Annotated in this window: 50 protein-coding genes (2 of these 50 running past the window's edge); 23 read left to right on the forward strand and 27 right to left on the reverse strand. The window is 66.4% G+C overall.

All coding sequences use genetic code 11. From position 1 onward, the window contains the following. From ACLBWL_RS02000 to ACLBWL_RS02010, 3 genes are all read right to left on the reverse strand, one after another. Positions 1 to 135 carry the beginning of a hypothetical protein gene (locus tag ACLBWL_RS02000; RefSeq protein WP_447789771.1) on the reverse strand. It extends 204 nt beyond the left edge of the window, so the window shows 135 of its 339 coding nt (coding positions 1-135); the start codon lies at positions 133 to 135; the stop codon falls past the left edge of the window. A 70-nt stretch (positions 136 to 205) separates the two neighbouring features. Continuing rightward, the gene (locus ACLBWL_RS02005) at positions 206 to 373 is read right to left on the reverse strand and encodes a hypothetical protein (RefSeq protein WP_447789773.1); all 168 of its coding nucleotides are present in this window, start codon (positions 371 to 373) and stop codon (positions 206 to 208) included. Positions 374 to 1981: 1608 nt separating this feature from the next. After that, positions 1982 to 3283 carry a UDP-glucose dehydrogenase family protein gene (locus tag ACLBWL_RS02010; protein ID WP_447789775.1) on the reverse strand — a complete coding sequence of 434 codons (1302 nt, stop codon included), beginning with the start codon at positions 3281 to 3283 and terminating at the stop codon, positions 1982 to 1984. A gap of 302 nt (positions 3284 to 3585) precedes the next feature. On the opposite strand from ACLBWL_RS02010, the gene ACLBWL_RS02015 reads away from it, so the two are divergent. The 4 genes from ACLBWL_RS02015 (at position 3586) to ACLBWL_RS02030 (ending at position 13539) form a co-directional block, all read left to right on the forward strand. After that, positions 3586 to 8694 carry a beta strand repeat-containing protein gene (locus ACLBWL_RS02015; RefSeq protein WP_447789777.1) on the forward strand — a complete coding sequence of 1703 codons (5109 nt, stop codon included), beginning with the start codon at positions 3586 to 3588 and terminating at the stop codon, positions 8692 to 8694. Positions 8695 to 8863: 169 nt separating this feature from the next. Next, positions 8864 to 10999, forward strand: coding sequence for a type I secretion system permease/ATPase (locus tag ACLBWL_RS02020; protein WP_447789779.1), 2136 nt, complete (start codon positions 8864 to 8866; stop codon positions 10997 to 10999). Next, positions 10996 to 12387 (forward strand): HlyD family type I secretion periplasmic adaptor subunit, encoded by a 1392-nt coding sequence (locus tag ACLBWL_RS02025; protein ID WP_447789781.1) that lies wholly within the window; start codon positions 10996 to 10998, stop codon positions 12385 to 12387. Before ACLBWL_RS02020 ends, ACLBWL_RS02025 begins: the two co-directional genes overlap by 4 nt. A gap of 63 nt (positions 12388 to 12450) precedes the next feature. After that, positions 12451 to 13539: an acyltransferase family protein gene (locus tag ACLBWL_RS02030; protein ID WP_447789783.1), complete on the forward strand. Its 1089-nt coding sequence runs from the start codon at positions 12451 to 12453 to the stop codon at positions 13537 to 13539. A 9-nt stretch (positions 13540 to 13548) separates the two neighbouring features. On the opposite strand, the gene ACLBWL_RS02035 is transcribed toward ACLBWL_RS02030, so the two are convergent. Continuing rightward, positions 13549 to 14874: a hypothetical protein gene (locus ACLBWL_RS02035; protein ID WP_447789785.1), complete on the reverse strand. Its 1326-nt coding sequence runs from the start codon at positions 14872 to 14874 to the stop codon at positions 13549 to 13551. Continuing rightward, entirely contained in the window at positions 14874 to 16010 is a 1137-nt protein-coding gene (locus tag ACLBWL_RS02040) for an acyltransferase family protein (RefSeq protein WP_447789787.1), read from the reverse strand. The genes ACLBWL_RS02035 and ACLBWL_RS02040 overlap by 1 nt, the downstream gene beginning before the upstream one ends. Positions 16011 to 16296: 286 nt before the next feature. On the opposite strand from ACLBWL_RS02040, the gene ACLBWL_RS02045 reads away from it, so the two are divergent. The 5 genes from ACLBWL_RS02045 to ACLBWL_RS02065 all read left to right on the forward strand — a co-directional run bounded on the left by ACLBWL_RS02045 (position 16297) and on the right by ACLBWL_RS02065 (position 21203). Continuing rightward, positions 16297 to 17613 (forward strand): lipopolysaccharide biosynthesis protein, encoded by a 1317-nt coding sequence (locus ACLBWL_RS02045; RefSeq protein ID WP_447789789.1) that lies wholly within the window; start codon positions 16297 to 16299, stop codon positions 17611 to 17613. Beyond that, entirely contained in the window at positions 17610 to 18203 is a 594-nt protein-coding gene (locus ACLBWL_RS02050; RefSeq protein WP_447789791.1) for a serine O-acetyltransferase, read from the forward strand. The genes ACLBWL_RS02045 and ACLBWL_RS02050 overlap by 4 nt, the downstream gene beginning before the upstream one ends. Beyond that, the gene (locus ACLBWL_RS02055; RefSeq protein ID WP_447789793.1) at positions 18200 to 19453 is read left to right on the forward strand and encodes a glycosyltransferase; all 1254 of its coding nucleotides are present in this window, start codon (positions 18200 to 18202) and stop codon (positions 19451 to 19453) included. The genes ACLBWL_RS02050 and ACLBWL_RS02055 overlap by 4 nt, the downstream gene beginning before the upstream one ends. 20 nt (positions 19454 to 19473) lie before the next feature. Next, positions 19474 to 20622 carry an acyltransferase family protein gene (locus ACLBWL_RS02060; protein ID WP_447789795.1) on the forward strand — a complete coding sequence of 383 codons (1149 nt, stop codon included), beginning with the start codon at positions 19474 to 19476 and terminating at the stop codon, positions 20620 to 20622. Between the two features lie 113 nt (positions 20623 to 20735). Further along, on the forward strand, positions 20736 to 21203 hold the full coding sequence (locus ACLBWL_RS02065) for a PilZ domain-containing protein (RefSeq protein WP_447789797.1): 468 nt from the start codon (positions 20736 to 20738) through the stop codon (positions 21201 to 21203). Positions 21204 to 21282: 79 nt separating this feature from the next. Here the strand turns inward: ACLBWL_RS02065 and ACLBWL_RS02070 are convergent, their stop codons facing one another. Together ACLBWL_RS02070 and ACLBWL_RS02075 are read right to left on the reverse strand one after the other, a co-directional pair. After that, the gene (locus tag ACLBWL_RS02070; protein ID WP_447789799.1) at positions 21283 to 22713 is read right to left on the reverse strand and encodes a glycosyl hydrolase family 17 protein; all 1431 of its coding nucleotides are present in this window, start codon (positions 22711 to 22713) and stop codon (positions 21283 to 21285) included. A gap of 52 nt (positions 22714 to 22765) precedes the next feature. Beyond that, on the reverse strand, positions 22766 to 24154 hold the full coding sequence (locus ACLBWL_RS02075) for an exopolysaccharide biosynthesis polyprenyl glycosylphosphotransferase (RefSeq protein ID WP_447789801.1): 1389 nt from the start codon (positions 24152 to 24154) through the stop codon (positions 22766 to 22768). A 243-nt stretch (positions 24155 to 24397) separates the two neighbouring features. Here ACLBWL_RS02075 and ACLBWL_RS02080 point away from each other — a divergent pair, with 243 nt between their 5' ends. Further along, the gene (locus ACLBWL_RS02080; protein ID WP_447789803.1) at positions 24398 to 25462 is read left to right on the forward strand and encodes a glycosyltransferase family 4 protein; all 1065 of its coding nucleotides are present in this window, start codon (positions 24398 to 24400) and stop codon (positions 25460 to 25462) included. A gap of 20 nt (positions 25463 to 25482) precedes the next feature. On the opposite strand, the gene ACLBWL_RS02085 is transcribed toward ACLBWL_RS02080, so the two are convergent. Beyond that, complete coding sequence (locus tag ACLBWL_RS02085) at positions 25483 to 26688, reverse strand: glycosyltransferase family 4 protein (RefSeq protein ID WP_447789805.1); 1206 nt, start codon at positions 26686 to 26688, stop codon at positions 25483 to 25485. Between the two features lie 377 nt (positions 26689 to 27065). Between ACLBWL_RS02085 and ACLBWL_RS02090 the strand changes: the two genes are divergently transcribed. After that, entirely contained in the window at positions 27066 to 27635 is a 570-nt protein-coding gene (locus ACLBWL_RS02090; RefSeq protein WP_447789807.1) for a serine O-acetyltransferase, read from the forward strand. 52 nt (positions 27636 to 27687) lie between these two features. Continuing rightward, the gene (locus ACLBWL_RS02095; protein ID WP_447789809.1) at positions 27688 to 28902 is read left to right on the forward strand and encodes a glycosyltransferase family 4 protein; all 1215 of its coding nucleotides are present in this window, start codon (positions 27688 to 27690) and stop codon (positions 28900 to 28902) included. A 4-nt stretch (positions 28903 to 28906) separates the two neighbouring features. Here ACLBWL_RS02095 and ACLBWL_RS02100 read toward each other — a convergent pair whose 3' ends face one another. Beyond that, positions 28907 to 30382 carry a hypothetical protein gene (locus ACLBWL_RS02100; protein ID WP_447789811.1) on the reverse strand — a complete coding sequence of 492 codons (1476 nt, stop codon included), beginning with the start codon at positions 30380 to 30382 and terminating at the stop codon, positions 28907 to 28909. A gap of 273 nt (positions 30383 to 30655) precedes the next feature. On the opposite strand from ACLBWL_RS02100, the gene ACLBWL_RS02105 reads away from it, so the two are divergent. From ACLBWL_RS02105 to ACLBWL_RS02130, 6 genes are read left to right on the forward strand one after another with little or no spacing between them, the layout of a single operon-like run. Further along, the gene (locus ACLBWL_RS02105; RefSeq protein WP_447789813.1) at positions 30656 to 31840 is read left to right on the forward strand and encodes a hypothetical protein; all 1185 of its coding nucleotides are present in this window, start codon (positions 30656 to 30658) and stop codon (positions 31838 to 31840) included. Positions 31841 to 31859: 19 nt separating this feature from the next. Then, positions 31860 to 32675 (forward strand): polysaccharide biosynthesis/export family protein, encoded by an 816-nt coding sequence (locus ACLBWL_RS02110; protein WP_447789814.1) that lies wholly within the window; start codon positions 31860 to 31862, stop codon positions 32673 to 32675. Positions 32676 to 32703: 28 nt separating this feature from the next. Further along, positions 32704 to 34095, forward strand: a complete 1392-nt coding sequence (locus ACLBWL_RS02115) for an ATP-binding protein (protein ID WP_447789816.1) — start codon at positions 32704 to 32706, stop codon at positions 34093 to 34095. Next, a complete protein-coding gene (locus tag ACLBWL_RS02120; protein WP_447789818.1) occupies positions 34092 to 35459 on the forward strand; it encodes a GNVR domain-containing protein in 1368 nt (455 codons plus the stop codon). The genes ACLBWL_RS02115 and ACLBWL_RS02120 overlap by 4 nt, the downstream gene beginning before the upstream one ends. After that, complete coding sequence (locus ACLBWL_RS02125) at positions 35456 to 36133, forward strand: hypothetical protein (RefSeq protein WP_447789820.1); 678 nt, start codon at positions 35456 to 35458, stop codon at positions 36131 to 36133. Before ACLBWL_RS02120 ends, ACLBWL_RS02125 begins: the two co-directional genes overlap by 4 nt. A 10-nt stretch (positions 36134 to 36143) precedes the next feature. Beyond that, positions 36144 to 37256: a glycosyltransferase gene (locus ACLBWL_RS02130; protein WP_447789822.1), complete on the forward strand. Its 1113-nt coding sequence runs from the start codon at positions 36144 to 36146 to the stop codon at positions 37254 to 37256. 146 nt (positions 37257 to 37402) lie between these two features. Here ACLBWL_RS02130 and ACLBWL_RS02135 read toward each other — a convergent pair whose 3' ends face one another. After that, on the reverse strand, positions 37403 to 37981 hold the full coding sequence (locus ACLBWL_RS02135; protein WP_447789824.1) for a TlpA family protein disulfide reductase: 579 nt from the start codon (positions 37979 to 37981) through the stop codon (positions 37403 to 37405). 67 nt (positions 37982 to 38048) lie between these two features. On the opposite strand from ACLBWL_RS02135, the gene argH reads away from it, so the two are divergent. Genes argH through ACLBWL_RS02160 form a run of 5 tightly spaced genes read left to right on the forward strand, consistent with a single transcriptional unit; the run spans position 38049 to position 42661 of the window. Then, positions 38049 to 39416, forward strand: a complete 1368-nt coding sequence (gene argH, locus ACLBWL_RS02140; RefSeq protein ID WP_447791947.1) for an argininosuccinate lyase — start codon at positions 38049 to 38051, stop codon at positions 39414 to 39416. Then, positions 39413 to 39655 (forward strand): hypothetical protein, encoded by a 243-nt coding sequence (locus ACLBWL_RS02145; RefSeq protein ID WP_447789826.1) that lies wholly within the window; start codon positions 39413 to 39415, stop codon positions 39653 to 39655. Before argH ends, ACLBWL_RS02145 begins: the two co-directional genes overlap by 4 nt. Before the next feature lie 11 nt (positions 39656 to 39666). Next, on the forward strand, positions 39667 to 40929 hold the full coding sequence (gene lysA, locus ACLBWL_RS02150) for a diaminopimelate decarboxylase (RefSeq protein ID WP_447789828.1): 1263 nt from the start codon (positions 39667 to 39669) through the stop codon (positions 40927 to 40929). Continuing rightward, positions 40926 to 41711 carry an NAD(P)-dependent oxidoreductase gene (locus ACLBWL_RS02155; RefSeq protein ID WP_447789830.1) on the forward strand — a complete coding sequence of 262 codons (786 nt, stop codon included), beginning with the start codon at positions 40926 to 40928 and terminating at the stop codon, positions 41709 to 41711. The genes lysA and ACLBWL_RS02155 overlap by 4 nt, the downstream gene beginning before the upstream one ends. Continuing rightward, the gene (locus ACLBWL_RS02160; RefSeq protein WP_447789832.1) at positions 41708 to 42661 is read left to right on the forward strand and encodes a zinc transporter ZntB; all 954 of its coding nucleotides are present in this window, start codon (positions 41708 to 41710) and stop codon (positions 42659 to 42661) included. The genes ACLBWL_RS02155 and ACLBWL_RS02160 overlap by 4 nt, the downstream gene beginning before the upstream one ends. 152 nt (positions 42662 to 42813) lie before the next feature. Here the strand turns inward: ACLBWL_RS02160 and ACLBWL_RS02165 are convergent, their stop codons facing one another. The 17 genes from ACLBWL_RS02165 to fliE all read right to left on the reverse strand — a co-directional run. Continuing rightward, a complete protein-coding gene (locus ACLBWL_RS02165) occupies positions 42814 to 43212 on the reverse strand; it encodes a flagellar export chaperone FliS (RefSeq protein WP_131587215.1) in 399 nt (132 codons plus the stop codon). After that, positions 43209 to 44663 (reverse strand): flagellar filament capping protein FliD, encoded by a 1455-nt coding sequence (fliD, locus tag ACLBWL_RS02170; protein ID WP_447789834.1) that lies wholly within the window; start codon positions 44661 to 44663, stop codon positions 43209 to 43211. Before fliD ends, ACLBWL_RS02165 begins: the two co-directional genes overlap by 4 nt. Before the next feature lie 58 nt (positions 44664 to 44721). Further along, entirely contained in the window at positions 44722 to 45864 is a 1143-nt protein-coding gene (gene flhB, locus ACLBWL_RS02175) for a flagellar type III secretion system protein FlhB (RefSeq protein WP_447789836.1), read from the reverse strand. Positions 45865 to 45879: 15 nt separating this feature from the next. Further along, positions 45880 to 46653 (reverse strand): flagellar biosynthetic protein FliR, encoded by a 774-nt coding sequence (gene fliR / locus ACLBWL_RS02180; RefSeq protein ID WP_447789838.1) that lies wholly within the window; start codon positions 46651 to 46653, stop codon positions 45880 to 45882. 232 nt (positions 46654 to 46885) lie between these two features. Further along, the gene (gene fliQ / locus ACLBWL_RS02185) at positions 46886 to 47155 is read right to left on the reverse strand and encodes a flagellar biosynthesis protein FliQ (RefSeq protein WP_055874447.1); all 270 of its coding nucleotides are present in this window, start codon (positions 47153 to 47155) and stop codon (positions 46886 to 46888) included. Between the two features lie 3 nt (positions 47156 to 47158). After that, on the reverse strand, positions 47159 to 47905 hold the full coding sequence (gene fliP / locus ACLBWL_RS02190; RefSeq protein WP_183128832.1) for a flagellar type III secretion system pore protein FliP: 747 nt from the start codon (positions 47903 to 47905) through the stop codon (positions 47159 to 47161). A 200-nt stretch (positions 47906 to 48105) separates the two neighbouring features. Beyond that, positions 48106 to 48360 carry a flagellar biosynthetic protein FliO gene (locus ACLBWL_RS02195; protein WP_056054129.1) on the reverse strand — a complete coding sequence of 85 codons (255 nt, stop codon included), beginning with the start codon at positions 48358 to 48360 and terminating at the stop codon, positions 48106 to 48108. Positions 48361 to 48365: 5 nt separating this feature from the next. Then, a complete protein-coding gene (gene fliN / locus ACLBWL_RS02200; RefSeq protein WP_447789841.1) occupies positions 48366 to 48656 on the reverse strand; it encodes a flagellar motor switch protein FliN in 291 nt (96 codons plus the stop codon). Next, positions 48653 to 49615, reverse strand: a complete 963-nt coding sequence (locus ACLBWL_RS02205) for a flagellar motor switch protein FliM (protein WP_447789843.1) — start codon at positions 49613 to 49615, stop codon at positions 48653 to 48655. The genes fliN and ACLBWL_RS02205 overlap by 4 nt, the downstream gene beginning before the upstream one ends. A gap of 3 nt (positions 49616 to 49618) precedes the next feature. Further along, positions 49619 to 50239: a flagellar basal body-associated FliL family protein gene (locus ACLBWL_RS02210; protein ID WP_447789845.1), complete on the reverse strand. Its 621-nt coding sequence runs from the start codon at positions 50237 to 50239 to the stop codon at positions 49619 to 49621. 16 nt (positions 50240 to 50255) lie between these two features. Next, positions 50256 to 52172 carry a flagellar hook-length control protein FliK gene (locus ACLBWL_RS02215; protein ID WP_447789847.1) on the reverse strand — a complete coding sequence of 639 codons (1917 nt, stop codon included), beginning with the start codon at positions 52170 to 52172 and terminating at the stop codon, positions 50256 to 50258. A 73-nt stretch (positions 52173 to 52245) separates the two neighbouring features. Further along, positions 52246 to 52668: a hypothetical protein gene (locus ACLBWL_RS02220; RefSeq protein WP_447789849.1), complete on the reverse strand. Its 423-nt coding sequence runs from the start codon at positions 52666 to 52668 to the stop codon at positions 52246 to 52248. A 1-nt stretch (position 52669) separates the two neighbouring features. Continuing rightward, complete coding sequence (locus ACLBWL_RS02225) at positions 52670 to 53995, reverse strand: FliI/YscN family ATPase (protein ID WP_447789850.1); 1326 nt, start codon at positions 53993 to 53995, stop codon at positions 52670 to 52672. Continuing rightward, positions 53989 to 54738: a FliH/SctL family protein gene (locus ACLBWL_RS02230; protein ID WP_447789852.1), complete on the reverse strand. Its 750-nt coding sequence runs from the start codon at positions 54736 to 54738 to the stop codon at positions 53989 to 53991. Before ACLBWL_RS02230 ends, ACLBWL_RS02225 begins: the two co-directional genes overlap by 7 nt. Continuing rightward, positions 54731 to 55741: a flagellar motor switch protein FliG gene (gene fliG / locus ACLBWL_RS02235; protein ID WP_447789854.1), complete on the reverse strand. Its 1011-nt coding sequence runs from the start codon at positions 55739 to 55741 to the stop codon at positions 54731 to 54733. The genes ACLBWL_RS02230 and fliG overlap by 8 nt, the downstream gene beginning before the upstream one ends. Next, a complete protein-coding gene (gene fliF, locus ACLBWL_RS02240; protein WP_447789856.1) occupies positions 55738 to 57414 on the reverse strand; it encodes a flagellar basal-body MS-ring/collar protein FliF in 1677 nt (558 codons plus the stop codon). The genes fliG and fliF overlap by 4 nt, the downstream gene beginning before the upstream one ends. 1 nt (position 57415) lies before the next feature. Further along, on the reverse strand, positions 57416 to 57671 hold the 3' portion of the coding sequence (gene fliE, locus ACLBWL_RS02245; protein ID WP_447791950.1) for a flagellar hook-basal body complex protein FliE. It continues 74 nt past the right edge of the window; 256 of the gene's 330 nt are visible here — the last part of the coding sequence; the start codon falls outside the window, past its right edge — the gene reads right to left on this strand; the stop codon is at positions 57416 to 57418.

The following is a 57671-nucleotide window of genomic DNA, read 5'->3' on the forward strand; positions in this document are numbered from 1 at the left end:
CTCGTCGTCGATCTCAAGGCCTGCACTACGTTGTGATACCTCGAACGACATTTCTAGAAAATCGAATTGCCGGGCGCGGTTTCGGGTCGAGATAAAGTTGAAAAGGTCGTGCGTTTCATCGACAAAAAATGACATTCAACGCTCCACAAACAAAAAGCCCGGCGAAAACGCCGGGCTTCCCGTAGTTTCGCGAAGGCGAATAGGATCAGGCCACTTCCGCCAGGTCAAGGGCGCGAATGACCGCTTCCTTGGTTCCATTATCCTTCGACGATGCGTTGCCATATACGAAGCTGACGCGTTGAGCGTCGCGCTCCGTGGCGTTCATGCGATGGCCCTTGATTGAATTCAGGGCCTTCTGCAGTTCTTCGGACATAAGCAGCTCCTATCTGGCTGTGGTGCACCAACGATCGGCGATGATGCGTCGTTCCCCTTGACAAACAGTGAATGCCAGTGGGTGCGCGATTCTTTCGCCGTTCGCGGTGGTAGTAAGCGTGTACATTTACTCACTCCCAATCTGCAACAGCGCGGCGCGGCAAGAATGAAAAAATATTTTGTCAAGGCTTGACATTGATGTTTCGCGCTGCCCCCTTCCAATGCTCCTACCGACATAAGAACGCACTAGAAGTTGTCGTTCCGGGAGCATCAGAACACCACAGGTTGGATTTTGCCATCAGCCAGTTATGAGACGAACATTGCCTCAACGATCGCCTGCATCAGCACCCCGCGCGGTACAGGAACGCTGACGGACGTGTAGCCTTGGTTCGCTGCCCGCCTCGTCCCGTACAGTCCGATCCATTGCCGTCCGTGCTGGCGCCAAGCGCGTTGCAACGCAGGCACCGGTAGCAGCACGCAGGTTGCCGCCGGCGCGTAGGCATAAGCGACGAAGTCGAAGCTAACGATGGGTCGGCATCCCCCTGAAAACGCTGCATCGGGCAGTCTCAGCGTCACTGAAGCGCTTTCTGAGGCCGATCATATGTCACCGAAAACAGGGCGAATTTTGCGCCCCTTAGGGGTTGCGGACAGCGTCTTTTGTCAAGCCGCACGATTCTTCCAAAATCGTCATGTGCTACCGGTCGGGAACGATCGATCGCTGCCTGCTGCGCACGGTATGACGACTGACACCGGTGTTCGCCTGGGCGACCGGAGATCGCGCCTAGCTGTTGACCGCGCTGGTTCTTCCAGGTCGGTGTAGCGTCGCTTGGTGTGGGGCGGGGGCCGGGCGGTCGATTATTTTGAACATGGGACGCCAATCACCGACGCAGATCTGAAGCGCCGACTGTCTGGATCTTCAGTTCCGGGCGGAGGAGTCTGTCGCGGTGACCAATCGCGGCAGGGCGCGAGTTTGTCGAACGCGCTCCGGCGCTGCATGCGGTGGGCTGGCACATGAGAGGCGCCGCGGCTGCTATGCGTTCACGCGTATCATAAGCAGAGTGCGCAACGCTCAGATCAGGCGACCACAAAAATACGGCCAGCGGAAATCAAATCCCGCGGCCGCACATACGAATTCAACTTGTCACGACGCCGAAACGACTCGGCGTGGATCCGTGGGTCGATCAGTGGAGGACGACGAAGCCGATCGCAGCCGCCCAACAGATGGACGACATCGACAACAGAACCAAAGCGCCTTTTGCCTTGCGCGCATCCCAGGTCGAGCTCAAATGCATCATCTCTCTCCAGCGGCGATTAGCGCCGTCTTGGTCAAAATGTTCTATTGTGAGATAAACATCAAGATATTTTTGGTCATAAAACCGTAACGGCGCACGATTCCTGTCGCCCTTACGCGCTTCCCATGTCGGTACTATTGTGGATGCGGGGTACCGTAAGGCTTCCCCGGAATGCTGGAGACGAGATGCGATCGGCCCCGCGACCGGCTCTTCTGCGCAGCATAATGCAGGATTTTTTGGTCCGTGTTGGACGGGCGTCACCAGCCCTCGTGCGGTAGAACGGCCCGGTCACGATCGTGGCCGGGCCGCCGCGCCGGTCAGCGACCGACCGCGATATATTTGAAGCCAGCATTCTCGACGACGTCGCGCGGATAGATGTTGCGCAGATCGATCAGGATCGGCTCCGACAGCAACGCCTTGACGCGCTTGAGATCGAGCGCGCGGAACGCGTCCCACTCGGTCACGATCACCAGCGCATCGGCGCCCTCGATCGTCGCATAGGTGTCGGTCTTGAAATCGACGTTCTGGAGCAACTTGGCGGCCTGTTCCATGCCCTCGGGATCGAACGCCTGGACGCGCGCGCCGGCATCCTGGAGCAACTGGATTACCGCGATCGCGGGGCTGTCGCGCATGTCGTCGGTGTTGGGCTTGAAGGTCAGGCCGAGCACCGCGACGGTCTTGCCGCGGACTTCGTCGCCCATCGCCGCGATGACCTTGCGGCCCATCGCGCGCTTGCGGTTCTCGTTGACCGCGACGACCGCCTCGACGATCCGCTGCGGCGCTTCGTAATCCTGGCTGGTCTTGAGCAGCGCCAGCGTGTCCTTGGGGAAGCACGAACCGCCATAGCCCGGGCCCGCATTTAGGAACTTCGACCCGATCCGCTTGTCCAGACCGATGCCGCGCGCGACCTCCTGGACGTCGGCGCCGACCTTTTCGCAGAGATCGGCGATCTCGTTGATGAAGGTGATCTTGGTCGCGAGGAACGCGTTGCCGGCATATTTGGTCAGCTCGGCGCCGCGCCGCGACATCTCGATCACCGGCGAGCTGTTGAGGCTCAACGGGCGATAGATTTCGCGCATCACGGACATCGCACGCTCGTCATGGCCGCCGATAACGACGCGGTCGGGGCGTTTGAAGTCGTCGATAGCGGCGCCCTCGCGGAGGAATTCGGGGTTCGAGACGACCGCGAATTCTGCCGCCGGATTGTTCTCGCGCAGGATCCGCTCGACCTCGTCGCCGGTGCCGACCGGGACGGTCGACTTGGTGATGACCACCGTGAAGCCGCTGACCGCCTTTGCGACTTCGGCTGCGGCGGCAAACACATAGCCGAGATCGGCATGGCCATCGCCGCGACGCGACGGGGTGCCGACCGCGATGAAGACCGCTTCGGCGTCCTTGACGCCCTCGGTCAGGTCGGTGGTGAAACCGAGGCGCCCCGCCTTGACGTTGGTCTCGACGAGCGCCTGAAGGCCGGGCTCGAAGATCGGGATGCGACCGTCGTGCAGCGCGTCGATCTTGCTGGCGTCCTTGTCGACGCAAATGACGTCATGACCGAAGTCGGCGAAGCATGCCCCCGACACGAGTCCGACATACCCAGTTCCAATTACCGCGATCCGCATGGTCGTTTTCTCACATCTTGCGAAGCCTGCACACGCGCAGGCCGTCTATGCTGCACGGCAGCGTGTGGGCGGGTCTGGTGCCCCGTTTCGGCCATTATGGCAAGGCCTGCGCCGGGGCCCGGTCGTCCCAATAGCGCCGTTCGACGCGTCGAAGCGTGCCATTCGACCCCGTCGCACGAGCTTGCTGCACTGCGAAATAAATTGTAAAAATATTACGCTTAACGGGATTTTAACGGCTTTGCTTAGGGTTCGGGGCAGGACTCTCGGTGCATTGCGTAAGTGACGTCATGGAGATGCCCACCGTGCCCAACACAACCGCTTCCGCTACATCGTTCCTGTCGACGCTTGGCGTCAACGGCCATTCCGGCAACGCCAACGGCGCCTATGCGAACGCCAGTCTGGTGATCGCCAGCCTCGACTATCTCGGCATCAACACGGTGCGGGATTCGTTAAAGACGATCGGCACCGGCGGCGCCGTGGTCAATGCGATGGCGGCGTCGGGGATCAAGTTCGACTTCGTGACGTCGTCGGGGTTGCCGGCAACCGGGGCATCCGGACTGGCCGGCTATGTCGCCGCGCTCGACGACTTCCAGGCGCGCCATCCGGGCAGCATCGTCGCGGTCGAGGGCCTCAACGAGATTAACACCCAGCCCTTCAGCTATAACGGCGACGGTTCGCTGACCGCGGCGGTGGCGTACCAGAAGGCACTGTATACCGCGGTGAAGGCCAATGCGGGCCTGGCCGGCGTGTCGGTCATCAACCTGTCGGTCGCGCTCGAAAGCCCATCGGCCTATGCGGCGATCGGCGATCTCGGCGCCTATTCCGATTATGCCAACGCGCATGCCTACACCGCGTCGGGCGGCACCGCCGACAAGGTGATGGAAGACTCGATGGCGCGCGCCGCTGCCGCGGCCAAGGGCGACAAGGTCATCATCACCGAAACCGGCTACACGACGCTGGCGACGGATGCCGGACTTGGCGTCAACCAGAGCGCGCAGGCCAAGCTGACGGTCAATTCGCTGCTCAACGCGTTCGAGAACGGGTCGAGCCAGACGTTCCTGTACGAACTCTTCGACAGCAATCTCAATCCCGACGGCTCCGAGAAGGAGTTCCACTTCGGTCTGTTCAACGTCGACGGCTCGCCCAAGCTGGCGGCGACGGCGGTCCACAACCTGACCAGCCTGCTGTCCTATGTCGATGCCGGCACCGGCACGTCGGCATCGGCGGCGGGCGCGTATTCGCTGAGCGGCCTGCCGGCGGACGGCCATTCGATGGCGTTGACCAAGGCCAATGGTGCGTATGACATCATGGTGTGGCGCGACACCAATCTGTGGAACACCGCCACCCAGACCGAGACGGCAGTCGCGGCGCAGACCGTCACCGTCGATCTCGGCGGCGTCCAGAAGACGGTCTACGTCTACGACCCGCTGAAGGGCACGACGCCGATCGCGACCTATACCAATGTCAGCAAGATCACGCTCGCGGTCGGCGATCATGCGCTGGTGGTCGAGGTCGGGTCGAAGTCGGCGTACAGCGATCCCGTCACCGTCGTTCCCGCCTCGCTGTCCACGACCGCCGACGGCCTCGTCGCGCAGATCGACAAGCTGGCGGGCTCGACCGGGTTGCAGAGCGTGACGCTGACCGGTGGCTCGGTGCTGAGCGTCGCGTCGGTCGCGACGATGCGCTACATGATCGCGAACTACGGCGACGTGCTCGCGAAGGTCTCGGGCGGCTATTCGTTCATGGTCACCGAAACCGGCGACGGCTGGAAGGAAGACCAGTCGTTCGACTCCAAGGGCGTGCTCGTCTCGACCGCCGACTATGGCTATGTCGGCGGTGTCATCTCGAACATCCACACCGAATTCGCGGGCGGCGTGGTTAGCGATCAGAGCTTCACCACCGGCAAGCTGTCGGCGACGATCGTCAACGATCCCAAGGTCGGCCGCACCGTCACCAGCTACGACATCACGACCGGCAAGCCGACCGTGATGGCCGTCACCAACGCCGACGGCAGCAGCGCGGCGACGGTGTACAAGAACGGCATCGTCTCGACCTACACGGCGATCGCGGCGAACGGCTCCAGGATCACCGACACCTTCGATACGGCGGGCAAGCGGGTCAGCGAAGTGACGGTCGACACCGCCAACGTGTGGACGACGTCGCAATTCGACGCGAACGGCGCGGTGACGCGCAAGTTCATCCAGCGCCCCGATGGCAGCAGCGAGGGCTTTTCGTACAACCTGACCGGTCTCGCCTATGCGACCGAGCATCAGGTGGTGAACGCCAAGGGCGTGGTGACGCTGGTCGAGCGATCGCGCGCCGACGGCACGCTGGTGACGACCGCGCAGATTCTGGCCGATGGCGGCAAGGTGTCGAGCACCTACGGGACCAAGGGTCAGGTGCTGACCAGGGTCACCAACGCGGCCGACGGCTCCGTCACGTCGCTGACCTATGATGCCACCACCGCCAAGCTGTCGGCGAGCGTCGTCCAGACCACGGCGGCGACGACGACTATCAGCTACACGGCGGGCGTGATGACCGATCGCACGGTCGTCCGCGCCGATGGCAGCCGGGTGTCCGAAACCTTCGATATGTCGGGCATGAAGACGCGCGAAGTCGACGTCGATACCGCCAAGACCTACACCACGCAGGTCTTCGACGCGACCACCGGCAAGCCGCAGCGCACCTATGTCCAATATGCCGACGGGCGCAGCATCGTCACCAGCTACAACGTCACCGGCAAATCCTACGTCACCGAGACGCAGACCACCGACAAGGCGGGCAAGGTCGTATCGGTCGTGCGCAGCCATGCCGACGGCACGCCCGATTATACCGACTCCTACGCCTCCGACGGCGTCCGCACGACGACGGCCTATGACGCGACCGGGCACAAGCTCAACCAGACGATCACCGCAGTCAGCGGCGCGCGGGTCGTCTCGACCTATGATGCGACGACCGGCAATCTGAAGACCCGGATCGCACAGGCGGCCGACGGCACGATCACCAGCAACCAGACCTATGCCGATGGCGGTCTGGCGAACTCGGAAACCAACGACGGTCAGGGCAAGGTCAGCTATACCTACAACAGTGCGGGCGCGAAGACGTCGCAGCTGCAGACCGATCCCGACGGCACCAAGACCACGACGCTGTACGATGCGACGACCGGTGCGGTCACCAAGGTCTATGTGGCCAATCCCGATGGCAGCAGCGAAACCCGCGCCTACGGCCTGACCGGGCTCGCCTGGACGACCGAGGTCCAGGTCACCGATGCGGCCGGCAAGCAGGTATCGCTGACCCGCAGCGCGGCCGGTGGCCGACTGGTCTCGACCGACGTCGTGCAGGGCTCTTCGAAGGTGTCGACCGCCTATGATTCGCAAGGCCGCCGCCAGACCGAGACCACGGTGACGGGCGACGTTACCAAGGACGGCACGCGCACCGTGCTGACCTACGATCCCGCCACCGCGACGTTGGTGACGCGCGTCGTCCAGTCGGCGGTCGGCGGCACCGTCACCACCAGCTTCAAGGCCGGGGTCGTGGCGCAGATCGTCTCGGTCCTGCCCGACGGCAGTCGCTCGACCGTGACGTATGACGCCGCGGGCAAGAAGATCAACGAGGTGACGGTGGATACCGCCGGCACCTGGACCACGACCGTCCTCGACGGCACGGGCGCGGTATCGAAGCGCTATATCAAGAATGCCGACGGCAGCGGCGAGACCCAGTCGTTCGGCATCACCGGTCAGGCCTGGACCACCGAGCGCAGCGTGTTCGACGCGAAGGGCAAGGTCACCGCGCTGATCCGCAGCCACGCCGATGGCAGCCTGGCCTATCAGGAAGCCAACGCCGCCGACGGGTCGCGCCTGATCCAGACCTATGATGCGACCGGGAAGATCGTCCAGTCGGTGACGATCGCGGTGGGCGGCGAACGCCACACCACCAGCATCGACGCCGCGACCGGTTTCACCACGCGCGACATCGGCCAGCTCGTCAACGGCGACGTCGCGACCTCGCTCTACGAGAATGGTCGTCTGGCGAGCCGCCGCACGCAGCTCGCGGCGGGCGGCAAGATCGTCGAGGCTTATAACGCCGACGGATCGCGCACCGCCGATACCTATACCGCGGCCGGGATCCGCACGACCGGGGTGGTCGTCGATACGGCCGGCACCTGGACCACGTCGCAGTACGACGCGACGACCGGCAAGCAGACCTTCAAATTCGTCGAACGCACCGACGGCACTGCCGAGAACACCATCTACAACGTGACCGGCCATTCCTACGTCACGCAAACCCAGCTGGTGGACGCGAAGGGTGCGGTCGTCTCGGTGTCGCGACGCCATGCCGACGGCACGCTCGATTACACCGAAACGCGCGATCCAGACGGCACGCGCACGCTGACCTATTACGATGCCAAGGGGCGGATGACGAAGGCCGCGACGTTCGGCGCGAGCAATACCGAGACTATCGAATACGACGCGGCGACGGGGACGCTGCTCAGCCGCACCGACGAAAGCGGCGGGATCACGCACAGCCGCGCGTTCGACTCCGCCGGACGGCTCACCAAGGACGTTACCGTCAACGCGATGGGGCAGTGGACGACGCTGCTGTACGATCAGGCCGGCACGGTCACGCGCAAATACGTCACCGCGCCGGACGGTTCGGCGGTCAACACGGTCTACATGCCGGCCGGCTCCGACTATGCGGTCGGCGTGGTGAAGACCGACACGACCGGCAAGACGATCTCGGTCGATCGCACCCGCGCCGACGGCAGCCGCGTCTATGCCGAGGTGAATGATGCGACCGGGCGGACGCAGCAATATTTCGACGTCGCCGGCCGCGAGCAGAGCAAGGTCGTGACCGACGCCGCCGGGCGCACCACGATGAACTTCGATACCGCGAAGGATCAGCTCTATTCGAGCAAGACCGAACTGACTGGCGGCGGCAGCATCGTCCGCAGCTACACCGCGGGCGTGATGACCGGACGGACGACGACGACCGCCGCGGGCGTGGCGACGACCGAAAGCTTTGCCACCGCGGGGCATGCGATCGCCGACGCCCGCAGCGCGGCGACCGGCTACGATGCGATCCTGGTGGGCGGCGTCGGCGGCGTAACCGGTTCGGTGGCGGACGAACTGCTGCTGGTCGATCGCACCGGCGCGACCGTCGCGGGCGGTGGTGGCGACGATCGCTTCCTCGTCACGCTGGGGACGTCGGCGACGATCGCGGACTTCGGTGCCGGTCACGACCTGCTCGATCTCTCGGCGTTCGCCAAGTCGGGGTATCAGCCGATGATGGAAATCTCCGGCAACGACCTGACGGTGAAATACGATCAGGGCGCGACGATCACGCTGACCGGGGCGGCCGCGCACCGACTGGTGCAGACTTCGGCGAGCAGCGGCGTTTACGCCTTCGGCTGACGCTTTGCGGCGCGCCTACCGGTTTAAGCGGTGAAGCGCGCCGCACCGCAACATCCGATTAGGATTTAGGGCTTAACCATAAACAACACCGAATCGGTTTTGTGGAAGATGTTATGACCCCAGTCCGTGTTCCCGCCGTCCGTTTGTTGGTCACCGATCGGGCTGGCGCATGAAGTATCAGGCGATCCAGGACGATAGCGGGCTGGTCGCGCTGACCGCGCTGTTGGCGATCCACCGCATTGCGGTAGATTCCGATCAGTTGCGGCACGGTCTGGGCCATTTCCATTCGCTCGACGCCGATGCACTCGTCCGGCTGGCGGGCGGCATCGACGGTGTCCGTGCCAAGACGCGAACCGCCAAGCCCGAGGATCTCGCCCGCCTGCCGCTGCCGGCGCTGGCGGACGGGCCCGAGGGCTGGTTCCTGATCGGCCGGATGCAGGGCGACGAGGTGCTGATCCAGCGCGCGCACCAGCCGGTCGAAAAGATCGACCTCGCGACGCTCGCGACCCTGTGGTCGGGGACGCTCGTGCTGGTCACCACGCGCGAGAGTGCGGCGCTGGCGAGCAAGGGGTTCGACTTCTCGTGGTTCATCCCGCAGATCGTCCGCTATCGCCGCCTGATCGGCGAGGTGCTGCTGATCACGCTGGCGCTCAACCTGCTCGGGCTCGCCGCGCCTTTGTTCTTCCAGAGCGTGGTCGACAAGGTGCTGGTCCACGGCACGCTGTCGACGCTGTCGGTGCTGACGATCGGCTTCGTCGCGGTGTCGTTCTGGGAGACCGCGTTCGGCTGGCTGCGCACGCGGCTCTATTCGGAAACGAGCCAGAAGATCGACGTCGAGCTTGGCGCGCGGCTGTTCCGCCATCTGCTGCGACTGCCGCTGAGCTATTTCGAATCGCGCCGCGTCGGCGATACCGCGATGCGCGTCCGCCAGCTCGAGACGATCCGCGAATTCCTCACCAACGCCTCGCTGACGGTGCTGATCGACCCGGTGTTCGCGGTCGTCTTCCTCGCGGTGATGGCGCTGTATTCGGTCAAGCTGTTCTTCGTCGCGGTGCTCGCGATCCCCGCCTATCTCGCGGTCGCGCTGCTCGTGACGGGGCCGCTGCGCAGCCGCCTCGACGAGAAGTTCGAGCGCGGTGCGGCCAACAACGCATTGCTGGTCGAGAGCATCGCCGGGATCCAGACGGTCAAGGCTGCCGCGGTCGAGCCGCAGTGGCAGGACGCGTGGGAGCGCCGGCTCGCGGGCTATTCCGCCGCCAACCAGCGCGTCATCGACCTTGGCAACACCGGCAACAACGCGATCCAGCTGATCTCCAAGCTCAACATGGCGGCGATCCTGTATTTCGGCGCGCAGGCGGTGATCGCGCACGACCTGACCGTCGGCGGGCTGGTCGCGTTCAACATGTTCGCGCAGCGCGTCTCGGGGCCTGTGATCCGCATGGCGCAGCTCTGGCAGGAGTTCCAGCAGGTCCGGATCGCGGTCGAGCGGCTCGGCGACGTGCTCAACCACCGCGTCGAGCCGGGCGCCGGCAGCCAGACCGCGCTGCCCGCGATCCGCGGCAGCGTGACGTTCGAGAATGTCCGCTTCCGCTATGCCGACGACGGCCCGTGGACGCTCGACGATATCGACCTGGTTGTCCCCGCCGGCTCGACGCTCGGCATCGTCGGCTCGTCGGGTTCGGGCAAGTCGACGCTGACCAAGCTGCTTCAGCGGCTCTACGTCCCCGCCAACGGCCGTGTGCTGGTCGACGGCGTCGACGTCGCGCAGATCGATCCGGCATGGCTGCGCCGCCAGATCGGCGTGGTGCTGCAGGAGAACGTGCTGTTCAACCGCACGGTGCGCGAGAACATCGCGCTCGCCAACCCCGCGCTGCCGATCGACAAGGTCGTGGCCGCCGCCGAGATGGCGGGCGCGCACGAGTTCATCAGTCGGATGCCGCAAGGCTATGACACGATGATCGAGGAGCGCGGCGCCAATCTGTCGGGCGGCCAGCGTCAGCGGCTCGCGATCGCCCGTGCGCTCGTCACCCAGCCGCGCATCCTGATCTTCGACGAGGCGACTTCCGCGCTCGACGCCGAGAGCGAGGAGATCATCCAGACCAACCTCAAGCAGATGGCGGTCGGCCGCACCGTCATCATCATCGCCCACCGCCTGTCCGCGATCCGCCAGTGCGACCGCATCGTCGCGCTCGAAAAGGGTCGTCTGGTCGAACAGGGATCGCACGACGAATTGCTCAGCCACGGTGGCCGCTACGCCGACCTCTACCGACGCCAGATGGGCGTCCTGTACGGAATCGCCTCATGACCGCGCTCACCCATCATCTGTCGCTCGTCCGTCGCGCCTGGATCGAGGATCGCGCGACCCGCCGCGACCGCCGCATCCCGCTGGAGACCGCGTTCCTGCCCGCCGCGCTCGAAGTGATCGAGCGCCCGGTGTCGCCGACCGCGCGCATCACCACCTGGCTGCTGCTCGGCGGGATGGCGGCGAGCGCGCTGTGGCTGACGCTCGGCCATGTCGATATCGTCGCGACCGCCGAGGGGCGGACGATTCCCGCCGACAGCGTCAAGCTGGTCCAGTCGGTGAGCGGCGGTCTGGTCCGCCGGATCTGGGTGCATGACGGCGACGTCGTCAAGCGCGGCCAGCCACTGGTCGATCTCGATCCGACGCTGTCCTCCGCCGACGAAGCGCAGGCGCGCCAGGCGCTGCTCACCGCCGAGATCGACGTGGCGCGCAACGCCGCGATCGTCGACGGGCTGAGCGGCGGGCGCGGCATCTTCAGCGCACCGCCCGGCACGCCCGCCGACGTGCTCGACACGCAGCGCCGGCTGGTCGCGGCGCAACTCGGCAGCGCGCGCGCCGCCGATGCCGGGCTCGCCGCCGCGCGACGCTCCGCGCTCGCCGATGCGGCGGGTGCGGCGGATCAGATGCGCGCGCTCGACGCCAACCGGCCGCTGATGGAGCGCCAGGTCCAGGCGGTCGAGACGCTGGGAGCGAGGGGCTATGCGAGCGGACTGCGCGTGCTCGACATGCAGCGCCAGCAACGCAGCGAACTCGGCAGCCGCGATGTCGCCGCGCAACAGCGCATGCGCGGGCTGTCGGAGGCGCAGCGGTTCGGCGAGGAACTGAACCATTCGCGCGAACAGGCACGCCAGACCGCGCTCGGCGATCTCGCCAAGGCACAGTCGGATGCGATGCAGCGTCGCCAGGATCTCGCCAAGGCGCGTCAGCAGAGCCGGATGCAGCGGCTAGCCGCCCCGGTCGACGGCACCGTCCAGCAGCTTGCGATCCACACCGTCGGCGGCGTGGTCGAACCGGCCCGCACGTTGATGGTGGTGGTCCCCGACGGCAAGCTGACCGTCGAGGCCAAGCTGCTCAATCGCGATGCGGGCTTCGTTCACGCCGGCCAGCCGGTCGCGCTCAAGCTCGAGGCGTATCCGTTCACGCGGTTCGGCACCGTGCCCGGCCGGATCGTCTCGGTCAGCCGCGACGCGGTGCAGGACGAGAAGGGGCCGTCCTATTACATGGCGCGGATCGCGATGGACCGGCGGACTGTGAAGGCGGACGGACGTCAGATGACCCTGACGCCGGGTCTCGCCGTAACCGCGGATATCCGCACGGGCCGCCGGCGCCTGCTCGACTATATGCTCGATCCGGTGTCGCGCGATGTTTCCGAAGCCGCGCGCGAGCGGTAGGGGGCTGCCAACCGCCGATTGGACTGTGATGGCGCGGCGGATGGCGGGGCGGATCGGAAAAGAATGCAGATGACGGATGTACCCGGAACGATAGCGCGGCGAGAGCGGGACGTTGCCGCCGACATCCTGCGTGGGCTGGCGATCGTGCTGGTCGTCTACGGGCATCATGCCCGGGGCGTGATGAAGACGCTGGATGATCACTCCCGCTGGATGACGGTGCTGAAGGCGATCGATTTCACGCTCTACACGACGCACATGCCGGTCTTTTTCCTGGTCGCCGGCTACAACGCGTTCTTCTCGATCCGCAAGGTCGAGCCCGGCCGCTATATCCGCTCGCGCGGGTGGGCGATCGTCTATCCCTATGTGCTGTGGTCGGTGCTGTTCTGGGCGAGCATGGCGGCGGCGCGGCTGCTGGTCCACGTCAATGGCGACCTGCCGTTCGATGCGCTGCTGCATATCGCGATTCGCCCGATCAGCATCTTCTGGTTCCTGTATGCGCTGTTGCTGATGCAATTGGCCGCGCTGCTCTTCGCCGGCCGCGCCACGGTCGCCGCCGGTGTGACGGCGCTGGCGTTGCTGGCCTTCACCTTCCTGTCCAACGCGCCGCCGACCGACGTCGTCCCGCAGACGATCGTCCACGCACCCTATTTCGTGGCCGGACTATGGTTGGCGCAGCACGGTCGCAAGCTGATGCATGCGATCCGGTCGCCGCTCGGTATCGCTGCGGCGGCCGTTCTGTTCGTTGGCGGCGCGCTGGCGCTGTGGCGGCTGGGCGACATCGTGCCGGTTAGCCTATGGACGATTCCGGTGTCGGTGCTGGGTCTGGCGCTGATGATGACACTGGCCGTCGCACTCGCACGGACCCGACGCGCCGGCCGTCATCTGGCGTGGCTAGGGATGGTGTCGCTACCGATCTACCTGATGCACATCATTGTCCTGCCGATCGCACCGCGCCTGCTGTCGGCGTTGCACCTTCGCAGCGTTCCGCTCGATCTGGCGTTCGGCACGGCGTTCGGGCTTTACGTACCGGTCGTCGCGTTCGTGCTGGCCGAGCGGCTCGGCGTGGCGGACTGGCTCGCCCTGACCGGCAAGTCGCCGTTCAAGCGGCACAGACCCGCCCCATCACCTATCAACCCGTCACCTATCAAATAGCGTCACCAATCAGGTGACGGGCGCGGCGTCGTCCTGGATGCCGCGGCGAAGGCGTCGCTGCCAGGGTTTGCCGCGCAGGAACATGTCCGAAAACGCATAGCCGATCGAGATCGTCGCGAACGACGGACCGTAGCACTGCACCGTGATCGTATAGACGTTGAGGATGAAGATCATCACCAGCTTCGACCGGATCTTGGTGCGGAACGGTGCCATCGCCATGCCGACCATGAACACCAGCCACGGCACCCCCATCATCAGATACGTGCTGAGATAGAAGTTATCGACCGGGACGCCGTATCCCGACATGTCGGTGTACGACATCGGATAGGAAAAGCAGCCAAGCCCGCAGCCGAGGAACAGCCCCGCGGGAAAGAGATCCGACAGATAGGTGAACGGCAGCTGCCAGCTGTTGTTGATCCGGTCCTGCAGGCTGAACAGCCCCGAGTATATCTCGGTCAGGTCGACGCCGCCGAGAACCGCGATCAGCAAGAAGGGAATCGGCACGCACAGGAACGACCATTTGGCGAGATTGCGCTCGATGTCGTATTTCTTGAGCGACGGCATCAGGATCTCGGTGACGAGATAATAGGCGGCGAAGCAGATCGCGACCAGCAGGGCGGACCGGCTGGTGCTGATATGGATCGCCCAGAAGATGACCGGCCACAGCGCCAGGTTGAGCCACTTGGGGATCCGGTGGAACAGCATCAGATACGGAAAGACCACCATGTACGCGGCCATCGTGCTGTCGCCGGCGAGTCCGCCGTATCGCACGACCCCGTCGATCCACCAGACGCGGCCGACTTCCTTGCTGTTGCCGAAGTTCTCGAACTCCGCGCCCGTCCAGGGATAGTCGAAATGGGGCGCGGCGATCAGGCCGGCGATCGAGGCGATCATCAGCGCGATCATCGTGTAACGCACGAACTTGTACTGGGTGATATCGCTGCCGCACAGCGCCAGGCCGACGTAGAACGGAAAGAACAGCTTGAGCGACGAGATCAGCGCGAACGGCGATTCCGACATGAAGATATAGCCGACCATCGCCGCGGTGATCGTGTTCAGGACCAGCAGAATCCCGAACGGCGACCGGTTGCGAAACGCGATGTTCCAAGTGAAATACGCGAACGCCCCGATCGAGAGCAGGTCGGGGACGAACCACAGCGGCGACAGATGAGTCAGCGCGAGCGACCAGCGCAGCACCGCAGTCAACGTATCGCGAAACGCGAACATCAGGAACAGACCGGCTAGCAGCTTGCTCGCCAGCTCTTCGTTTATGCTGGTCGACCAGTTCCGCTGGATCGTCGTCCGCGCGGGGAGCGCCTCGATCAATGTAGCCATCAGCGAATTTCCGCTTCTTCAGTGACGATGACGCCGGCCCGGCCTGGCGCAGGTTGGCCGTCTCCCATACCGGTACTGCCGAAGCGACTCCAGCGTCGGTTGAGAAAGGCGAGCATCGGCTTTTCGATCACGTGGTGGACGATCACCGCCCCGATCAGCGCGCCGACGATCGCGATCGGCAGCAGCAGTTCCGGCGCGCGCGCGAACAGCCCGAGCTTCTGCGCGATCGCCTCGGCGACCTTGATCGCGATCGGATGCGACAGATAGAGCGCGTACGAGGCATCGCCGCCCGCGACCAGCAGCCGGGTCAGGCCGATGGGTGCGGCATGGCGGCCGCCGACCGGCTCGAGTCCCAGCACGGCGGCCGTCATGATCAGCGTCGCCGGGACGCCGCCGGTGACGATCCGCCCGATCGTGTCGTACGCGTCGGTCTGATAGCCGATCACCGCCAGCACCAGGGCGAGCGGGATCATCGCGAGCGCGATCGGGCGGGGGATGCGGACGCCCTTCAGGAACAGGTGCGCAAGGCCGATCCCGGCCAGGAACTCGCCGGTCAGCGGATAGCCCCAGAAACGCAGCATCCGCCAGTCGGCCGGCGTGAGTTGCGCAGCCGCCATCAGGCCGAGGATCGCGGCGACGATGATCGCGATTCCCGCGGTGCGGCGAAACGGCAGCGCGATCGCGAACACCACGTAGAACATCATCTCGTAATTCAGCGTCCAACCCAGCGTGAACACCGGGAAGCAATAGTCGCCGCATACCGGTCCCGGCAGGAACAGGTACGAGAAAAGGATATTCGTCGCGCCCGGACGGGGTGCGCCGGTCGCGATCAGCACGACGAGCGCGAGCGTGGTGAACAACCAATAGAGCGGGGCGACGCGAATCAGTCGGCGGCGCAGGAAGTCGGCGGCCGCACCGGCTTTCCCGAACCGGTCGTGCATCATGTAGTACATGACGAAGCCCGAGATCACGAAGAAGACGTCGACGCCCAGCCCCCAGTCGAACGGCACGAAGCCCCAATTTCCCGCGCGTGCGCCGAGATGCTCGACCAGCGCATGCTGGCTGTGCCCGCAGAGTACGAGGAAGGCTGCCAGGAAGCGCAGGATCTGAAGGCTGTCTATCCGGCCGAGACGCATCGGGAAAACCTTGGTTAGGAATAGCCTCACTGCGGAATGCACCCTGCAACGTCAATTGCGTAAAATTGCGTTGCGGTGCAGCACGACCCGAAACGAGGCAGGTCGTGCGCGGCGGACCGAGCGATTTTCGCCGTATGACGGTAGGGAAGCGGGCAAAGGCGACGTCGCCGTGGGTGGACGTGCGGGACCGAAATCGCCTAGTGGCATGCTGTAGTGCAGTATGACCCGGCAGTCGGCCGGCGATCGGGTTCTGTGCCGATGTCCTAGCGGAGATACCGCCCCCGTCATGTCTGTCTTACTGACACGATTGATCCGCGGTGGCGCGCCGAACATGGTTCTGCGCGGCTCGACGCTGTTTCTTCGATTCGCGCTGTCCTTCTACATCGTCAGCCAGCTCGGGCTGGCGGCGGCGGGCGTCTATGGTCTCGCCATCGGTGCGATCGGCATCGTCCCTGCGACGGTCGGCTGGGGCCTCAACTATTTCGTCTCGCGCGAAGTGGTGGGGCACACCCCCGCGACTGCCGCGCCGCTGATTCGCGATCGCCTGATCATCACCTTCATGTCGTTGCTGGCGGGGACGCTGATCGCGGTGCCGGTGCTGATCTGGCAGACCGGCCAGATTACCGAAACGCAGATCCTGATTCTGATCCTGCTCTGGCTGGAGACGGTCGCGCTCGACATCTACATGCCGATGATCGGGCTCGAGCTTGCGCTGTTCGCGAACGTGCTGGTGTTTGTCCGTTCGGCGCTGTGGATCCCGATCGTCGTGGCGATCGGGTTCGTGCTGCCTGCGCTGAAAACGCTCGACATGATCTTCATCGGCTGGATTCTCAGCCACCTGCTCGCGATCGGCATGCTGTTCGTCTATCTCCGGCGCTGGCCGATGAAGGCGGGCTTGCGCGAAGAGAAGAAGCTAAGCGTTCTCGTCAATCGGGCGCGTCGTGCGTGGTATATCTATTTCAGCGATCTCGGCATCGTCGGGCTTGGCTATGCCGACCGGTTCATCCTGAACGCGCTGCTCGGGCTGGTCGCGACGGGTATCTACAGCTTTTATTTCTCGATCACCAACGCGCTCCAGACATTGATCTCGACTGCGGTTGTCCAGCTTGCGCTGCCGCGGATGGTACGCGCGTTCCGCGGCGGCGATCCGGCCGAGTGGCAGGCCGAGCTGCGTCGTCAGATGATCAAGACGATGACCTTCGCCGCGGTGTTCAGCGTCGGCATCTTCCTGGCGACGGAGATGATCTTCTACGTCGCGCCGGCGGGGCGTTTCCCGGTGTACCGCGTGCTGCTGGCGATCATGTTGCTGGCGGCGACGATCCGGTCCGGCTCCGACCTGCTCAACGTGTCGATTACCAGCATGGGCCGCGACCGGATGTACGCGGTCAACAACGTCGCCGGCGTGATCGTGGCGATCGCGTTCGGCACGGGGTTCATGTATTTCTTCGGGCTGATCGGGGCGGGGGTGTCGGCCGCGGCCACCGCCAGCACGCTGTTCATCGTCCGTTTGCTTTATCTGCGCCATGTGCTCGCCAAGATGAAGCAGCCCGACCCCGCCGCCGCACTCGGCGTGGGATCGGCAACGGAGATGCCAAAGCCATGACCGAGACGCACAAGACAGCGGGCGGGGCGACATCGGGCGGGGCGACATCCGCCTGGGCGACATTCTCCGAGCATCTCCGCGGCGATCTGGTGCGTGTCGCCAAGGTCGGCGGCCAGCGGCCGGGCGGCGCGTTCTTCGTGTATGCGTGGCTGTTCCTGCCGGGCTTCCGCTTTATTTTGCAGCACCGTATCCAGCGCTTGCTCGCCTCGATCCCGGTGGTCGGCCGGATCGTCGCGCGGGCGTATTGGGCGCGGACCTGTCGGCGATCGGGATCGGAGATCGCGGCGATCGCGACCGTCGGTCCCGGCTGCTACATGCCGCATCCCTATGCGATCGTGCTGGGCGACTGCACGCTCGGCCGCAACGTCGCGGTCCTGCAATGCGTGACGATCGGCAAGCGCGGCGACGATGCGCCACGCGGCCCGATCATCGGTGACGATGTCGAAATCGGTGCGGGGGCGACCATCCTCGGACCGATCACGATCGGCCACGGCGCCAAGATCGGCGCCAATTCGGTGGTGCTGAAGGACGTGCCGGCGGGTGCGATCGCCGCCGGATCGCCCGCGCGCATCCTCGGCGGCCCGAAATGATCGCCGACACGACCGAAGCCGCCGCGACCGTCGGCCGTGGTCTTCGCGTCTTCTATGTCGGCGCCGGCGATCCGGTCGATCCGCGATCGGGCATGGACGTCGTCCTGCGCGCGCACATCGCCGAACTCGCCGCCTCGCCGGCGATCGACCTGTCGGGTGTCTTCGTCACGCTGCCCGCCGATACGCCTGCCACCGCGTTCGGCGGCGTCACGGGCTACCGCGCGGACACCAAGTCGCCGCCGAAGGGTCGCAAGCTCGCGCATCTGCTGTCGGGCAAGCTGCTGATGAGCATCGGCTTCGTCTCGACGCCCGCCCGGCGCGCGATCCGCGCCGGGCTTGCCGCGAAGCCCGATCTGGTGGTCGTCGATCATATCCAGGCGCTCGCCAACGTCTCGATGTGGCGGCTCGTGCTCGGGCGCATCCCGTTCGTCTTCATCGCGCACAACGTCACGCCCGCCACGCTGGTCGACGGCGCGCGACTCCGCCGCTCGCGGTTGTCGGCGGCATTCCTCCGCGTCGAGGCGGTGCAGGCGTGGCTGATCGAGGCGCTGCTGCTGAAGCGCGCGCGGCGAACCGTGTTCATTTCCGACAGCGATGCCCGCCATTACCGGGGGCTGACCGGCGAACGGGGTGTGGCGCTATGCCCGGTGATCGATCGTCCGGTGCCTGCCCCGGCCGTACTTCCCGATGCGTCGTCCGCCGACAGCATCGATCGCCGGCGAGTCCTGTTCATCGGCAGTCCCGGCTTTCCGCCCAATCGCGCCGCGATCGACTGGATCACGCGCGAGCTTGCGCCACGACTGCTCGCCCTCGGCGCGCCCGCCACGATCACCTTCATCGGCAAGGGCACGCGCGATCACATCGGTCCGCCGGCCGCCAATGTCGAAACGCTCGGCTTCGTCGCCGACGAGGAGATGGAGCGGCTCCTCGGCGCCTGTCTGTGCATGCTGAGCCCGGTTGTCCACGGCAGTGGCCTGAAGATCAAGATGCTCGAGGCGTTTGCGGCGGGTGCGCCGGTGGTGGCGACGCCGCTGTCGTTGCAGGGCTTCGAATTCATGGGCGTCGCGGCGACCCTCGATCCCGATCGTCCCGATGAGGTCGCGCGGCACATCCTGACGCTGGCGCGGAACCCGGCGGCGGTCGATGCGGCGCGGACCCAGATGCGCGCGCGCTGGGCCGCGCATACCACACGCCGCGGTGGCGCGCTGGTCGAGACGCTGGTCGCGGCACGAGCGGGGCAGCATCGATGACGGAAAGAGGGGCGAGCATCGTGAACCAGCCGCGCGATCGCGACGAAACCGCCGGTTCGACCCCGGTGAAGACGCGGGTGCTCGATCCGAACCTGTCGATCTATCTCGACCTGCTGCGCCTCGTTGCCGCGTTCGAGGTGGTGCTGGGCCACGCCCGGCATTTCGTCATGCCGCGTCTGCCCGGCTTCATTTCGGGGCATACCGGCGAAGCGGTCGCGGTGTTCTTCGTGCTGTCGGGGTTCGTGATCGCGTTCGTCGCCGAGGAGAAGGAGCACAGCCTCCGCGCCTATGCGACCGCGCGCCTGTCGAGGCTCTATTCGGTGTGCCTGATCGCGCTGCTGTCGGGGTTCGTCTGCGACATGATCACGCGGCGATACGGCATCGTGCCGTTGACCGATCACAGCTTCTACGACCCCGCCTATCTGACCAACCTGCCGTTCTCGCTGACCTTCACCAACGAACTCTGGTTCAGCCACCGCGTGTTCGGCAGCAACGAGCCCTATTGGTCGCTCGGCTTCGAGGCTGCGTATTACGTCATTTTCGCCGCGTTCTTCTATCTCGGCCGCGTTCGTGGTGCGGTGATCGGCGTCCTGCTGATGCTCGCATTCGGGCCGAAAATCGTCGCCTATATGCCGATCTGGGTGTTTGGCCTGCTCGCCTACCGGTACATCCGCGCCGGCCGCGTGACGATGCCGAAGCGGCTGGCGCTCGCCGCGTTCGTCGCGACGATCCTCGTCTATTTCGTCGTCAAGCGGACGATGGAGCATTGGGCGTGGCCGATGTACGAGGAAGCCGATCTGGCGCAGCTCGCCAAGAGCTTCGTGTATTTCGCGCTGGTCGGCGGACTGGTCACTGTCAACATCGTCGCGTTCCGCCGCGCGAGCGAGGGGCGGACGATCTTCCCCGCCGGGCTGGCCCGCGCGATCCGCTGGTTGGCCGGAGCGAGCTTCACGCTCTACCTCGTCCACCAGCCGTTCTTCATCATGATCGCCTCGGTGTTTCCCAAGCTCGGCGCGAGCCGCCTGGGCGGACCGGCGGTCATCGCCGCGGCGGTCGTCCTCGCGTTGCTGATCGCCGAAGTGTCGGAGCGTCGCAAACGCGTGTTCCAGCGCGCGTTCGGCACGCTGCTCGGCGTCCGATCGGCGCGCGACACCAAGCTCGTACTGTAACAAAACAAATATTAGTTAAGACGCAAGCAACTATAGAATAACAGCAATTTTTCAATGCATGCCACCTAGATCGGGCCAGGGTTTAGGGTTTCGCCCGCACTAGGGAACAGATGGTGGCAACGGCACATAACGCAGCATTTTTCGCCGATCCGGCCGAGCGTCGCTCCGACGCGCGTGTGTCGTTGGCCCGCACCGGTACGCTGCGCCTGAGTGGCGACACGACGTCGCGCGAGATCCGCATCGCCGACCTCAACCGTGACGGCTGCCGGATCGTGTCCGCACTGCCGTTGCTGCTCGACCAGCGCATCGCGGTCGGTATTCCCGGCGTCGGCCTGCGCGACGCGCGGATCACCTGGGCCGGCGAGCGCGACTATGGGTGCCACTTCGATCGCGCCTTGCCACCCGGCAGCGTCACCGCGGCGATGACCGACAACGTCTATGATCTGACCACCGTCGCTGGCGTCATCCATCCGCCAGGCGCCTTCAAATGGCAGTTTCGCGGGCGGCTCATGCTGCTCGGCGTGCTCAGCCTGGCAGGATGGACCGTGATCACGTTGGCGATCGAGCGCCTGCTGGCCTGACCGCTCGGGCTTAAGCTTCGGCATTTTACACCGTCGGCGGAACCACTGACCGACCGGGTCGGCCAGTGGTTCCCGCACCCTACAGCATGCGGTAGCGGATGCCGGCACCGTTGCCCGTCAGCGACACAACGACCGGGCGCGAGCCGACCGGGATCGTCGTGTCGCGCGGGCCGTCCGGCGAACAGATCTGCCGATAGGGCATTGGCGCCCCGCCCAGCTGGAGCTCGGCCTTCTGGACACCACGATCGGTCCACGCGATCAGCTTGCGCGATTGGCCGTCGTCCATCCTGACCACGGTCAGACCCGGCTGCGGACGATCGATCCGCCAGCTTTTAGCACGCCCGATCAGGCGGCTGACGTCGCGCATCATGCAGGCGGCGGGTTTGGGCTTGTAGTCGTAGGTGAACAGCCCGAAATTCTCCTCGTTGTCGCTCGGGTTCTGACCCTGGTCCTTCAACTGGTAGATCCACACGCCGCGCATCCACGGCGTCGCCGCGGACCACAGCAGGAACTGGGCGATGTTGTTGCCCGAATCGTTGCGCGCGATGTCGCACGGTCCGCCCTGCGTGGTCGGCCAGCCGATCTCGGTGACGTAGATCGGCATCGCCCGCCCGCCGCGCATCCGCATCTTCGCGTTCAGCGCCTGCATCCGTGCGATCGCTTCGGCGGCGGTGCGGTTTTCGGGGCGTTCGCAGTGGTTGTAATAATGCACCGACAGGCCGTCGGCACCCTTCAAGCCACCGCCGCCGGCGACCGAGTGAACCCATTGCCAGTCCGCATCGGTGCCCGCGGCGCCGGACAGGACGGTGGCGTTCGGCTGGCTCGAGCGGATCGCCGCGGTGGCCTGCGCAGCAAGCCGGGCATAGGAGGGGCCGCCGCGTGGATCGCCGGGCGCGGCGGGACCGATCAACTTGCCCATCGCCGGCGCGGCATTGAGGTTCCACTCGTTCCAGATCTCGTAGATCGGCCGCCGCCCCGCCGTCTGGCGCGCCGCATCGCCGGCAAAGTTCGCAAACGCCGCGCGGCCTGCGTCGGTGACCGGCACGCCGTCGCCGCCGATCGCCGGATTGGGATGATCGAGGATGAACAGCGGCCGCGCCTTGGTTACCGCGAGGAAAGCGGCGAGGCGGGGACGCATGCTGCCCGGCGCGTTCATGCCCGCGTTCTTGAAGCCCGCCCAGGTCAGGTCGTCGCGGAACGACGAGGCGCCGACCGTCTGGATCGCCTGCGCGCTGCGGACCGGATCATAGCCATATTCGCCGCCGATCCCGAAATGCACGCCGACGCCGAGTATCAGCGGGACCGATCGCGGGGTCAGCGGCCCATCGGGCAGCGGTCGCAACGGGCTGGACGAAGACGCCATCGGCGCCATCGAGGCCAGCGCCACCGCACCGCCGACCAGACCGCTTACGGCAAGCCCGGCGCGCGCCAGCAGAGTCCAGGAGGACCGCGCCGGCCTCGATGTTGGAGACTTCCAGTACCGTGACTTCGGGGATCGGATAGATGGCATATGCTTCTCCTCAGCCCCCGGAATCGCGCCTTACCGTCCTAGCGGAGCCGGCTCAATAGGCGTTGCTATGAACCAGCACGCTCATCGTCCGGAACAGGATCGTTATGTCGCGCATCAGGCTCCAGTCGTGGAGATATTCGAGATCGGCCTGGAGACGGTTCTTCAGATCGACGTCGCGATGGGTCGCGCCGCGGAACCCGCGAACCTGTGCGAGGCCGGTGATTCCCGGCTTCAGCGCGTGACGATGCCAGTATTCGCGGTCGACTTCCCAGAACAGCTGGTTGCCGGCGAGCGACCCCAGCGCGTGCGGACGCGGACCGACCAGGCTCATGTCTCCCAACAGGACGTTGAAGAACTGCGGGATCTCGTCGAGGCTGGTCTTGCGGATAAATGCGCCGACGCGGGTGATCCGCTTGTCGTCGCGCTGCGTCGACGTCGCACCCTGCGCATCGAGGCTTTCGACGCGCATCGAGCGGAACTTCAGGATGTTGAAGATACGGTTGCCGCGCCCGATGCGCTCCTGTCGGAACAGCACGGGACCCGGCGAATCGAGCTTCACCGCGATCGCGATCAGCACGAGCGCCGGCGAGATCGCGATCAGCACGATCAGCGTCACGATGATGTCGAGCGCGCGCTTCTTGGCCATGTCGGTGTAGCTTAGCGGCCCGCGCGCCACGAGCAGGGTCTGGCGGCCCTTGAACTTCTGCAGGCCCAGCACGCCGAGCGATCCGAAGCCGGCCGACAGGATCTCGCCGTCGACATTGGCGCCGCGCAACAGCAGCGACCAGTCGAGCTGGCGGTCGACCGGACAATGCACGACGACGCGCTCGTACTTGCTGACCATCTGGCCGAACCGGTTGAGCATATGCGGGTTACCCATGTCCGGCTCAATTCCCGCTTCTGCGGCGAAGATCGTGTCGCAGACCTGGGGCTCGTTCCACTGCGTCCGCGGCACGTCGTCGACGATCAGCAACTCGGCGACCAGCTTCGGCGCGACCGTGCGCCGAACGATCATGACGACGATCATCCGGAACGTCGCCATCAGCACCATCGTGCCGCCGAAGCCGATCGCGAAGGCGATGCGGGATATCTCGTTGCCGGCCTGGACGAAGAAGATCAGCGTCAGCAACGCGAACCCGGTGATCGCCAATGGGACGATCGCGCGCAGGATCGATTCACTACCGCTGGTGATCGCCGGTCGCGAATACGCCTTGTTGTTGAAAGCGATCAGCAGATAGATCGGCAGCACCGGATAGGCGAGGTCGATCCCGCTGAGCGACAGCCAATTGTCACCGCGCACCAGGCTGCCGATCGCAAATCCGATCGAAATCGCCAGCAGATCGGTCGCGATCAACAGGCAATACAACCGCAAGCGCAGGTTCCGTCGGTGGAGGGCGCCGGCCAACGAAACTTCGCCGAAATGCTCCATGGCTACTTCCATCGCGTGACTAAATCCCTAGAAAATCGGCCTCAGGTCAACCGACCGGTTTTCGTTGCGGTGCAACAATGATAGCGGTCGGACCGTTGAGGAGCAATCACGTCATTATAGCCAGCAAAGCATGATCTAGGATGAACGGAGCGTCCGTCGCAGCCTAGATCGCTACCCATGACGCCGCTTAACAGCGCTGCAACATTATGGCGTCGCACCGTGCCTATCGACGGATAGAATTGGAAAATAGAGATAATGATCGCAGTTAATGGTCGGTTTCTGGGCCGCACGGTCACCGGTGTGGAGCGGTTCGCGCGGATGCTGCTGGGCGAGGTCCATGCGCGAATCGTGGCGGGTGAGGAGCCCCCCCGTTGGACGCTGTTGCTGCCTCCTGGTGTTGCTGCACCACCAGAATGGCCGCGGTTTTCGGCACGGACCGTCGGTCGCGGCGGCGGTCACGCCTGGGAGCAGTTCCACCTGCCCCGAGCCGCGCACGGCTCGACCCTGCTCAACCTGTGCAACTCCGGGCCGATCGCGCCGCGACGATCGCTAACCGTGATCCATGACGCGCTGGTCTACGACCTGCCGGAGAATTTCTCGCGGCCGTACCGGACGATGCATCGGACGCTCGGTCATCTCATCGCGCGGCGGTCGCACATCGCGACCGTCTCCGGCTTTTCGCGCGATCGGCTCGCCGAGGTGCTGCGGCTCGACCCAGCCAACATCCCGGTGATTCCGAACGCCGCGGATCATGTCGAGGCGATCGTTCCCGATACCGATATCGTCGACCGGCTGGACCTGACGCCGGGGCGCTTCCTGCTGTTCGTCGGATCGTTCGCGCCGAACAAGAACCTGCCGCGCGCGCTCGAGGCGTTCGCGCGGATCGCGCGGCCGGACGATCGGCTGGTGCTGGTCGGGGCGGCGGTCAAATCCTTCGCCCAGAACGGCATGGACCAGGTGCCGCCGGGGGTTATCCTGCCGGGCCGGATCAGCGACGAAGCGCTGATCGGCCTGTACCGCACCGCCCGCGGGCTCGTGTTCCCGAGCCTGTACGAAGGGTTCGGCATCCCGCCGCTGGAGATGATGCAGTTCGGCCGGCCGGTTTTGGCGGGCGACATTCCGCCGGTGCGTGAGGTCTGCGGCGACGCGGCGCTGTACGTCGATCCCAAATCGGTCGAGGCGATCGCCGCGGGGATGGAGCGGATGCTGCGCGACGACGCGCTGGTCGATACGCTGGCGGCGCGCACGGCAGCGCGCGCCAAAGCCTATACCTGGGCCGCGAGCGCCGACGATCTGCTGGCCGCGCTCGCGACGATCTGAAGGCTTAGCTGGCTGACGGCTCAGCTGGCCCGGTCGGGTTCGCCTGCATAGAGCGCGATATAGCGGCCTGCGACCGCGGCTTCGGAGAATTGCTCGAGCAAAGCCGGATCGGCGGTGCGGCGCGCGCGCCATGTCGCCGGGTCGGCAAGCGCCCGACGCACCTGCGACGCAAGCGCGTCGGGATCGTCCTTGGCGTACATTGCCGACAGCGGTGCCATATGGCCGATCTCGGGCGTGCCGCCAGCGTCCGAATACAGCGTCGGCGTGCCGCGTGCGAGGCTCTCGATCATCGTCCGCGGCAACGGTTCGGGCCAGGTCGAGCCGATGATGAGGACGTCGATACTGTCATAGAACGCATCGGCCTTCACGAAGCCCATCCAGTCGATCCGCGGGTCGGGATAACGGGCCTTCAGTCCCTCGATATAGTCGGTCTGGCCGCCACCGGCGATGCGCAGCCGCCAGTCGCCTTCGACGCTGGTGATCGCCGAGAGCACCACTTCGATGCCCTTTTCGGGTTCGACCCGGCCGATCACGCCGAACACCAGACCAGGCGCATTCTCGCGGCCAGGCCGTTCGGCGCTGGACACGACCGAGGTCACGTCGGCGATGTTGAAGATCACCCGGCTCGGCGTGTCGCGGAAGAAACCGTGGCGTTCGTGCGTGTCGATCACGTAGCGGCTATTCGACGCGACCGCATCGACGAGCGGCGTGTTGCGCTTCTTGCGATCGGTCAGCAGGCGGCAATCGGCGCACCGCTCGACGCAATCCTTGCGGTCGCGGTACAGCGCCGCGCGCGCGCACATCAGGCTGTAGTCGCGCAACGTGTGGACGATCCGGATGTCGTTCGCGCGCGCCCAGTGCCAGATCTCGGTCGAGAAGCCCTGCAGATTGTTGGTGTGCAGCACGTCGGGCTTGATCCGCTTGCAGAGCGCGATCAGGTCGCGGGTCGCCCGCCGGTTGTTGCGGTCGCGCAGGTGCCACACCAGGCGCGCGGGCTTGGATGGGCGATGGTCGGGGCGAAACGGCCAGTAGATGTTGCGCAGGGGCAGGCGGTGCACCGTGACGGGACCGTCGCGCTCCTCGATGATCGTATCGCCGTCGTGCAGCGACGCGACGTGAACCTCGTGACCGCGCGCGCCGACCGCCCGGCCGAGCAGCGCGACCGAACGCTCGGCGCCACCGACCAGCGAGGGGGGATACAACGTGTTCACGATCAGAATGCGCATGCTACCCTATCGATTCGTCTTCTGCGGATCGGCCGCGATGCAGATACCGCGGCGGTACCGCACCATGGAATTCAAGGCGGCGTAACTTTCAGGCATTACCACCCGTTCAGGTCGGTCGGTACCGATGTCCCGACAAATCCGTGCGGATGCCACGCCATCGAACGTTCATCTCGCACATGCGATATCCCGCCATCGACGATTTTCGCAACAGCGAACTTGCGCAAGTACAGACGATGACGCCCACCCGACCTACGACATTTTTACAAAAAACGATACAAGATCATCGAGATGGCTTTGCGTGACGTCAAAATTGCCGCAATGCACAAGAAATTTTCACGATGCCGGACGGCAGCAGTCAGCAGAGGGAGTGTCCGCCCATGACCATCAAGGACACCGGCAAGGACACCGGCAAGGCAGTCGGTTTTCGCGCCGCGGTTCGTTGTGATTTGGACCTGTTCGCGCATCACGAATCGACTGTCATGACCGCGGGTTTCGCGGTGCGGATGATCCTGGTGACGCAAGGCTTTCAGTTCGTGCTGGCGCGCCGGATCCAGGACCTGCTCGCGCGGATTCCGATCGTCGGCCGGCCGCTGCGGCGGATCTGGTGGTGGTGGACCTGCCGCGCATTCGGGTCGGAAATCGCGATCGGCTGCACGGTCTCGCCCGGGCTCTACATTCCCCATCCCTACGGCATCGTCGTGGGGGTGTGTACGCTTGGCGAAAACGTCGCAATTTTGCAGAATGTGACGATCGGCTCTAGACATTCGCATAGTCCCGGCCATGCCCGAATCGGTAAAGGCGCCTATTTGTCGGCAGGGGCTGCAATCATCGGCGCGATTTCAATAGGGGAGGGGGCCATGATCGGCGCCAATGCAGTAGTGTTGCGCGACGTGCCCGATGGCGCGGTCGCGGTCGGCGTGCCGGCCCGGATCGTCGCCGCGTCATGATCCCGCGCAGTCCCTCGTCCCGTTCGTCCTGTTGCCATCGGAGAGGCACGCGATGCGCATTCTGAGCGTTTCCGCTTATTATCCGCCTTATGTGATCGGCGGTGCGGAGTTGTGCGCGCAAAGCCTGACCTACTGGTTCGCGGCCAATGGCCATGAGGCGGCGGTGCTGACCGCGGCGCCGATGGTCGAGCACGAGAGCTGGGCGACGCCGCAGGACGGCTACACGCTGTACCGGGTCGGCACGCCGCACATCTATCCGGTGTTCAGGGCCAGTCAGGCGCCGGGCTGGAAAAAGCCGATCTGGCATGCGCAGGACCATTACGATCCGCGCAACGAGACGATGTTCGAGCAGGTCATCGCTGACTTCAAACCCGACTTCATCCATATCCACTGGATATCGGGGCTGGGGTATAACGGGTTGAAGGTGATCGGGCGGCACGACATTCCGACCGCGATCACGCTGCACGATCTCGCCTATGTCTGTCTGCGCACGACGATGTTCCGCGACAGCGACGAATGCCTGACGCAGTGCGCCAGCTGTAGGTTGAGCTCGAAGGTCAAGATGGGGTTCCTGCGCGACGTTCCGCGGCTGGGCTTCATCTCGCCGTCGCAGTCGAACCTCGATACGGTCTCGTCGCTGTTGCCGATCGAGGACTATCCGCGCTTTCACATCCTCAACCCCAACCGCTATCCGACCCCGCGCACGAAGCACGCACCGGGCAAGACGGTAAGGCTGGTCTTCGTCGGGCGGCTGGAGAAGACCAAGGGAATCAACTTCCTCCTCGAACTGCTCGATCCGCTCGCCGCGCAGTATGATTTCCACCTGACCGTGCTCGGCAAGGGGCCGGAGGATCAGGTTTTGCGGGCGATGTATGGCGACCGCAAATGGCTGACCATGCAGGGCCATGTGCCGCAGCAGAACGTCGCCGACCTGATGGAAGCGAGCGACATGCTGGTCGTCCCGTCGCTATGGGCGGAAAATTCGCCGGGCGTCGTGTTCCAGGCGCTGGTCAACGCGCTGCCGGTGATGGGCAGCGACAAGGGCGGGCTGCCCGAACTGATCGAGCCGGGCGTCAACGGCATGCTCGTGCCGTCAGGCGATGCCGCGCGTTGGCGGGCGGCGATCGTCGATGTGTTCGAGCATCCCGAACAGTTGCTGGTCCTGCGCGAGCAGGCGGCCCAGCAGACCGAGCGGTACGATTACGACGGGCTCGCCAAGCAGATGCTCGGCGCGTTCGAACAGATCGCCGCCGGTACCGGGCGCTGAGCCGTTAAAGGAGTCGGGCGTTCACCCCGAGCCGGCTGACGTTCGGCACGTCGATCACCACCGGCATCTCACCGATCGCGACGCTGCGATCCGACGATCCCGGGCCGGTGGCACCGCACAAGGTCCGCGTGGTGAACGCGGCGGTGCCGCCGACCGTGATCCGTCCCTGACGCCCGGCCACCGCGCTCCACGCGACGATCGCCAGTCCGCGCGGCGTCGTGACCCGAATGACGGTCAGCCCGGTGTCGACGCTCTGCACCGCCATCGCCTTGGCATCGGCGATCACCGCGCTGGCGTCGGCGAACGCGCACTGCGCCGATTTCGCCGCGTAATTGGCGTCGTACAGGCCGAAATTATACTGGATGTTGGTCGGATCGATCCCCGAATCCTTGGTCTCATAATACCAGGAGCCCGCGACCCAGGGCAGCGCGGCGGTGTGTAGCAGGAACTGCGGCACATTGGTCGCGATCCGCGTCGCGCTGACCGAACAGGTGTTGGTGCCCGCGGGCCAGCCCCATTCGGTGACGTACAAGGGCAGGTCGCGGCCGCCATTGGCGCCAGCGATTTTGGTGTGCAGCGTCGTCAGCCGCCCGAGTGCCTCGGAGGCGGTGCGGTTGGCGGTATTGGCACAGTGATTGTAGATATGCGCCGACACACCGTCGGCCTGCGCCGCCGCGCCGCGCGCCAGCACGTCGAGCGTCCATTGCCAGTCGGGATCGTCGCCGGCCGCCCCCACCAGCACCTTTGCGCTGGGTGCGACCTGCTTGATCGCGCTCGTGGCGCGTGCGGCGAGCGGGGCGTAATATCGCGAGGCGCGATAGTCCGACGCATCGCCCGGGCCGACGAGCACCGGCTTGTCGCGCACGACGGTACGATTCCACTCGTTCCAGATCTCGTAGATCGCATCGCGTCCGGTGGTCGCGGCGACCGCGTGCTGGGCATAGGCGGCGAACGCGGTCTGGCCCGCGTCGGCCACCGGCGGCGAGGCGCCAGGGATCCAGGCGTTGCTGTTGTTGAGGATATACAGCGGCCGCGCGCTGGTCTTGCCGAGGAAGGTCATGAGCGGCTGCGGCAGATGCGCGCCGTTGACGTCCCAGTCGGGCGCGAGTGCATTCCAGTAGAGATCCTCGCGGAACGCCCGGATGCCGCTGTCGGTAAAGCGCTGCGCGACGCTGTCGGGATCGTACCCGGCGAGCGTGGCGTAGGAGAAGTGCGTGGCCGCGCCGACGATGTAGGGCGAGGCGCGAACCGGCAGGTCCGACGCGGCGAAGATGATCGCGGTTGCACCCGATTCGGTCGGCAGCGCACTGGCGTCAGCGGCGGTCGGCGTGGCGGCGGGTGTGGCGGCGGGTGTGGGTGTCGGCGACGGCGTTGCAGCAGGAACCGTCGTCACCGCCTCGCCCGACGCGCCGGTGCTGCCGTCGCCCCCGCCACATGATGCGAGCAAAACGCTGAGTAGCGGCATAAAACGGCGAGCCATGACATTCCCTCGATGATGTTTTCCGCTTAATTCGCAGGGTTTTACATGCGGTTAATTATAGAGACATATTGAGATACTTATGCGGCGCCGCAGCGTGATTGAAGGTCGATGCGGCTTTTGCATCGGCGAGGCACTGGCTCGGAGCGTCTTGACGCCATGGATACGAGAAGGCACGCAGGCCCTATGTTCGGTAGTTATCCCTCCCCGGTTCGGCGCTCTATGCTGCGTTGCAGCACGGAATCTGGTCGCGTTTTCAGCGTTATCGCCGGGGCGATGGGCGCCGCAGCATGCGTGGTTCCGCAGCCCGCCATTGCCCAGGCGGGTCGACTCGGTGTGCCGTTGCTGCCGATTCCGTTGATGACCGGGACGACGATCGATCAGCCGGGGTTGAGCGTGACGCCGTCGGGCGAGGTCGCCTATGACGACAACATCTTCCGTACCGACGAAAACCGCACGAACCCGGTCGACGACGTCATCGTCACGCCCGCGGTGCGCGGTACGTATCAGCGCCAGGTCGGGCAGAACGACCTGCGCGTCGACGGCGACTTCGCGTACAGCTTCTATACCAGGAACACCGATCGCAGCCGCGCGCGCGCCGATATCCAGGGTGGCGGGACGATCCGGATCGCCGGGATCTGCCAGCTTCAGCCCGACCTGCGATACGCCCGGCAACAGGCCGACTATGGCGACATCAACGGCCCGATCGACAATTTCCAGACCTTCTCGACCTTGGCGGTGAAGGCCAGCTGCCCGCGTGCGGTGGGATTCTTTCCGCTGGCCGAGCTGTCGCGGCGGACGACTCGCAACGACACGCAGTTCAATTTCGCGGACCAGACGCTCGTCTCCGCCGCTGGCGGCATCGGCTATGCGCGTCCCAGCCTGGGACAGGCGGCGCTGTTCTATCGCTACTCGCGCGCGGATCGTCCGACCATCGGTGTCGTCAACCGGATCGACGAGGCGGGCGTGACGTTCAGCCGCTCGGTGGTCAGCCGGGTCGAGCTGAACGTGGACCTGCATTATCTCCAGGCGCGGAGCCAGGGGGCCAACGTGCGACCCTATCACGGCGCCGGTTGGGACCTCGACCTCGTTTTCCGGCCGATTCCCCGCATCATGTTCAAGGGTGAAGCGGGTCGGCGCATTGTCAACGACTCGCTGGTGCCGGCCGGCTTCACGGTCCAGTCGGATTACGCGCTGAGCACCGAATGGCGCTTTGCCGAGCGGACGACCGTGCGTGGCGGTGCGATCCTCGGACGGCGGCAGTTTCGCGGCGATCCGCTTGTAATCGCGGCGCCTTTCTCCAGCGATCGCTTTTCCAGCCTGACTTTGGGGCTGACCCGTGCGATTGGCGAGCGACTGAATTTGACCTTGGATGCGCAGCGCACCTCGCGCCGCACCAATACGGGTTTAAACAATTATGACGCCAACCGCGCTGCGGCCGGCGTATCGTACAGGTTCTGACAAAATGACGAGGCACATCATGACAGTGAGCTGGCACTTCGTTCGCCTGGCTGGCGCAGTTGCGCTGTCGGCGGTTCCGCTTGCGCAGGCTGCCCAGGCGCAGGTCGCAAACGCGCCCGTCGGTCAGGCGCCGGTGACGCCGGCCAGTTCGTACGTGCTCGGGCCCGACGACGAGATCTCGGTCACGGTGTTCGGACAGGATTCGATGTCGTCGAAGACCCGGATCCGCGCCGACGGCACGATCACCGCGCCGTTCCTCGGCGTGGTCCAGGCCGCCGGCAAGACCACCGCGCAACTGGGCACCGACCTGGCGCAGGCCTATGTCCGCGGCGGCTATCTGAGCAAGCCGTCGATCAACGTCGAGATCACTGCCTACAGCAGCAAGACCGCGACCGTGCTCGGCGCGGTACCCAATTCGGGCCTCTTTCCGCTTGACCGACCCTACACCGTCTCGGCGATGGTCGCGCGGGCGGGCGGGCCGCGGATCGATGGCGCGAACGCCGTGATCCTGACCCCGGCCGGTGGCCAGCCGGTCCGCATTCCGCTTGCCGATCTGGCGGGCAGCGCGTCGCGCCTGGTCCAGCCGGGCGATACGCTGTTCGTCCCGACCGCCGAGACCGTCTACGTCTACGGCGAGGTCAACAAGGGTGGTGGCTTCCCGGTCCAGCCCGGCATGACCTTCCGCCAGGCGCTGGCGCTGGCCGGTGGGCCGACGCTCGCCGGGTCGGTCAAGCGGATCGAAGTGCGGCGCGGCGGGAAGAAGCTCGACAAGCCCGATCTCGACATGGTGGTCCAGCCCGAAGATGTGCTGGTCATCAAGGAAAAGTGGTTCTGATCGCGATGATCCCTTTCACGTCCCCAGCATGGCGCGGCCGCTCGTGAGTATCTTCGCGCGCCTCCGCAACTGGCTGTCGGGTCTGCTCGATCCCGAGCCGCCGATGTCCAGCCTTCCCGACCTCCGCATCGCGATCGGCAATCCCGCGCAGGACCGGCCGCCCGTGCAGCAGCCGGCGGCGCCGGTTCGTCCGGTTTCGTCTGCGCCTCCGGTTGCGAGTCCTCCGGCCGTCATGACGATAACCTCGCAGCGGACGCGCATCCATGCGGCGTTCGATGCCGGGATGCCGGTCGAGCATCGTGCCGGCCTCGCCGGGCGCGCGCGCGAGCTCGATCGGCTGGTCGAGGCGGTCCTCGAGCACGGCAAGCACGGCATCGTGTTCGGCGCGCGCGGATCGGGCAAGACGTCGCTGTCGCGCGTGTTCGGCGATCTGGCGGACGAGGCGGGCGCGACGGTCCTGTATAATCTGGCCGGGGGTGACATCGACTTCTCGGAATTGTGTCGGCCCTATCTGGTCGAACTCGCATCGATCCCCGGCGAAGGCGTGCGACGGATCGATATCGATCCGATGCTGAAGGCACCGTTCGATGCGCGGCAGGTCGCCACCGTGCTCGCGGAGAAGGTGCGTCGGCCGACGATCTTCGTGCTCGACGAGTTCGACCGGATCGAAGCGCCGACCACGAAGAGCGAGATGGCGACGCTGATGAAGCTGCTGTCCGACATGCGCTCGCCGGTGCGGATCGTCGCGGTCGGCATCGCCGCCAATCTCGAGGACCTGATCGAGGGGCATCCCTCGCTCCGCCGGCATATCGTGTCGGTGCCGATCGGCGGGATCGAGACCGACCAGCTCAAGGCGCTGCTGATCCGCTGCTGCGATGCCTCTGGCATGACGATCGAAGACGACGCGGCGACCAAGATCGCGCGATCCGCGGTCGGCTCGCCCTATCATCTGCGGTTGTTCGGATCGAATTGCGCGATCGCGGCGAGCCGGGCGGGCAAGGAGCACATCGACGATGCGATGGTCCAGCACGGCCTGCTCGACGCCTATGAGGAATGGAGCGCGCTGAGCCCGCGCGCGGCTGCGGTGGTCGCGGATATCCAGCGATTGCCCAAGCAGACCGCGATGGCGGCCGCGGTGATCTGCCTCGCCGCGGCGATGCGGACCCGGATCGAGCGCGAGGAAATCGTCCAGGTGCTCAACGACGACGGCCACGACGACGCGACGATCGCGGCGGCGTTCGCCGCGTTGAGCCCGATCCTGCACGCCAGCGCGATCGAAGGCAGCTATTACTTCGACGATACGCTGGCGCCGCAATTCTATTTGCTTGTCTACAATCGCAGGATCGACCCTGCCCGGATCAAGACCCCCGGGCACGACGACCTGCGAACGGTTCTGGAACGGGGAGTGCGTGATCTGTGATCAGTTTCACTGACTTGATAAGCGCGGTCCGCTATCGAATCCGGCTTGTCCTGCTGGTGGGCGGCGTGGTGTTTCTCGCCATCGCCGTCCTCGGCTTCACCCGTCCGCGTCAGTACACCGCCACCTCGTCGGTGCTCGTCGATCTGACCGAGCGCGATCCGGTCAGCGCGAACAGCGTCAACGGCTCCGACAACAGTTCGGTGCTGGAAACGGTGATCGGCACGCAGCAGGACATCATCCGCAGCGACGCTGTGCTCGGCGAAGTCGTGCGACTTAGCCCGCAGTTCCAGAGTTCGACGCTCGGCGACACCGCGGCGGAGCGTAATCAGAACGGTCTCACCCTGTTGCGACGCGATCTCGCGATCAGCAACGAGAAGGGCAGCAACGTGATCCGGCTCAGCCTGACCGCCAAGACGCCCGAGGCCGCGGCGAAGACGCTGAACCTGATCGTCGATACGTTCCTGACCAAGCAGGTGACGCTGCGCAGCGGCAGCGCGAGCGGCAACGCCAAATGGTACGACGCGCGGACGCGCGACGTCCGTAACCGGCTCGAGGCCGCGCAGACGCGGCTGTCCGACTTCCAGCGCCAGCACGGCATCGTCGGCATGAACCGGATGGATGTCGAAGCGGACCGGGTCCGTAACCTGTCGACCGAGCTGGTCGCCGCCCAGGCCGCGGCGGCGATTGCGCGGTCGAAGTCGGGATCGACCGCGCAGCCCGAGGTCGCGCAGTCGACGATCGTCCAGGATTTGCAGCGCGAAAGCGGTCTGCAGGCGGGCAAGGTCGCCGAATTGTCGAAGACGCTTGGGCCGAATCACCCCGACATGCTCGCCGCGAATGCCCAGTTGGCGGCGCTGCGCAGCCAGCTCGAGGCGGCCCGGTCGATCCAGGCGCAGGCGCTGACCGCGTCCAGCTCGGCAGCGGGCCGGCGCGAGTCGAGCATCCGGGCCGATCTGGCCGCGCAGCAGACGCGGATGCTCGCGCTGTCGGGTGTGCAGGACCAGCTGAACGTCCTCCAGCGCGACGTCGATGCGGCGCGGCAGACCTACGATACGGTCCGCCAGCGCTACAACGAGGCGACGCTGCAGTCGGAAGTGTCGCAGGCCAATGCAAGCCGCCTCGACCGCGCGGTGGCGCCGACCCTGCCTTCCAAGCCGAACCTGATCCTGTGGGTCATCGCGGCAATCGTGCTGGGTGCCGGCGCCGGGCTGGCCGCGGCGATCGGGCAGGAAATGCTCGCGCCGCGGCTGCGCACCCCGTCGGGGACGGCGCGTGCGCTCGATCTCGACGTGATCGCCGATATGACCGACATCGAAAGCGGGACTACGGGCTGGCGAGCCCCGCGCAAGGAGGCAATGGCGTGAGACTTCGTTCGACCACCGGCCCCGCATCGTTCCACGCCGAGCGTGGCGGCGATACCGGACCGACCCACGCCGCCGCCTCCGGCAGCGTCGATCCGCTCGTCGTGGCCGCCTATGCGTCGGACACGCCGTATGTCGTCGCCGCGCGAGCGATCCGCAGCTCGATCCTGCAAACCTACGCCGAGAGCGATCGCCGGTCGCGGGCGTGCGCGCTGATCGGCGTCGATTGCGATGAAGCACTCGCCGTGCTTGCCGCCAATCTGGGTGTCGTGATGGCGCAGGCCGGATCGCCGACGCTGATCGTCGACACGAACCGGGCGTATCCCCGCATCGCGAGCCTGTTCCAGCTGGCCGATCATGCCGATCACCAGGGCACCGCGATCCCGGGTCTGCTGGTGCAGGGGACCGGATCGGATGGCGGCGGCAATGGCGAGCCGATCGAGCGTCGCTCGCTGCTCGAACAGCATGATGCGGTCGCGACGTCGGGCAGCCAGATGATCGCCGTCGCGGCGATCCATTCGACCAATGGCGCGACGAGCATCGCCGATGCGATCACCGGCTTCGACGCGGCGGTCATCGTCGTCCGCAAGAACAAGACGAAGCGCAGCGATGTGCGCGGGCTGATCGAAGTGCTCGACCAACACGGCATTCCGATCACCGGCACCGTCCTCGTCTGATCGCATGGCCGTGTCGACCGGACCGCGCGGGGATGGCGGCGCGCCCCGCGTGCTGCACGTGTGCGACAGCATCATCGGCGGCACGGGCAGCTTTCTCGCCGAACTGCTGACCCCGCAGGCGGAGCGTTATGGCCCCGCTGCGCTGACGCTGCTGATGCCCGAACAGCACCGCGATCACATCGAACCGCGGCTGCGCGACAGCGGTATCCGGTTCGAATTCTTCGATCGGCCGAACCGGCTGCGCGGCATGGCGAAGCTGTTCTTCGCCTATCGCCGGGTCCGGCGTGAGATTCGGCCGGACATCGTCCATGCGCACTCGTTCGGCGCGGGTGTCATCACGCGGATCCTGCGCTTCGGTCGGCGGCCCCGCGTGCTGTTCTGTCCGCATGGCTGGGCATTCAGCATGCAGGTGTCGCCGAACGTGCGGCGGTTCATCGTCGCGGTCGAGCGCTATCTGGCAAGGTCGGCGGACAGGATCCTGCTGATCTCGCCGCACGAACGCGACGTTGCCGTCGAGGCCGGCTTGCCCGAACGCAAGCTGGTGGTGATCAACAACGCGATCGCCGCAACCCCGCCTCCGGTCGCGCCCGCGCTGTGGAACGACGCCCGGATCAAGCTGCTGTTCGTGGGTCGGTTTGACCGGCAAAAGGGGCTGGATCTGTTGCTGGAGGCGATCACCGGGCTGGGCGATCGCTATGCGCTGCGCGTGGTCGGGCAGGCTGTGCTGTCGACCGATACGAGCAACCCGAAACCCGATTTCGTCGAGTATGTCGGATGGCGCGACCGCAACGGCGTGGTCGCTGAGATGATGGCGGCGGATGCGATCATCGTGCCGTCGCGCTGGGAGGGCTTCGGTCTGGTCGCGATCGAGGCGATGCGAGTCCGCCGCGCGGTGATCGCCTCGACCGCGGGCGGGCTGAACGACATCCTCGACGGCGGACGCTACGGCGTGAGCTTCCCGGCGAACGATGCGGCCGCGCTGCGCCGGACATTGGAAGCGCTCGACCCCGCCACGTTGCCCGACTGGGGCGAGCGGGGCCATGCGCGCTTCATCGCCGAATATACCGCCGAGAAAATGGTCGATGCGGTCGACCGGGTGTACCGGTCCGCGCTGGGCGACTGACGCGTACGCGGAGAAGCCGGCCGCGTAGCGAAGCGTGTTTCCCTGCGAAGGCGGGGATCCAGACTGGGCTCTCGCCTTCGTGTGAGGACAAAGCGCGGGAGAACAAGGAGGGAATTGCCGCCTTTTGCGCTGCCGAGATGCGGCGGTTACGAAGCCTCGGCGATCAGTTTGGCGGCGGCGGGTGTGTTCCATTCATAGCCGCCGGTCATCCGCCAGACTTCCTTGCCCGCCGAATCGTACAGGATCGTGGTCGGCAGGTTCGCCTGATAGGCGAGGCTGAGGCCGAGCTTGGGATCGAGATACGGCTGCAGCGTCGTGAACTTCTTCGCGGCGAAGAACGGCGTAACCTTCTCCGCGCCCTGCATGTCCTGGCTGACGGCGATCACCTGCACCTTGCCGGCCAGCGACTTCGCCGCGGCGTCGAGCGTCGGCATTTCCGCGACACACGGCGCGCACCACGTCGCCCACATGTTGAGCAGCAATGGCTTGCCCTTGAACGTGGCCAGCGTCACCGACTTGCCGTCGGGCGCGGTGAAGGCGACGGTCGGGCCTGCCTCACCCTTGTGGCTGCGGTCCAGCTTTTCGGTGCTAGCGGCGGGGCCCGTCGCTTCGTCGGGGGCAGGGCCGGGGGCGACTTCATCGGCGGACGCGGTGCTCGCCGCGACGACGTTCGCTTGCTCCGGCGCGGGCGATTTCCTATCGCAGCCGGCGACCAGCAGGCCCATTCCCACCAGACAGATGATTGGGCGCGAAGTGAACACAGGACGCAAGACCATGGACGGTTCCAATTCGATGTGGGGTGGGCGGTTCGCCGAAGGGCCGGCAGCGGTCATGCGCGAGATAAACGCCTCCATTCCCTTCGACAAGCGGCTCTGGCAGCAGGATATTGCCGGCTCGAAGGCGCATGTCGCGATGCTCGGCAAGCAGGGTATCGTCTCGGCGGAGGATGCCGCGACGATCTCGGCCGGGCTCGACACGGTGGCGGCGCATTACGCCGAGCACGGTGTCGAGGAGGATCTGGTCCTCGAGGACATCCACATGCAGACCGAGGCGCGGCTGGCCGATGCGATCGGGCCGGTCGCCGGGCGGCTGCATACCGCGCGCTCGCGCAACGATCAGGTCGCGACCGACTTTCGGCTCTGGGTGCGCGATGCGATCGACCAGGCGCTGGCGGCGCTGGCGGGGTTCCAGGCGGCACTGCTCGCGCGGGCGGAAGAGCATGCGGCGAGCGTCATGCCTGGCTTTACGCATCTGCAGTCCGCGCAGCCGGTGACGCTCGGGCATCATCTGATGGCGTACCACGCGATGATCTCGCGCGACGTCGGCCGGTTCGCTGATGCCCGCGCAAGGATGAACCGGTCGCCACTGGGCTCGGCTGCACTGGCGGGCACGGGCTTTCCGATCGACCGCGAGATGACCGCCGCCGCGCTCGGCTTCGACGGGCCGATGACCAACTCGCTCGATGGCGTGAGCGACCGTGACTTCGCGATCGAGTATCTCACTGCCGCGACGCAGACCTCGCTGCACCTCTCTCGCTTGGCGGAAGAGTTCGTGCTGTGGGCGTCGCAGCCGTTCGGGTTCGTCGCGCTCAGCGATCAATGGTCGACCGGCAGCTCGATCATGCCGCAGAAGCGCAATCCCGACGCGGCCGAGCTGGTGCGCGGGCATGCCGGGCGCATCCTCGGCTGCATGACTGCGCTGATGGTGACGATGAAGGGCCTGCCGCTCGCCTATTCGAAGGACATGCAGGACGACAAGCCGCCGGTGTTCGAGGCGCACGACCTGCTCGCGCTGTCGATCGCGGCGATGACCGGGATGATCGAGAGTGCGACGTTCCGGACAGATCGGATGCGCGGGCTGGCCGAGAGCGGCTTTGCGACCGCGACCGATCTCGCCGACTGGCTGGTGCGCGAGGCTGGCCTCCCGTTCCGCGAGGCGCATCATGTCACCGGGCGTGCGGTGAAGCTGGCCGAGGAGCGCAAGGTCGCACTCGATGCGCTGCCGATCGAGGACCTGAAGGCAATCGATGCGCGGATCGACGAACGCGTGTACGGCGTGCTCTCGGTCGACGCGTCGGTCGCCAGCCGGACCAGCTTCGGCGGTACTGCGCCCGACAATGTGCGTGCTGCGATCCGCGCGGCTCGGGGAGAGACGGCATGAAGCGGTATGTTGGATTGGCGGGACTGGCGTTGGCGCTGTCGGGGTGCGGTGCGGCGGACGGCTTGAAACCGGCCGAGGGCAAGATGCTGCCAGTCGCGCCTTACGGTGCGAAGACCCGGCCAACGCCGGCGCAGTTGCTGACGCCCACCACGCAGCAACGCCCCAAGCGCAGCGACGAGCTGCTGACCCAATCCGACGAGCGGCGTAGCGACGAGTTCGACCTGCCGCCGCCCAACTGAAGACCTGATCCATGGACCATTTCGCCTATCGTGACGGTGTGATGCACGCCGAGGACGTCGCCCTGCCGGCGATCGCCGAGGCTGTCGGCACGCCCGTCTACGTCTATTCGACCGCCACCTTCCGCCGCCACGCGCAGGTGTTTCGCGATGCGCTGAAGGGCGCGGGGCGGGTGCATCTGGCCTATGCGATCAAGGCCAATCCGAACGTCGCGGTGCTGCGCGTGCTGGCCGACGAGGGCTATGGTGCTGATGTCGTTTCCGCGGGCGAGATGCAGCGCGCGCTGGCGGCGGGCATTCCGGCGTCGGACATCGTGTTCTCGGGCGTCGGCAAGACGCGGCGCGAACTGGCGCAGGCGCTCGATGCGGGGATCGGCCAGTTCAATTTGGAGCTGGAGGAAGAGGGCGAAGTCCTCGCCGCGCTCGCCCATGCCCGCGGCGAACGCGCGCCGGCGGTGCTGCGCGTGAACCCCGACGTCGATGCGGGCACGCATGCGAAAATCTCGACGGGACGCAAGGAGAACAAGTTCGGCGTGGCGATCGACCAGGCGGTTGCGATGTTCGACCGCCTGTCGAAGCATGACGGGCTCGACCTGGGCGGCGTCGCGATCCACATCGGCAGCCAGCTGGCCGATCTCGCGCCGCTCGAGGCCGCCTATGCGCGGATCGGCGAACTGGTCGCCGAACTGCGCGCGGCGGGTCACACGATCAGCCGCGTCGATCTCGGCGGCGGGCTCGGGGTGCCGTACAAGCCCGGCGACGTGCTGCCGAGCCCCGCCGAGTACGGCGCGATGGTCGCACGCGCGACGGCCGACTGGGACGTCGAACTGATGTTCGAGCCCGGTCGCGTGATCGCGGGCAATGCCGGCGTGCTGCTGACCGAGGTGATCTGGGTGAAGCCCGGCGTGGTGAACCCGTACGTGATCGTCGATGCGGCGATGAACGACCTCGCGCGCGTCGCGATGTACGATGCGTATCATGATTTCGTCGCGGTCGCGCCGAGCGGCGAACGGATGACCGCCAACATCGCCGGGCCGGTGTGCGAGACCGGCGACACCTTCGCGATGGGCCGCGACATCGACACGGTGAAGTCGGGCGATCTCGGCATCTTCCGCACTGCGGGCGCGTATGGCGCGACGATGGCGTCGACCTACAACAGCCGCGCGCTGGTGCCCGAAGTGCTGGTCGACGGCGACCGGTTCGCGGTGGTCGCCGACCGCATTCACCCCGAGACGATCCTGGCTGCCGAGCGCGTGCCGGAATGGCTTAAGCGGTGACGACTCCCGCTCCGCTGCAAAGCCTGCCGCTGTTCGTCAGGCTGGCGGGTCGCCCGGTGATCCTGCTGGGCGAGGGCGAGGCGGCGGATGCGAAGCGGCGGTTGCTCGATCGCGCCGGGGCCGACTTGGTCGGCGAGGATGCTGCGGCATCGCTCGCGATCGTCGCGATCGACGACGAGGACGAGGCGCTGGCGGCGGTGGCGCGGCTGAAGGCGCGCGGGATTCTCGTCAACGCGGTCGATCGTTCGGCGCTGTGCGACTTCACGCTGCCGGCGATCGTCGACCGCGCGCCGGTGCTGATCGCGATCGGGACGAGCGGGGTGTCGGCGGGGCTCGCGGCGGCGCTGCGGCAACGGTTGGAGGCGCTGGTGCCTGCCGATCTCGGCAAACTCGCGCTGGCATTGCAGGCCGCGCGCGGCGCGTTGCGGGTGCGTTGGCCCGACATGGGGGAGCGTCGCCGGGCGCTAGCGACGGCAATGGGGGCGGGCGGTGCGCTCGATCCGCTGTCGCCGACGCATGACGTCGACGCGTGGCTGGCCCCAACGGGCGAGCCCGCGGGACCGCGCGACGTGGCCGTGACCCTGATCCTGCTGTCCGACGATCCCGAAGACCTGACGCTGCGCCAGGCGCGGGCGCTGGCCAGCGCGGACCGGGTGTATCACAGCCCAGACGTCCCCGCGGCGATCCTCGATCGCGCGCGAGCCGATGCGGCGCGGCTGTGCGCGGCGATGCCCGGCGACCCCGGTACCGGCCTGTCGGTCGAAGTCGTCATGGCGCTATGAGCGGTTTCGCGTTCCGGATCGTCGACGGGAAAGCAACGAGCGTCGACGTCAAGGAAGCGCTCGACTGTACCGCCGACCTCGTCTGGGTGCATCTGTCGACCACCGCCGAGCATGCGCAGGCGTGGCTGCGCGACGAGGCCAAGCTGCTCGACTATGTCGTCGACGCACTGACCGCGACCGAGACGCGGCCGCGGTGCGAGGCGGTCGGTGACGGCGCGTTCGTCAATTTGCGGGGGCGGTCGCACGAGGAACTCGACACGTCGGACCTGCTCGCCTCGGTGCGGATCTGGGCGGTGAAGGGCCGCGTGTACTCGGTCACGCGCAAACCGCTGATCGCGGTGGCCGAGGTCGAGACGATGGTCGAGCGCGGCGAGATCCGCGATCCGGGCGACCTGATCGCCGCGTTCGCGACCGCGATCACCACCGATCTCGATCCCGACGTGGCGACGCTCGGCGACGAACTCGACGATTGCGAGGAACAGCTCGACGCCAACCGCGTGTTCGAACTGCGCCGCACGGTCAGCAAGGTGCGCGTGGCGGCGATCGGCTACAAGCGCTTCCTCAACCCGCAACGCGCGGCGCTGGAGAAGCTCGCGGCGTTGCCCGGCGACTGGCTGGCCGACGACGACCGGCTGCATCTCGCCGCGGCGGCGGACCGCGCGGCGCGGATGGCGGAGGAGCTCGAATCGATCCGCGAACGCGCGGCGCTGGTCCATGAGACGCTGACCGATCTGCGCGCGGAACAGATCGACAATCGCTCGCTGATTATCTCGATCGCGGCGATGGTGTTCCTGCCGCTGACGTTCCTCACCGGTCTGTACGGCATGAACGTGAAGGGCCTGCCCTATGCCGAGGAGCCGTGGGCGTTCGATGCGATCGCGGCGGCGTGCCTCGTGATCGCGGTCGGCGTCGTGGGATATTTCTCCGCGCGCCACTGGTTCCGGCGGTAAACCCCGTTTTACGATCCTCGCCCGCAAGGGGGAGGTAGCACCGAAGGTGACGGAGGGGGAGGTACGCGCCAACCTTCGCTCCGTGTCCGCCCCCTCCGTCTGGCTAGGGCCAGCCACCTCCCCCTGGCGGGAGAGGATCGAAGAGCTCGTGCTTACGCCGCGCTGGCGGTGCGCCAGGCCTGCGCGATCTCGTCCAGCATGTCCGCTGAATCGCGGAACGGGCGAGGATCGAGGCCGATCGAGGCGTTGATGATGGTTTTCCGTGCGCCGCCATACAGCCGCGCCAGCGTTTCGGCGACCGCGCCGCCATTTTCGAAATCGAGACCCGATTCGAGCGCGAACAGGATCGCGGTGGCGCGCGTGATCCGCTCGCTCTTGATCGCGAGCTTGCCCTTTTCAGCGGCCCAGGCGGCAGCGCGCAAGGCAGCGACCAGTTCCTTGTAGAGCAGCTGGACGAGCGCCGGGCCGTCCGCGGTCGCTGTGCGACCGACCGCATCGATCTGGCGATAGGTCGCGAACGGATCGCGGGTCAGGGTCGTCGCGTAGGTCACGAGTCGCTCTTGTTCCACTGGGCGATCTGACCGGTCAGGAAGGTCTGCGTCGACTTATAGGCGGTCACGCGCGAGTTCATGCTGGCATATTGCTGGGTAAGCCGCGTGTTCAACTGCGCCGACTGGTCGGTCACCTTGTCCTGCTGCTCGGTCACGTCCGACTGCGCCGCGGTGTAGCGCAGCGCCGACGCACCGAGCCCGGTCAGCGTACTTGTTGCGCTGGTGGTCAATGCGGCGAGCGTCGCGGACAGGCCGAGCGCATTGGTCCCCGACGGCGCGAACATCGATTCGATCGTGTCGGGGTTCGCCGCCAGCTGTTTGGCGAGCAGCGTGGCATCGACGCGCAGCGTGCCGTCGGTGTTGGTCGCGACGCCGATCTCGGACAGCGTCCGCGGGATACCCGAGACCGCACCGCCGACGAGCGCTTTGGACGACAGCGCCTTGAACGACCGTAGCAGGCTGGTCGCGGCGGGATCGGAGCGGAGATTGCCGGTGATCGGGTCGGTCTGCGCGGTGATCGCGGCCAGCACCTGGTTGTAGGTGTCGACGACATCGTTGACCGCCTGCGTCAGCGCGTCGGTCGGCGGGGTGCTGCCCAGCGTGACTGGTACCGTCGAGACGGCGTTGAGCTGGAGCTTCACGCCGTCGACCAGATCGCTGACGGTATTGCTCGGCCGCTCCACGGCGATGCCGTCGACCGTCAGCTGCGCGTTCTGCGCGGTCGAGACGAGGCTGGTTTTCGTCGCGCCGCCGCCGATATCGACCGCATCGCCGGTCGCACCCTTCAGCGTGAACGCCTGCGCGTCGCCGGTGCCGCCCTTGACCGAAAGATAGGCGCCGCCGTTCGCATCGGTGACGACCGAGGCCGTGACGCCGGTCTTCGTGGCATTGATCGCCGAGGCGATCGAATCGATGCTGCCGTTGCCGACGGCGATCGATACAGGGGTGCCGCCGCCGATCGTCAGCGTGAGCGCACCGGTGCCGAGGTCGGCGGTGCGATCCGCGACGGCGGTCGTCGTCCGCGCGACCTGCGCAGTGGCGAGGCGCGTCACGGTAACGCTGGCCGCCAGGGTCGACAGTTTCGCGCCGGGCAGTGCGGTGGCCGACAGGACGGTGGTGTTGGAGCTGCTCGGCTGCGTCTGGAGACTGCCGCTCTTCACCAGATTGGCGAGGGCGGTGGAGAAGCCGGTGATCGCGCTCTTGATCGTGCCGATTCCCGAAATCTGCGCGATCAGCGTGTCGGCCTTCGCCTTCAACGTCGCCGTCTTGGTCGCGAATTGCGCGTTGACGAGCGCAGGGACCAGCGTGGAAGTATCGATCCCGGAGCCGGTGTTGAGCGACGTCAGCAGCGCCTGAGTCGCCGACTGGATGACACTCGTTGCGGTTGGCGTGGGGGTCGGCGTGGGCGTCGGCGTCGGCGTAGCCGTCGTGCTGGTGGTCGAAGTTACCATGGCGAAATCCCTGCACTGCGCACGCTTACGATCAGTAACGGCCGTGCCGCCGCGATCTTTAGGCCTGTTTCATCCCGTTTTCGTCGAATCGCGCGTCCTTCGGCACGGTGACGAACGGCTGCACGCCGCCGGCCGTGCCACCCGCCGCGGCGTTCAGTCCGAACACGAAGGCGAGCACGGTCGCGATCGCCATGTAGAGGTCGTCGCGGACCTCCTGGTTTTCTTTGCTCGTGTAATAAATCGCGCGCGCGAGCATCGGGTATTCGAGCACCGGCACGCGACCCTCCGCGGCGAGTTCGCGGATCGCCAGCGCGGTCGCGCCGCGGCCCTTGGCGACCACCACCGGCACCTGATCCTTGCCGCGATCGTAGCGCAGCGCCACGGCGAAGTGCGTCGGGTTGGTCAGCACGACATGCGCCTCCGCGACCGACTTGCGCAGGCCGCCGCTCGCCATCGCGCGCATCTTGGCACGCATCTGGCCCTTCGCCTCGCCATTGCCCTCGGTCGACTTGTGCTCGTCCTTCACCTCCTGCTTCGACATCCGCATCTTGCCCAGGCGGCGGATGATCTGGATCGGCAGGTCGATGCCGGCGATCGCGCACAGCCCGAACGCCATCGCGATCAGGATCGCCTTGAACGTGCCGCCGAGCGTCGACAGCGCCTGGTTGAGATCGGCGGACGAGGCGAGGCCCATCGTCGTATGCGCGGCGTTCCACAGCATCCAGCCGCCGATCGTGCCGAGCAGGATGACCTTCAGCAGCGATTTGCCGAGCTCGATCCAGCCGTTCGATCCGAAGATCCGCTTGAGGCCGGCGGCCGGGTCGACCCGGCTGTATTTGGGCGCCATCAGCTTGCCGTTGAAGCCGAGCGAGCCGAGCCCGGCCTGGCTCAGGATCGCAGCGGCGATGGTGACGACGAACAGGCTGACCAGCGACGGCGCCAGCTTGCCGCCGGCCTCCATCAACGGCCGCCACGGCGAGAAATCCTCGACATCGGCGTGGGTGAACTGGAAGCTCGACGCCATCACCTGCGTGCAGGCGGTGATCAGCGACGGGCCGGCGTAGATCAGCCAGCCGACGCCCGCGACCATGCTGAGCGCGGTGGCGAAATCGCGCGAGCGGAGTATGTCGCCCTTTTCGACCGCATCCTTCTTGCGCTTGGCGGTTGGCGATTCGGTTTTTTCGCCGCTGTCTTCAGACATGGTGCGCCTCGGACATCAGCCGAGCACCAGATTTTCAGTGGCGGACAGCCCTTCGCGGACGATGACGAGCATATAGTCGCCCATCGTCGGGAACGCGATCGCCAGCGTGACGACGCCGACCGCGAGGCTGGCGGGCAGGCCGACCGCGAACAGGTTCAGCGCGGGCGCGGCGCGGCTCAGCATGCCGACGACGATGTTGAGGCACAGCAGCAGGAAGCCGACCGGGAGTGCGAGCAGCAGACCGGCGAGAAACGCATAGCCACCGAAGAACGCGATCGCCTTCAGCCGCTCGACGCCGATCCATGCGGCCCCGGGCGGGAGGACGTCGTAGCTGCGGACGATCAGGTCGATCAGGATCAGGTGGCCGTCGACCGACAGGAACAGCAGCGTCAGCATGATCGAGAAGAATTGGCCGAGCGCGGGCGAGGACTTGCCGTTCTGCGGGTCGATCGAGGAGGCGAAGCCGAGCCCCATCGCGCCGCCGATCACTTCGGCCGCGATCATCGGCGCGGCGAACGCGATCTGGAGCACGAAGCCGAGCGCGAGCCCGACCAGCGCTTCGGCGGCGGCGGACAGCATCGTCGTGACGCTGAAGATGTTGTCCGGGGGCACGATCGGGTGCGCCGCGAGGACGAGGAACCCGATCGCGCCCGACAGCGTGACACGCACGGTGACGGGCACCGAGACGTTGCCGAACACGGGCGCGGCGATGAACGTCGCGCCGATCCGGATCATCACGAAGAAGAGCGCCCAAAGCTGGGGCTCGATCGATAGGCCAAAGCCCAACACGGCTAAATCCCCCTCCCGCTCGCGGGAGGGGGCAGAGGAGGGGGCGACGTACGTACTGGCGTCCGGTCGGTGGGGCACGCCCCTCCCCCGACCCCTCCCGCAAGCGGGAGGGGAGTAGTAGATGCGGTCACGTGGCCCCGCCGCGGCAAAGCCGCGTCGTCGGACCTCGGCGGTGCCGAGACCGGCCGGGCTTGCGCTAGCAGCGCGGACGTGGCCGCGCTGGCGCTGCGCCTCACTTCACCAAGTCCGGGATGCGCTCGAAGATCCCGATCGTGAAATCGCTCAGCAAGCCCAGGATCAGGCTCCCGAAGATCAGGATCGACACCGCGACCACGACCAGCTTCGGCACGAACGACAACGTCTGCTCGTTGATCGACGTCGCCGCCTGGATCATGCCGAGGATCAACCCAGCTAACAGCGCCGGGATCAGGATCGGCGCGCTGGCGAGCGCCAGCACCCACATCGTCTGGTTGGCGACGGTCAGGAAATATTGCGCGTCCATGGGTCAGGTCGCGAACGAGTTGGCGAGGCTGCCCATCGTCAGCGCCCAGCCGTCGACCAACACGAACAGCAGCAGCTTGAACGGCATCGAGATGATCGTCGGACTGAGCATCGCCATGCCGAGCGACATCAGCACGGTCGCGACGACCAGATCGATGACGATGAACGGCAGGAAGATCAGGAAGCCGATCTGGAACGCGGTCTTCAGCTCGGATGTGACGAACGCGGGGAGCAGGACCGAGAACGGGATGTCGAGCGACGACGCGTAGGGGCCGGACTTGGCCATCTGCGCGAACATCGTGACGTCCTTGACGCGCGTCTGCTTGACCATGAACGCGTGCAAGGGCACGCCCGCGGTGGTGATCATCTGCGTGCCGGCGAGCTTCCCCGCGGCATAGGGCTGGATCGCGGTCGTGTTGATCTGGTTGATCGTCGGCGCCATGATGAAGAACGACAGGAACAGCGACAGCCCTAGCAGCACCTGGTTCGGCGGGGTCTGCTGTAGTCCGAGTGCCTGGCGCAGGATCGCGAGCACGATGATGATCCGCGTGAAGCTGGTCATCATCAGCAGGATCCCCGGCAGGATCGTCAGCAGCCCCATGATGATGAGGACTTGCAGCGATAGCGACAGCGAGCCGCTCTGGCCGGTATTGCCCGCGGCCTGGCCGCCAAGCTGGCCGAGTGCGCGATCGACCGCGTCGCCGACGGCGGGGTTGGTCGGGGCGGGGACGCCTTGCGCGAACGCCGGCATCGCGAGGAACAGGGCGAGGAGGAGAGCGAGCCCTATCCACACTAAACTGTTTCCCCGCGAACGCGGGGATCCAGGGTTACGGATCGCGCCGTTCGTGGCTCCTGGATTCCCGCGTTCGCGGGAAAACGGGGAGCGCTTCGGCGCGGTAAACAGGGCAGGACCCGAGCCCTTGCGCGTCACCGTCGGACGAGTGATCGCGCTCATGCGTCGACCTTGTCGATCAGGTGCACGCCGCCACGGCCGACCGAGACGAGCAGCCGACGGCCCTCGAAATCGATCACCGCAAGGCGCAGGCCCGGCGAGATCATCATCGTTTCCTTGACGCCGATCAGCCGCGTCGACGGCTTGCCCGGGATCCGGCTCTCGAACTTGCGCCACAGGTACAGGCAGCCGAACATCAAGCCGCACACGAGTGGCAGCAGGATCACGAGCTTGAGGATATAGGTCCAGAGCATCGGGATCAGCCGCGCTTGTCGGGGCTGACGAGCTCGGTCATCCGCACGCCGAAGCGCTCGCCGACCGTGACGACTTCGCCGCGACCGATCAGCGTGCCGTTGACGAACACGTCGAGCAGCTCGTTCGACTGGCGATCGAGCTCGATCACGCTGGATTCGCCGAGCGCGAGCAGTTCGCGCAAGGTCAGGCTGGTCGAGCCGATCTCGACGGTCAGCTTGACATCGACATCCTGGAGCAGCCGGAAATTGGCGGCCACCGCGGCGTCTACCGGAAACCCGCCGGTCATGTCGTTCATGCTGCAAATCCTTCGTCGAAACGGGTAATCGAGGTGAGCTGGATGGCCGCGAAGCCATTGGAGGTGCCGACCGTGCCGCAGCCCAGCCGGTTGTTGCCGACCATCACCGGCACGTCGCCCGAGATCGTGATCGGGATCACGTCGCCGGGCTTGAGGTCCATCAGCATGGTCAGCTTGACGACCGGCTCGGCGAGTACCGAGCGGATCGGGAAGCGCACGTTCATCGCGGCGCGCGTGAGTTCGGTGCGCCACGCCGGATCAGGTTCGGCCGACTTGCCGACGACCTTGGCGGTCAGCGACGGCGCATGCGGTTTCAGCGCGGACACGGGATAGACGAGATCGAGGAACACCGGCTTCGCGGCGCCCGCGGCGATCCCGAAGCGCGTGACGATCATCGCGTCCTCGCCGTCGAGATCGGCGATCATCGCCGGGTTCACCTCGACGCGGGTCGGCAGGAAGTCGAACCGCGCCATCGGCTCCCACGCGGTCTTGAGCGGCGCGGCGATCATCTGGCCGATCCGCGCGACCATCGCTTCTGCGGCGGGCGAGAACTCGGTCGGCAGCGTGTGCGGCGCGGCACCGGTGCCGCCGAAGAACATGTCGAGCATCTCGAGCACGAACTTGCCGTCCATGATGCACAGCGCCTGCGCCATCCCCGGCGTCATGATCAGCGGCAGCCACGCGGTCAGCGTATCGCTGCGCTCGGCGCGGTAATCGGTGAAGCGCTGGACCACCAACGGCTCGGCCCAGCAGCGCACTTCCTGGCGCAGCAACGGCTCGAACACGCCGCGCAAACCGCGTGCGAACCGTGCCGATAGATGCTGGAGCGAATGCAAGTCGCCGAACGGATTGAGCTTGGCCCCGCCGAGCACGCCCTGGTGCAGCACGCCGCCCTGGGGCGCGCCGGAGCGATCCCGGTCGCGCCGTTCGCGCGTCTTTGCTGAGCCCTCGTTAACCATGCCTCACTGAACAACGAAACTGGTAAAGTAAACGTTACCGATCCCGCCAAAGCCTTCCTTCTGCTTGAGCGTATCGTTGATCGCCTTGGCCAATCTGACCTGCAATTGCCGCTTGCCCTCGCTGCTCATCACCTGCTCCTCGGTGGTGTCGCCGAGCGCCATCAGGACCGCCGAGCGGACCGCGATATCGTTGGTCTTGAGGTTGGTGATGACGGTGTCGTCGTATGGCGTCGCGACCGCGATCCCGACCTGAACGAAGTGCACCGAATCCTGGAGATTCGAGGTGAATTCCTTCTCCATCGGATAATAGGTCGAGGCATATTTGTCGCCGCCCTCTCCTGCGGGGGGCTTCATCCCGTGGTTTTCGGGGGCGGCCTCGTCGCTGCCATGGCCACCGCCTTCGCCTTCTGTCGGATGCTTCTGCTCGCTCTTGGGCACGAGCTTGGGCTTGCCGTCGTCGACGGCGGCATGGCTGCCGCCGAGCAGACCTGCGCTCGACGCATAGACGCCCGCGCCGACGCCGCCGCCGACCAGTACGATCAGCGCGACGCCGCCAATCAGGATTGTCTTCATCTTGCCCTTTTTCTTCGGGGCGGCGTCGGCAGTATCTTTCTTGTCGCTCATGTCAGGGTCCTTTGGGTCAAGCGATTCGGGTGTCGTCGATGGCGTCCGCGATCACCGCGGAGGCCGTCGTCGTGCGATTCGGAAGCTGTGATGGGGCGGGTGCACGCTGCTGGCCGGGGCCGGTATTGCCGTCACCGAGCGCACCCTGGCCGAGTTTCAGACCGCGTGCTTCGGCGAGTTCGGCAAGCCGCGGCTGCGCGTCTGCGAGCAACGTGCGCGTCGCGGCCTGATCGGCATTGAAATGGACGTGGACGGTGTCGCCGTCCTTGCGCATCGAGACATCGATCGCGCCAAGTGCGTCGGGGATCAATCGGATCCGCGTATCGGTCGCATCGGCGGCGTCGCGCAGGATCTCGATCCGTTCGATCATCGCATGCGGCCAGCGCTCCTGCCGCATGTCGAGCGGGGTGTGTTGGGCCTCGGCGGTCTTGATCGTCGGCTGCGATACAGGGGCGCCGGCGGCGAGCGAGGGCGCGGTCGGATCGGTCGTGTCGCGCTCGTCGCGTGCCTTGGTGGCGGCCTGGATCGCGGCGCCGAATACCTGGCTGGCCGACGCGACGGTGCCCGGTTGCGGCTGGACCGCGGCGGGGAGCGCGAGCGCGAGCGCGACGGGGGTGGTCGCGTCGGTGGCGACCCAGCGCGGCGTGGCGACCGGCGTCGCATCTGTGACGATCGCCGGCGATACGGCCATCGATGCCTGGCCTATCGATTGCGCGGTCGATCCCTGTTCGATCGCAAGACCGGGTGAGAGGATCACGCTTGAGGGCACGGCCGCCGCCAGCGCCGCGATCTGCGAAGGCGGACTCGCGACGGGCGGACTGGCAACCGGGATGCCGGGTGATATGCCGACCGGCGTGACTTGCGGCGGTGAGGTCCGGCCGGGATCGAGCATATGCACCACAGGTCGCGCCAAAGCCGGGGCGACGGGTAGCGCGCTGCGCTGAACGGCTGGGCCTGGCGTTACGGGCTGTGGCGTGATGGGCCCTAGCGTTACGGGCCCTAGCGTTACGGGACGGGGCGTCGCCGGGATTTGCGCAATGGGGACTGGCGCGACAGGGATCGTCGAAGGCACAGCGGGTTCTGCCCGCGCGATTTTTGCCGCCTTGCGGGAGGGCGTTGGCGCCGGGGCGGTCGGTGTCGACGTCGGTGCGGTGACGTCCGGCTCGGCCACCGAGAGAGGCTTCGCGGCGACGGCGCTCGTACCGATTGGCTTCGCGCCACCGATTGCCGATCCGGCGACGGCGACGGCGTCATTGGCCTCGATCGTCCGGGTGCCTTCGGTGCGGGGCAGGGGGGCTAGCGGCACTACCGGAAGGACGGTCGAGCTTGCTTCGACGGGGGGCAAGGCGATTGCGGGCGGATCGATTGCAGGCTGCGCGACCGCGATCACAACGGAGGAAGCCGGCTGATCGACGGGCGTCGCATCGGCGACGTCGGCCGACGGGGTCGTCGGGGTGTCGTCCGACGGGGTCGTCGGGGTGTCGTCCTTGGCCTTGCCGCCGCGGGGCGCGATCGCGAACGCCGCGGGACGCGCTGCACCTGGATTAGGACGCGGGGTGATGGTGCGTGTGGCGACATCGGGCGTCGCGGGCTCCGGATTTGCCGGGATTACCGGCTGTGCGAGCGTTAGCGATGTCGTGCGCGGACCTGCCGCAAGCGGTTCGGCGAGGAGGGTGACGATCGCCGGTACGATCGATTGCGTGGCCTCCGTCACACTCGGCGTCGGCAAGGTGTTGCCGGTAGCGGCGGCGTCCTGCCGGATGATCGTGCCGGACGACGGTACCGGAATCGCGACGATCGGCATCGGCGGGGTCGGCGGGGCCGGCGGCCCTTCCGCGGTTGCGTCGTCGTTCGCCTGCGCGAAGGATGCCGCGAAATCGCCCGACGTTGGACCATTTGGCACGGTCGTCGACCGCGCCGGGGTCGGCAGCATGGGAGAAAGGGTCGCGGTCGGGCTCATGCAGGATACTCGTTCGGGCGGCGGCACGGCGCCAGTCCGCTACCGCTCAGCAAGGATCGTGCCGAACCTTTCGAAACGCCGGCGATTCTTCCATCGCGCGGATCGCTTTCAGCACCGCATCCGCATCGGCGCGCGCAAGCAGCTTCTCGACTGCGGTCTGATCGCGCTTGGCGGCGCGGGTCGCTTCGGCGGCGCGGCCGACATGAAGTTCGGCCGCCTGCATCCGCTCGACCGCGGCATCGGCGGATTTCTGCAGGCGCTCGCGGTAATGCGCGGCGGCGCCCAGCGACACCGCGACCTGAGTCTCGTGAACCGGCGCGACGGCTTCGACGAGCAGCGCGATCCGGCCCGACAAGGTCTGTTCGCTGGTGAACTTATCGTGCGCGCGCGCTTCGTCGGCGCGGGTCAGGCCCAGCTGGAGCGTGCGGACGCGGTGGATGCGGGCGAGGGTCTTGCCGCGCTTGTCCATTTCAGTCGCCGAAGATGCCGGTCAGTTCCGCGACCGCGTCACCAAGCGAGACGTTGTCGTCGGCATCCTGGCGGATATATTCCATGACCGCGGGGTGGCACGCGATCGCCGCATCGATCGCCGGATCGGCGCCGTGGCGATACGCGCCCATCAGCACGAGATCGCGGTTCTCCTCGTAGGTGGCGAGGTGGCGGCGCAGCGTGCGGGCAGCCTTGGCGTGCGGCGCGTCGACGATGTCGGTCATCACGCGGCTGACCGACGGGCCGATGTCGATCGCCGGGTAGACGCCGCGCTCGGCGAGCTGGCGGTTGAGGACGATATGGCCGTCGAGGATCGAGCGCGCCGAATCGACCACCGGGTCGTTGCCGTCGTCGCCGTCCGCCAGCACCGTGTAGATCGCGGTGATCGAGCCACCGGTGTGGACGTCGACGCCCGCCCGCTCGATCAGGTTCGGCAGCATCGCGATCGCGCTGGGTGGATAGCCGCGCGCGGACGCGGGTTCGCCCAATGCGAGGCCGATCTCGCGACCGGCATGCGCGACGCGGGTCAGCGAATCCATGATAAGGAGCACTTTCTTGCCCTCGTCGCGGAAGGCTTCGGCGATCGCGTGCGCGCGGAGTGCACCGCGGATGCGGAGGACGGGCGAATGGTTGGCGGGGACGGCAACGACGACCGAGCGAGCGCGGGCTGCGCCGGCGACCTTGGTTTCGAGGAAGTCGGCGACTTCGCGGCTGCGCTCGCCGATCAGGCCGATCACGATCACGTCGGCCTGCGCGGCGCGGACGATCATGCCGAGCAGCACCGATTTGCCGACGCCCGAACCCGCCATGATGCCGACGCGCTGGCCCTGGCCGATCGTCAGCAGGCCGTTGATCGCACGCACGCCGACGTCGAGCGGTTCGCGCACGCGACCACGATCGAGCGGCGACTGGAGTTTCCCCGCGAGCGGCCAGCGTCCGGCGCCGCGGATCGGACCGAGCCCGTCGATTGGCTTGCCGGCACCATCGACGACGCGACCGAGCAGCGCGGGACCGACCTCGGCCTCGCCCGGCGCACCGATCGGCTTGACCGGCGCGCGTGGCAACAGCGCCGCCGCTCCGCCGAGGTTCATCATCAAGGTGCGGCCGTTGCGAAAGCCGATGACCTCGGCCTCGACGCTCGCCGCGCCCTCGCCGACCTGGCAGACGGTGCCGACCGGTAACGTCAGTCCGACCGCCTCCATCAGGAGCCCGTCGAACGAGGCTAGGCGGCCGGAGACTTTCGGCTTGGCGACGAAATCGGCATTGGAGAGGGTTTCGAGATAATCGGCGGTGAAGCGGTTCAACATTTGGGCACCGGCACGCGGTCGATCGCGTGCGCCAACTGGTCGAGCCAGAGTTCGGGACCGTCCTCGACGATCGTCGACGCGCTTTCGAGCACGAAGCTGCCGCGCGCGATACCGGCATCGCCCGCCGCGAAGATCGATTTCGGCAGGCGGCCTTCAAGTAGCGCGACGTCGTCGGGGTGGACGCGGAGCAGCGCGGATTCAGCCGAGTCGGCCAACAGGTCGGCGGCGGTCTCGACCCGGCCCGCGAGTACGTCGGGCGCGATGCCGACTTCGCCGACCACTTTCGAGACGAGGAAGAGCACGGTCTGACGGAGCTGCCCGGCGATCCGTTCGCGGTCGATCCGGTCGGCACCGAGCGCGGTGGCGAGATCGCCGAGCAACGCGGTGTCGCGCGCTGCGGATTCGCGCGCAGCGGCGGCCGCCGCGGCGAGCCCTTCCTCGTAGCCGGCAGCATGCGCGGCGGCGAGCGGATCGATGAACGACGATTCGCTGACCGGATCGAGCGGATCCCAGCCGGCGGTCGGGTTCGCGTCCTTGTCGGCCGGGCTGAAATGGCGCGGCGTGCCGTGCTCGCCGACCGGCTCCTGGCTGAAATGCTGCGAGAAGGGCTGGGCGGGACGGATGGTCGCACGCTCGCGGATATCCGCGGCGGCGAAACCGGACGGCGGCGCGAACGCGCTGGCGAGGACGTTGGCAGCGGTGGTGTGGCGCGACGCGAAGCCCGCGGTGAACCCGTTAGACATAATCGTCCTCGCCCCCGCCCATCTGGATCGTGCCGTCCTTGGCGAGACCGCGCGCGATCGCGATCATCGCCTTTTGCGCTTCGAGCACCTCGGCGAGCTTCATCGGCCCGCGGGCCTCCATCTCGTCGCGGATGCCGTCGGCGGCGCGCGCCGACATGCAGCCGAGGAAGCGGTTGCGGATCGTCTCGTCGACGCCCTTCAGCGACTTGGTCAGGATCTCGCTGTCGACGTTGCGGATCAGCGTGCCCAGATTCTTGTCGTCGAGGTCGAGCAGGTTGTCGAAGATGAACATCGCCTCCTCGATCGCCTTGGCGACGTCGCGGTCGATCTTGAACAGCTTGGGCATCACGCGCTGTTCGGTCGCTTTCCGCGCACCGGACAGGATCTTGGCCGCCTCGCGCGTGCCGCCCAGCGTCACGCCGGCACCCGCCGAACTGGTGCTGGTGCGGTTGGCGAGGACGGTCTTCAACGTCTCGACCGCCTCGGGCGTGATCGGTCCGAGCCGCGCGATGCGGTGGAGAATATCGGGCTGGATCGCGTCAGGCAGCAGTTCCAGGACCTGGCCGCCGATCGACGCGTCGAGATTGGCGATCAGGACCGCAGCGATCTGCGGATGCTCCTTCTCGATCATCGCAGCGATCTCGGGCGCGTCGAGCCAGTCGAGCAGCTCGAGTTCGCACACCGCCTCGGCAGGCGTGATCCGCGCGAGGACGCTTTCCGCCTTCTCGCGACCGAGCGCACGGTTCATCACCGCCTCGATCTTGGGACGCGGGTCGAAGCCGATCGCCGTGCGTTCGCGGGCATGGCCGACGAAATCGTCGAGCACGTCCTCGACCTCCTGCTCGGACACGTCGGCGACCTTGAACATCGCCGCGCCGAGCTGGCGGACCTCTTCGGGTTCGAGCTTCTGGAGGATGGCGGCGGCCTCCTCCTCGCCAACCAGCATCATCAGCACGGCGGCGCGCTCGACGCCGGTATAGGTGCGGAGAACGGCTTCGCTCACTTCGCGTCGGCCTTGATCATGTCGCGGACCGCAAGTGCGGCGCGGGTCGGGTTATCGCGGGTGAAGCCGCGTACCGCACCGATCCGGTCGTCATAGCCACGCGTGTTCTCGAGCTGGTCGAGGCTCACCGGTGCGGCGACTTCCATGCCGTTGGGCGTGCCGTCGGGATTGGTCCCGCCGATCGGCTGACCCAGCGCAGGCCGCGAGGTCGCTTCGTCGCGCTTCTTCATCAGCGCCTTGGCGATCGGGCGGACGCCGAGCAACAGCACCAGCAGCGCGATCACGATCGCAGTGCCGTTGCGCGCAAGCACCGGCAGCCAGGCATTGTCGTACCAGGCCGGGCCGCTCGTCGCCGACGCATCCGCGCCGGCAAACTTGCGGCTGATCACCGTGACGTTGTCGTTGCGTGCCGCATCGAACCCGACCGCGCTCTTCACGAGATCGCTGATCTGGTTGATTTCCATCGCGGTGCGGCGCGACTTGTCGGGATCGCGGAGCAGCACCGCGACCGACAGGCGCTTGACCCCGCCCGGCGTGGCGCGTGTCACCGACACTTCGCGGCCGAGGTCGTAGGCGCGCTGATACTGGTCGGACTGCTTCATCGGATCGGGTGCCGGACCGCCCGCGATCGGAGGGCCGGGATTGCCGTTCTGCGCTTGCGGGGTCGACAAGGTGCTGGCCGATGGCGGCGCGTTGCTCAAGGCGCCGGGAATACCGCCCGGGCCGGCGGCGGCGCCGTCCTTCTGGTTGCCGGTCCAGCTGCCGGTTTCGGCGCGCAGCACACCCTGCTTTTCGTAGCTTTCGCGCGTCGCCTGGCTTTCGTCGAGATTGACGTCGGCCTGCACCTCGGCGGTGAAATTGCCCGCGCCGACCAGCGGCGTGAGCAGCGCGATCAGCTGCGTGCGGTATTTGTCCTCGATACGGCGCTGGATATCGATCCGCGCATCGCTGGCAGCACCCGCGGCGTCCGCGTCACCGGCCTTGGTGAGCAATGCGCCCATCTGGTCGACGATCGTCACCGCCTCGGGCTTCATCCCCGGCACCGACGAGGCGACGAGGTTGATGATCGAGCTGACCTGCGCATCGCTCAGCGACCGCCCGCCCTGCAGTTTGAGGATGACCGACGCCGACGGCGCGGCGTTGTCGCGGACGAACACGGAGGCTTCGGGCATCGCGAGATGCACGCGCGCCTCGGCGACCGCATCGATCTCCTCGATCGACTTGGCGAGCTCGGACTCGCGCGCCTGGCGGAGGCGCTCGCCTTCGACGGCGCGGCTGACGCCCATCGGCAGCTGGTCGAGGATCGCGTAGCCGCCGGGCGCGGCCTTGGGCAGGCCCTGGCCGGCGAGCAGCATTTTCGCGCGACTATAGTCTTCCTCGGCCACGGTCAGCGCACCGGTGCCATCGTCGATATGGCTCTTGATGTTCGCAGTGGTCAGCGCGGAGGTGACCGCGGCCTTGTCGGAGTCAGGCAGCCCGCTGAACAGTGTTTTCTGCGTCGGCGTCGACAGGCTCATCCACGCGAGCGCGGCGGCCGCAATGAGTCCGACCATCAGCGCCATCGGCAGCGAACGGCGCACGGCCGGCTGCGCGAACGCGCTCCTGATCTGCTGAAGAGGGTTGGCGAACCGTTCGGTGCCGCCGGGCGAAGTGGGGATGAGTGCGGTGCTCATGTCAGACCGGCATGCTCATGATATCCTTGTAGGCGGACAGCAGCTTGTTGCGGACCTGCAACGTCGCCTCGAACCCGACGCTGGCCTGCTGGCGGGCGAGCATGACCTTGGCGATGTCGACCGTCTCGCCGCGCTCGTAGCTTTCGCTGATCTTGGCGGCCTGGGTCTGGCCTTCGTTGACGCTTTTCAGCGCGGTTTCCATCGTGTCGATGAAGCTGGCCGGCTTGGCCGCTTCGGTCGGCGCGGCATTGCCGGTG

Source organism: Sphingomonas sp. M1A8_2b (assembly GCF_053345535.1).

Coding starts and splice junctions, on each gene's coding strand:
- ACLBWL_RS02005 (WP_447789773.1), bottom strand. CDS start 373: ATGTCCGAAGAACTGCAGAAGGCCCTGAATTCAATCAAGGGCCATCGC.
- ACLBWL_RS02010 (WP_447789775.1), bottom strand. CDS start 3,283: ATGCGGATCGCGGTAATTGGAACTGGGTATGTCGGACTCGTGTCGGGG.
- ACLBWL_RS02020 (WP_447789779.1), top strand. CDS start 8,864: ATGAAGTATCAGGCGATCCAGGACGATAGCGGGCTGGTCGCGCTGACC.
- ACLBWL_RS02025 (WP_447789781.1), top strand. CDS start 10,996: ATGACCGCGCTCACCCATCATCTGTCGCTCGTCCGTCGCGCCTGGATC.
- ACLBWL_RS02030 (WP_447789783.1), top strand. CDS start 12,451: ATGCAGATGACGGATGTACCCGGAACGATAGCGCGGCGAGAGCGGGAC.
- ACLBWL_RS02035 (WP_447789785.1), bottom strand. CDS start 14,874: ATGGCTACATTGATCGAGGCGCTCCCCGCGCGGACGACGATCCAGCGG.
- ACLBWL_RS02040 (WP_447789787.1), bottom strand. CDS start 16,010: ATGCGTCTCGGCCGGATAGACAGCCTTCAGATCCTGCGCTTCCTGGCA.
- ACLBWL_RS02045 (WP_447789789.1), top strand. CDS start 16,297: ATGTCTGTCTTACTGACACGATTGATCCGCGGTGGCGCGCCGAACATG.
- ACLBWL_RS02050 (WP_447789791.1), top strand. CDS start 17,610: ATGACCGAGACGCACAAGACAGCGGGCGGGGCGACATCGGGCGGGGCG.
- ACLBWL_RS02055 (WP_447789793.1), top strand. CDS start 18,200: ATGATCGCCGACACGACCGAAGCCGCCGCGACCGTCGGCCGTGGTCTT.
- ACLBWL_RS02070 (WP_447789799.1), bottom strand. CDS start 22,713: ATGCCATCTATCCGATCCCCGAAGTCACGGTACTGGAAGTCTCCAACA.
- ACLBWL_RS02075 (WP_447789801.1), bottom strand. CDS start 24,154: ATGGAAGTAGCCATGGAGCATTTCGGCGAAGTTTCGTTGGCCGGCGCC.
- ACLBWL_RS02080 (WP_447789803.1), top strand. CDS start 24,398: ATGATCGCAGTTAATGGTCGGTTTCTGGGCCGCACGGTCACCGGTGTG.
- ACLBWL_RS02085 (WP_447789805.1), bottom strand. CDS start 26,688: ATGCGCATTCTGATCGTGAACACGTTGTATCCCCCCTCGCTGGTCGGT.
- ACLBWL_RS02090 (WP_447789807.1), top strand. CDS start 27,066: ATGACCATCAAGGACACCGGCAAGGACACCGGCAAGGCAGTCGGTTTT.
- ACLBWL_RS02095 (WP_447789809.1), top strand. CDS start 27,688: ATGCGCATTCTGAGCGTTTCCGCTTATTATCCGCCTTATGTGATCGGC.
- ACLBWL_RS02100 (WP_447789811.1), bottom strand. CDS start 30,382: ATGGCTCGCCGTTTTATGCCGCTACTCAGCGTTTTGCTCGCATCATGT.
- ACLBWL_RS02105 (WP_447789813.1), top strand. CDS start 30,656: ATGGGCGCCGCAGCATGCGTGGTTCCGCAGCCCGCCATTGCCCAGGCG.
- ACLBWL_RS02110 (WP_447789814.1), top strand. CDS start 31,860: ATGACAGTGAGCTGGCACTTCGTTCGCCTGGCTGGCGCAGTTGCGCTG.
- ACLBWL_RS02115 (WP_447789816.1), top strand. CDS start 32,704: ATGGCGCGGCCGCTCGTGAGTATCTTCGCGCGCCTCCGCAACTGGCTG.
- ACLBWL_RS02135 (WP_447789824.1), bottom strand. CDS start 37,981: ATGGGCCTGCTGGTCGCCGGCTGCGATAGGAAATCGCCCGCGCCGGAG.
- argH (WP_447791947.1), top strand. CDS start 38,049: ATGTGGGGTGGGCGGTTCGCCGAAGGGCCGGCAGCGGTCATGCGCGAG.
- ACLBWL_RS02145 (WP_447789826.1), top strand. CDS start 39,413: ATGAAGCGGTATGTTGGATTGGCGGGACTGGCGTTGGCGCTGTCGGGG.
- lysA (WP_447789828.1), top strand. CDS start 39,667: ATGGACCATTTCGCCTATCGTGACGGTGTGATGCACGCCGAGGACGTC.
- ACLBWL_RS02160 (WP_447789832.1), top strand. CDS start 41,708: ATGAGCGGTTTCGCGTTCCGGATCGTCGACGGGAAAGCAACGAGCGTC.
- fliD (WP_447789834.1), bottom strand. CDS start 44,663: ATGGTAACTTCGACCACCAGCACGACGGCTACGCCGACGCCGACGCCC.
- flhB (WP_447789836.1), bottom strand. CDS start 45,864: ATGTCTGAAGACAGCGGCGAAAAAACCGAATCGCCAACCGCCAAGCGC.
- fliQ (WP_055874447.1), bottom strand. CDS start 47,155: ATGGACGCGCAATATTTCCTGACCGTCGCCAACCAGACGATGTGGGTG.
- fliP (WP_183128832.1), bottom strand. CDS start 47,905: ATGCCGGCGTTCGCGCAAGGCGTCCCCGCCCCGACCAACCCCGCCGTC.
- ACLBWL_RS02195 (WP_056054129.1), bottom strand. CDS start 48,360: ATGCTCTGGACCTATATCCTCAAGCTCGTGATCCTGCTGCCACTCGTG.
- fliN (WP_447789841.1), bottom strand. CDS start 48,656: ATGAACGACATGACCGGCGGGTTTCCGGTAGACGCCGCGGTGGCCGCC.
- ACLBWL_RS02205 (WP_447789843.1), bottom strand. CDS start 49,615: ATGGTTAACGAGGGCTCAGCAAAGACGCGCGAACGGCGCGACCGGGAT.
- ACLBWL_RS02210 (WP_447789845.1), bottom strand. CDS start 50,239: ATGAGCGACAAGAAAGATACTGCCGACGCCGCCCCGAAGAAAAAGGGC.
- ACLBWL_RS02215 (WP_447789847.1), bottom strand. CDS start 52,172: ATGCTGCCGACCCCGGCGCGGTCGACGACCGTGCCAAATGGTCCAACG.
- ACLBWL_RS02220 (WP_447789849.1), bottom strand. CDS start 52,668: ATGGACAAGCGCGGCAAGACCCTCGCCCGCATCCACCGCGTCCGCACG.
- ACLBWL_RS02225 (WP_447789850.1), bottom strand. CDS start 53,995: ATGTTGAACCGCTTCACCGCCGATTATCTCGAAACCCTCTCCAATGCC.
- ACLBWL_RS02230 (WP_447789852.1), bottom strand. CDS start 54,738: ATGTCTAACGGGTTCACCGCGGGCTTCGCGTCGCGCCACACCACCGCT.
- fliF (WP_447789856.1), bottom strand. CDS start 57,414: ATGAGCACCGCACTCATCCCCACTTCGCCCGGCGGCACCGAACGGTTC.